Below are 57,671 nucleotides of genomic sequence, written 5' to 3' on the forward strand. Positions count from 1 at the left end.
AAGTGGTGGGCGCGGCAGGAGTCGAACCTGCGACCGCCTGGTTCGTAGCCAGGTACTCTATCCAGCTGAGCTACGCGCCCACGATATGAAAACTTATTTATCCAGCCTTAACATAAGCTGCTCTTTATTTTAACAATCCTACCAATAAAGGAAAGAGTATTAGAATCTTTGCATAAAAAAACCTAGCAGAAGCTAGGTTTTCATATCTACCTAAGTAGAAAAGTGGTGGGCGCGGCAGGAGTCGAACCTGCGACCGCCTGGTTCGTAGCCAGGTACTCTATCCAGCTGAGCTACGCGCCCACGTTATGAAATTTATTTATCCAGCCTTAACATAAGCTGCCTTCATTATTTTAGCACTTGAAGAAAGTGGTGGGCGCGGCAGGAGTCGAACCTGCGACCGCCTGGTTCGTAGCCAGGTACTCTATCCAGCTGAGCTACGCGCCCTCATGAACTATTTTTTATATCTTAGTCTAAAGATAGCGAACTTGCGTTCTACACAACCATTATTCTTCATAAGAAGGAAATGGCGGAGAGCGAGAGATTCGAACTCTCGAACGGATTTAAAGCCGTTACTCCCTTAGCAGGGGAGCGCCTTCGGCCACTCGGCCAGCTCTCCATTTTCTTTTACTTCTTTATTATTGAGTACTAATGTGCATTAAAATACACATTAGATAAGAACCCTCTATCCGGCTACAAACCAGATACTCCCTTATCAGGTGAGCGTCTTAGGCCAATTGGCCACCTCTCCAATGGGTGCGAATAATAAGGGATTCTAAAAATAAGTCAAACATTTTTTAGTATTAATTTAGTATTAATCGCTGTTTGCTGACAATTCCGTCAAATATGTTATTTATTAATCATTTTCTATTCGAAAGGCATAAAAAAACACCGCCTTAGCGGTGTTTTTTAACTGTTATATAAGCTTTTATATAGAGGATAATTGTCCAAATGAGCTAATAATCTTCAGAATCTAAAGCTATTTATTAGACTTTGTTGCCTGAAACTTCAGTATCACCTTTTTCGGCTTGAATACGCATGTAAATTTCTTCACGATGTACTGAGATTTCTTTTGGCGCATTAACACCTATTCTTACCTGATTTCCCTTAACGCCTAAAACAGTTACGGTGACTTCATCACCGATCATTAATGTTTCACCTACGCGTCGTGTTAATATAAGCATATTTTCTTCCTTATCCTTTAAAGTGTGATCACTAAATAAATATATATAAGCTAGTAATATATTAGAATTAGTTACTTTTTAATCCATTCACTATAACTAATAGTCAATTTTCTATAAAAAGTCATTATTCACTAAAACATCATATCCGATGATTGTTTCAGCGAAGCTTCGATAATAACCAACAAACTGTGTTATTGGTATATCAATAGTTCATATATTAGCAATATTTCTACATCCTTGAATAGTTTTATAGGCTAAATTAACCACCAATCCGGCGATAATTTGTAATGTTTTAGCCATTTTATGTAAACCGGAACAAACTTATTACATTTCATTTATTAGTTAACAGTTTAGTAACATAAAACCAAAACAAAAAAGGAAGCGATTGCTTCCTTTTTATATCCTTGAAATCAATAATGTAGGTGCTATTGCCTACTTGTCATTTCAATTATGATAATTTTTCCGTTAACCATGCTGAAACACTTTCAAGTGCTGAGCTGATGTTTTCAGGTTGACTACCACCCGCTTGTGCCATATCAGGGCGTCCACCGCCTTTACCACCCACTTGCTGTGCGACCATATTAACTAGCTCACCAGCTTTAACACGGCCAACTAAGTCTTTGGTTACGCCAGCGATCAAGCCCACTTTCGGGCCATTAGCCGTTGCTAGCATGATAATGCCTGATTGCATTTTATTTTTAAGTTCATCAACCATGCCACGAAGTGCTTTGCTCTCCACACCACCTAGATCAGCAATTAAAACTTTAACGCCATTAATGTCTATAGCGTCATTAATTAAATCAGAGCCAGCTTGTGCAGCTAATTCCTGTTTAAGTTGCCCGATTTCCTTTTCAAGCTGCTTAGAGCGACTAACTAGCAGCTCGACTTTGTTACCAACATTAGCCACATCACTCTTAACCAGCGCGGCAATATTCGTTAAAGAAGCGCTCTGCTGATTAATATAATCAAGTGCACCTGTAGCGGTAACCGCTTCAATACGGCGAACACCTGCAGCGATGCCTGATTCAGAAACAATTTTTAATAAACCAATATCACCGGTTCTATTTACATGGACACCACCACAAAGCTCTATTGAGAAATCACCTAGGGTAACAACACGTACTTCATCATCATATTTTTCACCAAAGAGGGCCATAGCACCTTTTTCTTTAGCTTCTTCTATGTACATAGACTCAGTTTTCTTTGCGTGGTTACGACGAATTTCATCATTAACCATTTGCTCAACCGCATGTAACTCTTGTGCGGTAACGCCTTCAAAATGAGAGAAATCAAAACGTAATTTATCACTATCACATAATGAGCCTTTCTGAGTAACATGTTCACCCAATACTTTGCGTAATGCTGCATGTAATAAATGTGTTGCGGTATGGTTTTTAACGATAGCAGCTCTGCGCTCAACGTTGATTTCAGCTTTTACCCTACGGTTTAAGCCAATATCTGTCCGTGCCGTGCCTCTATGGGCAAAAGCATTACCTAATTTAATCGTATCTGTTACTTCAAACACATCACCGTCTAGGTGTAATAAACCACTATCACCTGCTTGCCCACCTGATTCAGCATAAAACGGCGTATGATCTAAAATAACAATGCCCTGCTCACCAGCATTTAATTGCTGAATCGGCTCTTGATCTTGGCTATTAAATAACTCAACCACAGTCGCTGAATATGAGTCATTGTCGTAGCCTTTAAATGCTGTTTTGTGATCAGATTTAAGCTGTTGATTATAATCTGTACCAAAGTTACTCGCTTTTTGTGCGCGTTCACGTTGCTGTTTCATTGCGGCAGTAAAGCCGTTTTGATCAATTTTCAACTGACGTTCACGAGCAATATCAGCGGTTAAATCAGCTGGAAAACCATAAGTATCATATAACTTAAAGACGTCATCACCCTTGATGGTATCGCCAGATAAATTGGCTAACATATCTTCAAGAAGAATCATGCCGCGATCTAACGTACGACCAAATTGCTCTTCTTCTATACGTAATAGTTTTTCAATAATAGCTTGTTGCTGAACTAACTCAGGGTAGGCTTCACCCATTTGTCCAATTAACGAGGCAACAAGTTTATGGAAGAAATGTCCATCAGCTTCTAATTTATGACCATGACGGATAGCACGGCGAATAATACGACGTAATACATAACCACGACCTTCATTTGATGGCACAACACCATCAATAATCAAGAAGCTACATGAACGGATGTGATCGCTAATAACGCGTAAAGATTTATGTTCAAGATCACTACAATCAAGTAATTGTGCTGTATCTTTAATTAGCGCTTGAAAAATATCGATTTCATAGTTGCTATGCACATTTTGCATAATGGCAGAAATACGCTCTAAGCCCATTCCTGTATCGATTGATGGGTTAGGCAATGGCTCCATAGTCCCGTCATTTTGACGGTTATATTGCATAAATACTATGTTCCATATTTCAATAAAACGATCACCATCTTCATCTGGCGAACCTGGAGGGCCACCAAATATATCAGCTCCGTGATCATAAAATATTTCAGAACAAGGCCCACAAGGACCGGTATCGCCCATTGACCAGAAGTTATCCGATTCATATTTCTTATCCACTGATTTATCACCAATGCGGATTATTTTGTCTGCAGGTACACCAATTACATCTTTCCAATAAGCAAAGGCTTCTTCATCAGACTCATATACAGTAACAAGTAACTTTTCTTTTGGTAGCCCTAAGACACCCGTTAAAAACTCCCAAGCATAACCGATAGCCTCTTCTTTGAAGTAATCACCAAAACTGAAATTGCCTAGCATTTCGAAAAATGTATGATGACGTGCGGTATAACCAACATTTTCTAAATCGTTATGCTTACCACCGGCTCGCACACAACGTTGGGCCGAAGTTGCTCGGGTATAACTACGCTTTTCAGCACCTAAAAATACATCTTTAAATGGCACCATGCCCGCATTGGTAAACAATAAGGTGGCATCATTACCCGGTACTAATGAACTACTTTTAACTATTTGATGTTGTTTGGTGGCATAGAAATCTAAAAATGCCTGGCGGACTTCGGCGGTGCTTTTAATCATGGGATACTCAACAAATCGATTTAGGTCTATTTAAATTCTGGGTGTATACCCAAGCTACTTGAAGCTGCGTGTTTCAGGACACTTGAGCAGTTCATGTAGTTTGTGTATCTATTAACTTTGGCTCAAATTACATGCTGTAATATAATCTAATACTGCAAAAATTTCATTACTGGAATAACCGCGGTATTGTAAAAACGAATTTTTTTGGCTTGTTCTTGTTGCTCAACTATTTTATAAAGATGACTAGTAAAACTTTCATCAACAGAACAGCTATTGCCAAATACGCTTATTATACGCAAGCTGTGCTTGAAGATACCAATCAATTTCACAACTTTCACCCAATTCTTGGATAATTGTTGCGCTGACAGCTTTTCGTGCAAGTTCTATGGCAGGATAAAACTGACCATAGCCAGGTTTCGACTGCTGCTGACAACGGTTAGTCACAGAGCACGAGGCAATTAAATAGGTTTTGAGCGGAGTATCGATGTCAGGAGACAAAGGTATTTTATTCTGAAGTTGTCTAATTTTCAGTGAGCAATATTAAAGGGATAGCTGTAACTGATGACTTTCGCTAGGTGCATCAGCAAAACCAAGCGTCAAACCAACAAGGCGTACTCCCCGTTTATTCGCTCTTCCATAGGCTTTTGACAATAAGCTACTAAAAAGAATTTCCTGACAGTCATTGCTCTGGGTCTCAACAGTTGTCTGATTAAAATCAGCAAACTTTAACTTCACGCCTTGCCTAATAATTTCTCTATTACTGTGGGGTGCGAGTCGCTGTTGTAGTTTTTGGAATAAGGAGTCTATTACCCGCTGACACTCCTCTTGCGTTGATAGGTCTTTCATTAAGGTCGTTTCAATAGCGAGTGACTTTCGTTGCCGACTAACCTCTAGCGCTCGATTATCGACACCGTGAGACTTTAAGTACAAACTATTAGCAAATTTTCCGACGATATTTTGTAGGGTGCGAATATCACTTTGACGTATATCTGCACAGGTTGCATAACCATGCCTATTGAGTTTTTCAAAGGTTTTAGGACCAATACCAGGGATTTTCTTTAGTGAAAGTTGCTCGACAAAATTAGCCACTTTATCAGGCGTTATAACGCATTGGCCATTCGGCTTGTTTTCATCACTGGCAATTTTAGCGAGAAACTTATTCGGAGCAATACCTGCTGATGCCGTCAAGTTCAACTCGTTATAGATATCGGCTCTGATCTTTTCAGCAATCAGGGTGGCACTGCCCTGACACATAGTTGCATCAGTGACATCAAGAAAAGCCTCATCAAGGGATAACGGTTCGATAAGGTCGGTATAGCGAGAAAAAATTTCTCTGATATGTTTTGAAGTTTCTTTATATACATCCATTCGGCCATGGACGATTTTAAGGTTTGGGCAAAGCTGTTTAGCTTTAATAGCCGGCATGGCAGAACGAACACCAAATTGACGGGCTTGATAATTACACGTACTCAAGACACTGCGCGGACCATCACCACCAACCGCTAATGGCACATTTTGGTATTCTGGAAAGTCCCGCATCTCTACGGCTGCATAGAAACAATCCATATCCACATGAATTATTTTTCGCTGATTACCCATAATTACTCACCACTAACTTACTGTACATAAAAACAGTATACTATTTTTATGTCGCTTAGCAAGTGAGTTAATTGTTTAGTTTTTGGTTTTTGGTTTTTATTTTGGGGTGACTAAGTTGAAGCCCGCGCTATTTCAGCTCCGGCGAACCTAAGGCGGGTGCTAAGACATCAAACAAGGCATCAATATGATCATCACGATCATTTAATGCGGCAATATAATGGTACTGCTCTCCGCCCGCGTCCATGAATACTGCGCGGTTTTCATGTTCTAACTCTTCAAGCGTTTCCAAACAGTCACTACTAAACGCTGGGCTTAGAATGGCAATATGTTTATCGCCTTTTTCTGGCAGACTAGCTAAGATTTCATCCGTATAAGGTTGTAACCATTGCGCTTTACCAAAACGAGATTGGAAAGTGGTGATCATGTCAGCTTCTTGAAAGCTAATATCTGAATTGAAATCTGAGGCTAACAGGCGTTGTTTTAAAAGACTGGTAGTTTGTAGACAAAAATCATAATAAGGATCGCCCCACTGTCGAAACAATTCAGGCATGCCATGAAAAGACAATACCAGTTTATCTGGCTTACCGTGTACTTTTACATGTTCGATAATGGTGTTGGCCAATGCCTTTATATACAGTGAATTATGGTGGTAGCTATTCAAAAAATAAATGGATGGCACATATCGCCATTGCTGAAGTTCTCGACTTAAGGCATCAAAAGTCGAACCTGTTGTTGGCCCTGCGTACTGAGGGTACAAAGGTAATACCACAATTTTATCAACGCCTTGTTGCTGAAATTTTTGCAATACACTGGCGATAGAAGGTTTGCCATAACGCATAGCGTAATCAACAATTACTTGATCACCGTATTGTGATTTGATTTTTGTTGCTAATTTATCTTTTTGTGCCGCTGTAATGGTAAGTAATGGTGCACCATTTTCTTGCCATATACTTCGATATAACTTGGCTGATTTCGCCGGTCTTATCCGTAAAATAATCCCATGTAAAATCAGCAGCCAAATTAAACGTGGAATTTCGACCACCCGTCTATCCGATAAAAACTCACGCAAATAACGACGTAAAGCACTAGGAGTAGGCTCATCAGGAGAGCCTAAATTAGTAAGCAGTACCGCCGTTGTTGAACTGTATTCATCGGCAGTACTGCTGTCGCTATTTTTTTGTGCACTAAAGCGAGATTTCATTTGGCCTTTTCTTCTTATTATTAAACTTTTTAGCTATTCACTTAACAGAGTGCTTTTACTCAACCAAGCTATTAACAACCAACTCAAGTACTTCAGTACGACTGACATCAACAGCAAGTGCTTCCGCTTTATAGTCTCCTGATTTAATACCCACGCCACCTTGCATTGAAACAATGGCGTAAACATTCACTTTATCAACGCTACCTAGGGTATGTTCACTGCTCATCGCTTGACTATTATTTAACACTATAATGGTTGGTAAATCACTGGCCTTCATTTTAACTGCGGCTAATGGCATCCGCTGGCCATTAGTCGGTATGGCATATATAAACACTACGCGATCTTCACCTTGTGCTAATTGCTTGGCAATATCGTCAGACAGACTAACACTCACTTTCAATTGTGGCCCAGCAATCTCTTTAGCATTATTCGCAGGATTAGCGGTTGAATTACTTACGGCGTTACCTGTTGAAATACCTGTTGGCTTACCTAGTCGGTTATTAGCTTCAGCTACTGCCTCTTCAAGGGCTTTAATATTAACGCCTTCATTTTTGGCATCAATCACACGTTGCCAATAAGAAATAGCTTGTTGGTAATTTTCATCAAGAAAGTTATGCATACCTAATAAGATATTGGTTGATGGATCGTTCACATCAAGCGCTAAGGCTTTATCAATATATTCTTGTACTTGGCCGCTGATTTGTTGCTCATTTTGGTAGTATAACGCTTGTGCAATAGCACCAAATAAATCAGCATGTTCGCCTTCAATACTAATAACCTGAGTGAATGCAGCAACCGCTTTATCAAAACCGCCAAGTGCAACATAACTTTGTCCTAAGTTATACCAAGCTTCGCTATCTTCAGGGTTTGCATCAATATGTTGTTGCAACTTTTCAATATGAGCGAGTGCTTGCTTTTCTCGTTGTTGTAGCATTTTATCTGCTGACATCGCCTGTTGTTGACCATGTCCTGTGGGTAACTCAGTGATGAGTTTATAACTACCCTGTTTGTTATAGAGCGCCACAGAAAAAATGATAATAAAAACACTTAAGCCTAGCGGCCAGAAAGGAGAATAGGCTTTACCCTTGTATACTGCCGTTTTATCAGCTGTTGCTGTACTTTCAATATCCTGCAATAAGGTATTATCAAGTTCCGCGAGTAAGTATTGATAGTTCTCTTCATCCATCCTATTTTCACGATAATCTTTTTCAATCTCTTGTTTGTGTTCATGGTACAAGCGAACATTGGTTTCATCACGCAAGTGACCATTAACACTGACTTTGTGTGTTTTCTGCTTAAAGAAAGGTCGCCATGTCATTAATAATAATAAAATTAAAAATATAAGGCCGATTACTAAAATTTCCATAATGTTATCTACTACTTCTTTTAAGGTGTCGAGTTGCTATTTATCATTTAAAAAATTATTAAGTTTATCTTGTTGTTCTTTAGATAAAACCAAGTCTTTTTGAGCGACTGGCTTTCTACGCACAATGACAATAACAACAATAAAACCTAACAAAATGAGTACTGCCGGACCAAACCATAATACGTAGGTCAACGATGACACTCTTGGTCGATATAAAACAAACTCGCCATAACGATCTACCATAAAGTTAACAATTTCAATATCAGCTTTACCTTGTTGCAACAGCTCATAGAGCTCTTTGCGTAAATCGGCAGCGATAGGTGAATTTGAATCCGCTAAATTTTGATTTTGACACTTAGGACAGCGCAACTCTTTAGTTAATGCTTGAAAGCGAATTTTAGTCACTTCATCTTGAAACTCATAAGTATCTACCGGACTTGCTTTTACTGCATTGATGCTAAAAGCTAAAGTAACGATGAATATAAATAGACTCAATAAACGCATGTTATTTACCCTGCTTCTTTTCTTCAATTAACTGAGCAATTAAAGGCTCAAATTCACGTCGCCATACTTTGGTATCGATAGCGCCAGCAAATCGTTTACGAATAATGCCGTGATGATCAATAACAAAGGTTTCCGGCGCACCGTAAACCCCTAAATCTAAACCTAAAGTACCTTCTTCATCAAAAATAGAAAATACGTAAGGATCTTTATAATTTTTAAGCCACTGCTGCGCTGCAGGCCGATCATCTTTGTAATTCAAGCCATAAAGCTTAACCTTAGGATCTTTAGCTATATCAACTAAATAAGGGTGCTCATACTTACAAGTAGGACACCATGTCGCCCAGACATTAACTAAGACAATATCACCCTTTAGATCTGCTTGAGTGACTACTTGCCCGTTATCCTTTAGCGTTTGCAGTGAGTATGCGGGCATCATCTTACCCACTAATGCTGATGGCATAGCTTGTGGGTTAAGTGATAAACCACGATATAACACCACACCTAAAGCAATGACTAACAGTAGAGGTAAAAAACGGATTAATTTACCCATGGTTATGCCTCCGAAACTTTTGCTGCATTAGGTGCAGAATCAGCCCCAGTATTAGTAAGAGCATCCGCCACCACAGCTGATTTAACCACAACTGCTTTTTTACGGCGATAGCGTTTATCAACTATTGAAAGAATGCCACCAAAGCCCATGAAAATTGCGCCTAACCAAACCCAACGAACAAATGGCTTATAGTGTACTCGAATTGCCCAAGCACCACCGGGTAATGGATCCCCTAGTGCAACATAAACATCACGGAACAACCCGGCATCAATACCGGCTTCTGTCATGCCCATCGTTTGTACACGGTATACGCGTCGCTCAGGTTTGAGTAAAGTAACAAATTCACTTTCGTTTTCGCCAGTCACTTTATAGATATTGATTTGTCCTTGCTCGGCACTATAGTTTGGCCCTTCGACATGTTCAATGCCTTTGAACTCAATTTCATAACCTGAAACAGTGACTCTTTCGTTTAGCGACATTTTTACATTGGTTTCACTTTCATACATGGAAACAAGCGTGACGCCAACAATAGTGATGGCAATACCTGCGTGAGCAGTTGCCATACCTAAATGACTAGTGGTTAATTTACCGGCTAATTGATATTGGTTTTTAACTTCTTTAACAACGACTAAGAAAACCCAAGTCGCTAAAGTTATCCCCATGGCAACCAAGGCATTGAATTCACCGCCGTAAACTACTGGGAACATTAAACCAAAGGCAATACTAAATACTGAGGGTTTTAACAGTTGCCTGCGTAACTCACCTTTTTTGGCTTTTTTCCAACGAATTAAAGGACCAACGCCCATGAAGATAAAGAGAATACTCATTATCGGGATAAAAACGGCATTAAAATAAGGAGGACCGACCGAGATTTTTCCATAACCTAAGGCATCAACCAATAATGGATACAGGGTACCAAGAAGTACCGTGACCGTAGCAATAACCAAAATCACATTACACAGTAGGAGCGCTGTTTCGCGGGAATAAAAGGCAAAACGAGAAAAGCTCGCCACCTTATTTGCTCGAAAGGCATACAAGGTTAACGATCCGCCCATTGCGATAGCCAACAGCACTAAAATAAAGATACCCCGTCCAGGGTCGGCAGCAAAAGAGTGCACAGAAGTAATCACCCCTGAGCGCACTAAGAATGTGCCTAATAAACTTAAACCAAAAGCAAATATTGCCAGTAAAATAGTCCAGTTTTTAAAGGTGCCACGTTTTTCTGTTACCGCTAAAGAGTGGATCAGTGCCGTGCCAACAAGCCAAGGCATAAAGGATGCATTTTCAACCGGATCCCAGAACCACCAGCCACCCCAGCCAAGTTCATAGTATGCCCACCAGCTACCAAGTGCGATACCTACTGTTAAGAACACCCAAGCACCAACCGTCCAAGGACGAGACCAACGTGCCCAAGCTGCATCCATCTTGCCAGCCATTAACGCAGCAACGGCGAAAGCAAAGGCCACGGCAAAACCAACGTAGCCAAAATATAATAATGGTGGATGGATAATTAAACCAACATCTTGTAATAACGGGTTTAAATCTCGACCTTCCATGGGCACATTTGGCCATAAACGTTCAAATGGATTAGACGTTAATAAGGTAAAAGCGATAAACCCTATGGCAATCATGCCCATAACGGCTAAAACACGAGAAATAAATTCTTCTTCAATACCCTTTGAGAACCGTGCAACCGCAGCAGTCCATGCAGTCAAGGAGAACACCCACAATAATAAGGAGCCTTCATGACCACCCCACACGGCGCTTATTTTAAAATAATAAGGTAAATGGGTATTTGAATGACTAGCAATATACTTAATAGAGAAATCATCGATGACAAAACTGTAAGCGAGAATAACAAGACTAATACCGGTAAAGAAAAACATCCCGTAAGTAAGCGGTTTAGCATAGGCCATCAGCTTTTTCAAAGAGCTCTGCTGTGCGCTATGAACGCCTATTAACGGGATCACGCTTAAGCAAATAGAAAATGCTAAAGCAATAATAAGGGCTAAGTGGCCAAGCTCTGGAATAAGCTCTGGCATTCTGGTTGCTACCAGGTCAGGTATCATCGGTTTCTCCGCTCTACTTCAAAAAACAATTAACCTACTTTTGTCGATTAACAAATTAGGCTAAAAATTATCGCGTCATACTAACATTTTATCGGTCAAAATATTAATGTAAATTAGGTCACCAAGTTGTTTCATAATGTTACAACTTTTAAGGCGATGCTAATCTCGGCTATGGTATTATATCAGCCAAAGTGATTATACCCATGATACCTCAAAATACGTATTTCAGGATATCTGAGCGATTCATGTTCAAGGCGCCTCTTTGTATTAAGGGTTGTTCCCTTAAAAAGAGAGGCAACGATGAACATGGTTTGCTCAGATATCCCCACAGGGCTGGTTTAGAAACGCTTTATGCTACGTTATTGATTTCGACAATAGAATAACTATTCTCTTAAATCAATACCTTACCTAAAGGCGTTTCTAATTCCAGCTGAATCCTGCATTTTGAAGTAACATGCGTATATACTATCCATATCAAGAATTACTCGACCAACATACGCTAGAATTCACTCTGCTAGCTTAATGCGATAAACTTCTACTAAATATTGATAAATAATAAGTGAACACATTGCCAACACTAACTTCAACATCTTTGCTCAGTGCGGTAAATTTAACCTGCATCCGAGAAGAGCGCTTATTATTCGACGAATTATCCATTGACATTCATGCCGGGGACATTGTGCAAGTTGAAGGGCCTAATGGCTCAGGAAAAACTAGCTTATTGCGTATTTTATCTGGCTTGTCTCAACCTTATGATGGTCAAGTTCAATATAAGGGGCAAGCTATACACCGCTGCAGAGAAGATTTTCATGAAAATTTATTATACTTCGGCCACTTAGCCGGAGTAAAAGGCGAACTGACCGCAGAAGAAAACCTTGATTTTAATTTAGCATTACATGGTAACAACAGCCAAGATAGCTTAGTTTACTTAGCTAAAGTAAACCTTTCAGGCTTTGAAGACAGTTTGGCGTCACATTTAAGTGCCGGTCAGCATAGACGTATTGCCTTAGCGCGCTTATATCAAAGTAACGCACCTATTTGGATTTTAGATGAGCCTTTTACCGCCATTGACAAACAAGGTGTCGCTAGCTTGGAAAAATTGTTCGCTTTGCATGCACAGCGAGGCGGGTGTGTTATTTTAACCACCCACCAAGATTTAATAACTATTAAGGCCAAGCAAATCAAAAAAATCACCTTAGATTACAGCTTTGATAGTGCTTAATATGTATTTCGCTGAGAGAGTTGAAATAGTTTAGAGAAAGTAACCTAATGACCTTAAAAGCCCAGTCAGCCCAAGAGACTGAAGAAGTAGCCGCAATGAACGATAGTAATAAGCTTGTACATTCAAAGTTAGACAATTCAACGTTAGAGAATTCGGCCTTAGACACTTATTCCCTAGAAAGTAAGACACAGCCAACACTGCAACTTTCTTATCGTCATGCCTTTATGTTGGTATTAAAGCGCGATCTGCTCATTGCCATGCGCCATAAAGATGACATCATTAATCCGCTATTATTTTTTGTCATCGTCATCACCCTTTTCCCTTTAGGCATAGGACCAGAAGCGCAAACATTAAGCCGTATTGCACCTGGAATTATTTGGGTAGCCGCTTTATTAGCGACGCTATTATCGTTAGACCGCCTATTTAAATCCGATCATCTCGATGGCTCCCTTGAACAAATGCTGTTGAGTCCTCACCCAATATTTTTATTAGTATTGGCTAAAATATTTGCACATTGGTTAATAACGGGCTTGCCACTTATTTTGATAGCACCACTGTTAGCGGTATTGCTTCATCTCGATGAAAACAGTTACACCGCGTTAATATTGACGCTGTTATTAGGTACGCCAGTACTTAGCTTACTTGGTGCGGTTGGCGTAGCACTCACTGTTGGTATCAAAAAAGGTGGTGTATTACTGAGCTTGTTAGTACTACCACTATATATTCCAGTCTTAATTTTTGCCACCAGCGCGATAGACACTGCCGCTCTTGGCTTACCTTACAGCGGCCAACTTGCTATAATCGCCGCCTTATTCTTTGGATCTTTAACGCTCGCCCCCTTTGCAGTTGGTGCGGCCCTAAAAGTGAGTACCAATTAACATGATAGGCGGCACGTGGAAATGGTAACGCTCAATATAGACACAATAAACACGAAAGAGCACTGTTACTTTGCCATGAAAAACAACACAGTAATCCTGCCTTATTAACCGACAAAAAATAGTGAGAATAAATTAATGTGGAAATGGTTACACCCGTACGCAAACCCTGAGGTTGCTTATCACTTCACCAATAAAGTATTACCTTGGTTAAGCGCTCTGGCAGCAATATTTTTAAGTATTGGCCTAGTTTGGGCCTTAGTATTTGCTCCGGCTGATTATCAGCAAGGGCATAGCTTTCGTATATTCTATGTGCATGTGCCTGCCGCCTCTTTATCCATGGGAATTTATTTTGCCATGGCTATCGCCGCCTTTAGTAGTTTAGTTTGGCAATTAAAACTTGCTGATGCCTCAGCTGCCGCAATGGCTCCCGTTGGCGCGGCGTTTACAGCTATCGCATTAATTACCGGTGCGGCTTGGGGTAAACCTATGTGGGGCACATGGTGGATTTGGGATGCACGTTTAACCTCAGAGCTGATTTTGTTATTTTTGTATTTAGGGGTCATTGCCTTACACAATGCTTTTGAAGACAAAAATTTAGCGGGTAAAGCTGCCGGCATATTAACCTTAGTTGGTGTTGTTAATATTCCAATTATTAAATACTCGGTTGATTGGTGGAATACCCTTCATCAGGGCTCTACGGTTAGTAAATTGGGTAAGCCATCTATGTCTCTTGATATGTTGTGGCCATTTATCTTTTCTTTTATCGGCTTTTCATTATTAGTTGGCGTCATTATTTGCCTTCGTTTTCGTAATGAAATTTTAGCGCGCAATAGCATTCGTCCTTGGGTGCGCAACTTAGTACAAGAACATACAACTAAATAAGAATGGCAACGTAGTAGGAGAGCACTCAATGCAATTTAATAGTTTTAGCGATTTTATCGATATGGGCGGTTATGGCTTTTATGTCTGGCTATCTTTTGGTGCCACCGCTGTAATACTGACCCTTTTATTGATCAGCTCTAAGGCCGGTCATCAACAAATCATTAACCAAATAGCTAAGCGCAAACAGCGTGAAGACAAGCTTAGACAAGCGCGAGCATTACGTAAGCAACAGAATGAACAACAAAGCGATCAACAAAATAAAGCATTAAATGAGGTTACTGAATAATGAATCCACGCCGTAAAAAACGTCTCGCCGTTGTTGCCTCTGTACTGATTGGCATCGGGGCAGTCGCCGGACTTGTGTTATATGCCTTAAGTCAAAATATTGATTTATTTTTCACTCCATCAGAGATCACCCAAGGTAAAAAAGAGACCGGCTTAAAGCCAAGTATCGGCCAACGTATCCGTATTGGTGGTTTAGTGGTTCCTGGATCAGTAAGCCGTGATCCTGATAGCCTAAAGGTTTCCTTTAAGCTTAGTGATATGACCATGCCTATTGTATTCAAAGACAGCGACATTATGATTACGGTATATTATGACGGAATTTTGCCTGACTTATTCCGTGAAGGACAGGGTATCGTTGCGAACGGTAGACTGGCAGAACATGCACCGACAGGTTTAAGCATTGAAGCCAGTGAAGTATTGGCTAAACATGATGAGAATTATATGCCAGCTGAGTTAGCTGAAGCTGCAGGTAAAAAACATGAAAAAACCACTTACAGTGATAAGCAATTAGAAAGTAAAAAATCTACTGGTTATTAATTAATAAATTGGACACAAAAAAGGTGACATTAAGTCACCTTTTTTTATTTGTCTTTGGGCGGTTTTAGCGACTTAGTCATAAACTTGTTAGGCTATGTCCAGCACTCATCAACGAGTTTATCACCCACGGTATTAATAAAATTAATTTCGCCTTCACACAGTGCAACGATAGTTTTTCCACGTTTAAAATCTTGTGGAATAATCATATCGCCATAGGCATTTAGTTTAAATGTCTGCGTTTTTGTGTACATGGCTATGTCATTATCGCAACAGTAAATAACAGTCACCTTCCTTGCCGTTTCACTCATATTTAAATCCTTTTAAAGTTCATTACTGCTCTCTGCTTAAACTGACGCTTAGCTTTATTTCTAATAAAACGTAAAGTGGTCAGCGCTTAAGCAGTGCGCCTATAATATTATGCTTGGACATGTCGGTCAACAGCGAAAACAAGCAGACAGCCATGTTTTAAACATTAATAATTCATATCATAGCTCGTTCTTTTATATCAACTAAAGCAATGAATATTAGGCATAAAAAAACCTCAAGTCATCCTAGTTAAAACAGGACTTCATTGAGGCTTCTATTGTCTGTGTTTAAAATGCCATGTGATTACATTACATAATACTATGAGTAAACTATTTCCAAGTCTTCATCTTACAGCCTTTGACCGCGTAGAATAAAATGAATAAGTAACAAGGCAACATCACAATGTAACCACTTTGAAGGTCAACCGCTTGTCCGCTGTTACCACTGGTTATACTCCAAAATAATGGACCAAAAGCGCCGCCTGAAATACCCATCACTAATAGTGCCGAGCCAACACTGGTTAATTTACCCATGCCTGAGAGTGCTAGTGGGAAAATTGCCGGCCAAACAATTGCATTAGCAAGGCCTAAGAAAGCGATTAAAATTAAAGTGTCTGGTAACTGTGCGCCGCCTAAAATAAACGATAACGAGTCAGCAATTGCAAAAGAGTTGTTATCACCAAAGAGAATAGCAAAACTTAAAATCAAACCTAAAACCGCTGATACCATTAATGCTTTTTGTTGTGAAATGAAACGTGGGATAAGGGCAATACCAAGGATATAACCAATTACCATACAACCCATGGTATATGAAGTCATCACACTATAGTTTTCAACACCAAGGGCTAGCGCAAACGCGCCAATAGTATCGCCAGCAATAACTTCTACCGCGACATACAAAAACAGTGCTACTACACCCAAGGCTAAGTTAGGGTGAGATAGTGCTTCTTTTAATTGACCTTTATGTGAGTCTGCACCTTCCTCTTCTTCGCTAGCGAGCTCAGGTAAAGGTGATTTTTTAACAGCAAAACCTAAAATACCCATAAACAACGCCATACCAAGGTAAGGTAAAATTAATTTATCAGACATGGCATCAATTTGCGTTTGACTTAACTCTGTACCAACCGTATCGCTAAAGCCACTGAGAATTAATGCGGTGAAAACGATTGGCGCAACCACGCCTGCACCTTTATTCAAGATACCCATCACTGAAATACGTGCTGCAGCAGACTCTTCTGGCCCGATACGTACCACATAAGGGTTAACTGCAGTTTGCAATAATGTTTGACCTGCCCCCATCACTAACTGAGCAAATAAGAATAATGCGAATATTTGTGTTTTAGCTGCAGGAATAAAAAGTAGACCGGCTAGCATCATTGTTGCCATACCCAAAGCCATGCCGTTTTTATAGCCTACTTTACGGATAATAGCGGCTGAAGGTAAGGCCGTGAAGGTTACGGCAATATAAAACGAGAATAAAATGAGCGAGGCCTGAAAGGGGGTTAATTGCAATATTTGCTGCAAGTAAGGCATTAATGAGCCATTTAACCAGGTCGCAAAACCTAGAATAAAAAATAGTCCGGCGACAATGATCATCGGCACCGCATTACTCTGTTTTTTCTCTTGTTTTTCTTGCGTGAGTGACATTTCCATAATTTCCTCGTTAACTTGCGTTATTGTTATAATTATTGCGTAAATTGAATAGGTAACTAAATTAGGTATTAAATCTTTAACCCTGAAATCCAAGTCTCTTTAACTGATAAATCATCATTTAGCACCACCATATCGGCTTGCATCCCTGGCTTTAATTCACCACGAATAACGGCTTGGTTTTGATATAAGTATTGTGCCGGATATAAACTCGCCATGCGCACGGCTTCCCCTAGCTCAATACCTAAATTTTTATGAGTATTCCTCACCGCGCTAGCCATATCTAGCGAAGAGCCGGCTAACTCGCCTGTAGTTGAAGTCAGCTTGCCATTATTAACATAAACAGTGCGATCGTATAAAGCGAACTCGGTTTGTGTGGTGCCAACTGGCGGCATGGCATCGGTGACTAAGAATATTTTGCCTTGTGGTTTAGCTTGTATCGCTAATTTACAACTGGCGTAATCAACATGGAAACCATCGACAATTAAACCACAGCTAGTGTTGTTATTTAATAGCGCCGCACCAACAACCCCCGGTTCACGCCCTTGCAGTGGCGACATCGCATTAAATAGATGGGTAAAACCACTAGCACCAGCATCGATAGCTTGTTGAGCGGTTTGATAATCTGCATTGGTGTGCCCTAGACAAACTTTAATACCCAAATTAACCAGTCGCTTGATATCTTCAGCACTGACAGTCTCGGGCGCTAGTGTAACAATGACTTGCCCAATATCTTGACGTGAAAGTACTTGCCACTCAACCGCTGAAATAGGACGGATATAATCAGCACAATGTGTGCCTTTTTTCTCAACAGATAAATGCGGACCTTCAAAATGAATACCGATAATGCCTGGGACTGCCTCATCAATGGCTTGGGCAATAGCATCTGCCGCTTGCTGCATCACTTCAACAGTATCAGTGATAAGCGTTGGCATCATGGCGGTAGTGCCAAATTTAGCATGAGTAGACATAATGATTTTCAGGTTCTCAACCGAAGGTGAGTCATTAAATAATACCCCACCGCCGCCATTCACTTGCAAGTCTATATAACCAGGAACCACTAATCCTTTTGCCACCACATCAAATTTACTGGTATCTTGGTCAATAGCAGTGATGGTACCGTCCACAATCGTCAACACCTGCTCACCGAGAAAAGCTTGTCCGTCAAAAAATCTTGGTGCATAAAAGCGCATTTGTGTCATGAATTGTCCTAGATTATCAAGTTCAATGGGATAAATTTATTATATCGCCATTATGCTGGTTTCTGTACAGACTCTTTGGCTTTTTGCTGCCTAGCGAAAAGCACAGCACCCACTTCAGGCGAATATAAAGGCTCAGTAAGATTCGTTTTAATATCATTAGCTAACCAAGACTTTAATCTCGGCGTTAAGCCGCCGAGCATAGATATACGTGGTGGTTTTTTTGCAGCTAAAGTGCGGCCAATACTATTGATATATTCCGCGCCTTCAGCAACTATTGCTAAAGCAACTTTATCACCTACCTCGGCAGCATCGAAGACTAAATTGGCTTGCTGGGCATAGAAGGTGGCTTTTTGACTGGCGACGGCTTCGACTAAATCAGTATCGTCTTTACAATTTAATTTTTTCAGCAGCACATCGGTCATCAAGCTTGGTTCGACTACGCCATCAAAGGATAATAGCACCTGCTTGACACCTTGCAGACCAAACCAAGCACCACTGCCTTTATCACCATGTGGAAAACCATGGGCACCGACAATAGTGTGCTCTTCGTTAACACAAACAAAACCACATGACCCCGTACCACTGATAATAACAGCGCCGTCGCCACCATTATGGGCACCTAAACAAGCAATTAATAAATCAGTAGCCAAATGCATGGTTTTAAAAGGGTGCGACCAAGCGTTCATTTGCTCAAACAATACCGGTAAATTAACACCCGCCAAGCCAACGCCAGCGATTAATTCGTTCAGTTCGATATGGGCTAAACCTGCATCGGTTAACGCTAATTTAGCCGACTCGGTAATAGAGTTGGTCGCTTGTTCAAAGCCGTGTAATGGGTTACCGGGACCTGAAATGCCTGTACCAAGTATTTCATTATCTTTGTTCATAATAATGGCTTTACATTTACTGCCACCACCATCAATACCTAAAAATAACTCATTGTTTTTATCACTACTTGTCAGCATACCGATCCTATGTGAACTGTTCATATAATAATTTTCGATTTTTCATCTTAGCCACAAATGACAGCGTTGTCATTTGTTTTTTGAGATAAAAATACATATCTTGAAATATGTGTGACTAACTGTAACCTAACTAACTGATATTATGTAATAAACATCAGTTAGTTTATTTTAGCCTTATTAATTTACTTTGGTAATTCGACTGGCTCGTAAGCCCTTTGTACTACGACTTCTGACTTTCACTTTGCCAGACACAGTAACGGGCTGTTGGTAGGTTAGCCACTCGCCCTCGTTGACTTGATATTCAATCGTTAAACCTGGGAAGGCGATATTGGCATGTAATTTACCGGCTTTAACAACAGCACCAACGGTAGGTAAGCGATAAGCGATATCGCCTAGTTCAAGTTTAGTAAATTCTTTTTGTCCTAAGGTATTGGCAAATAAAGACCACTGTTTATCACGCTTAGCCTGCATTTTCTTGGTGAAGGTATTACTTTTCTGAGAGTACTTTACGCCTTGGTAGTTATAAGGAACAGCCCAATCAGCATGATGCCAAGCACGTTCAGCCAACGCTAATAGACGAGGGAAAATTTTATGTTCAACCATATCGTCATTGCGAACATTTTCACTCCACAATTGACCTTGAATGCCTAAGAATCTCCGTCCTTTGGCTAAAGGCGTCTTAGTATCATCGGCAACATAACTATTATCTTGTGTGTCTAGCCAAAACTCAGCGTGAACAGGTAAGTTATCGGGCATAAACTGGAACACTTTTTCAGTGTTAATATGACGTGATGCCCAGTAATAACCATGCTCTTTCGGGTCAGCTTCGTGTGGAAAATCAAAATATAAAACATCTGGGCTAGAGATAACGATTTGCCAATTACGGTTTGCTAACTGATGCACTTTATCGTGACCGCCCCAAAAGAGTGTATCCCACGCATTAGCTTGTACAATAGCGGGCATTTTATCGACGCTAGTATGCTCTAGACCATCACTCCAACCTGCTGTTTCGATATCTAATTTAGATAATATTCCAGCAACACGTTCAATAAAGTAAGCACCAAGTTCACTCATTTGCGTAATGCCTTGGTCATTATTAGCAATAAAATCTATACACGCGGGTGAATCTAACCAAGCACCTGCGGTTTCATCAGCGCCAATATGATAACGGGTAAGTGGTTGTCCGGCACTTTCATGAATCTTCTTAACTTGAGTCATCACTTCAACGATGAAATCATAAGATGAGTCTAAACAAGCGTTAATGGTGTTATCGCCATAGAACTGTACTGATGAATACTGCGTTTTATCGTCAAAGTCTTCCAGTAAAAACTGTTTGGCTTTGTCTTCATTTTCTAAAGCATGATATTTTTTATAACGGGCCGTCATCGCTTTTATCGATGAGCGTGAATGACCTGGCATATCGAGTGACGGTATCACCTGAATATGACGAGCACTTGCTGCTTTTAAAATTTCTTGATAATCAGCAACGCTGTAATAGCCATTTACTGGTGAGTTTTCATCAACACCAGCGCCGAGTTGTGGCATTAAACACTTTTGCTCACTGACATCGAAACAACGCTTCGCGCCAACTTCGGTCAGTTCAGGTAAGCTGGGGATTTCTAAGCGCCAGCCTTCATCATCACCTAAATGTAAATGTAATTTATTAAGTTTATAAGCGGCCATTTGATCAAGTAATGATAAAATAAAGACTTTAGAATGAAAGTTACGGGCAACGTCAACTAGCATGCCACGAAAAGCATAATGTGGTTCATCATCAATGCTTAACACTGGTAAACGTGACTCACCGACAGTGATTAAGCTAGCTAAGGATTGCAAACCATTAAAGACGCCATTGCCATCAACACCGACAATATTAATGGCTTTCTCAGTGACGGTAAGTTTATAACTCCCAATAACTTTATTATCGTTGCTAGCAATACTGAGGCGCAGCGGTAAACCACTGACATTTGTCTTCACACCCAAAGTAGCTAAACGCGTCAGCGCTGCATCAACATCGCCGTGTTTGACATTACCTAAAGAGACAGAGAAACCTTGACTGATATCGACAAAGCTCTTATTAGGGTCAATGTTGACCGATTTAGGCGTGGGCACGATTGCTTGTACTACCGCCATTTTATCTTCAACTAGCACTGAGTTACGCTGATAGAGCATTTCACTACTTAACCATTGGGTTTTATCATCGACAGTACGCTTAAACTGTTTGATTGGATCAGTAAACTCGGCGACAAAAGGTAATAACTCTAAACCGGTATCTTTATCAATAATCGGTTTAGTGCTCTCGATGACACGTGCATTCAAACCTGGGCTACTAACAATGTAGTTTGGCATCGGGTCTGACTCAGCCAGTGACCAAAACATCGCGCGGAACAATAGCGTTTTTTGCTCTCCGGCACTAAAACCTGAAAAGTTATCTTGTAAACTTATCTGATGTAAATCACCGTTTAAATGTTTTACGCTAAAGTCATCACTTTCAAAAGATTGAATTGGCGCAATTTGACTGAAATGAATAGTCCAATCTTTGGCTGCTATCGCTTGCTTGGCGGTAAAGGTTAATTCCACTTCAAAACAAGCGCCATCAGCAATTTTACTGTCACATTTATCTGTTGGTATATTCGTTACCACACGATAGTTAACATCTAACTGCTGAGCAATTTTATCGATATCATTTTGGGTGACAGAGTAAATTGCCTGTAGGTTAATTCTTTCCCCGGTATCAACTGCCGGTTTTGGCGCTTTGTCACAACCAAGTAAAGATAAGCTAGCGATAATAGTTAGCGCTAACATTTTTTTATTCATCTTGTTAATGTGCATTTAAAAGGACCCTTTTAAGCTTTAAATGATAAAACTGCGTTGCTTTAGATATTAAGATTGGCTTCACTATCCTTAATTTTGACAGCGCTGTCAAAATTAAATACATAATCGTACTTTCTTATTACAATAAAATACAAGTTTACCGATGCCCTTTATAAATAGATGGTCTCATGCAGCCAACTCGCGAAGACAATTATCAATAGCTATGCTTAGGCTAGCTAAGAAAAATGTTGTTCTTAGCTAAGAGTAGCGAGCCTTGCCTTTTTATTTTCTCCATTTACATCTATAAGCCATCGCTATTACTTACCTTTGACAGCGCTGTCAAAGGTAAGTATATTAATTTAAAGTAGCGGTGATAAATTGTGAACAGCTGACTGCATAATATAACGAAATAACTTACATTAAGCCTAAAGATGAAAGATTTAAAATTAAACCCTGAATTAACAATAAAAGAAGTGGCCATTCCTCACACCAATTTGAAAGTTTATATTATTGATAATTTTCTTTTGAGTGCTCAGAGTTCGGTGAACTTTGCCAAAAACATAGCTTATTTTAATCCCATGCATGCCGATAACTCCTATTACCCGGGAGTGCGTGACAACATGCCAGAGCCTTATATAAGATTACTGCAAACATTCTTTCAAAACGAAATCATGCCTAAGTTAGCTGGCCAGCAAAACAATACCATCAAGGTTCATAAAAGCTTGATGTCTTTAGTCACTTGCCCGCCTTCACAATTACTTACTGAGCAAAAAATGCCTCATGTAGATAGTTGTAAAAATAATGAGTACGCTTTTATTCATTATCTTTCAGGTGCTGAGCTTGGCGGCACTAGCATTTATCGTTACCTGCCAAAAGATATCATTCAATTGCATGAGTCTGACGAAGTGATCCTTGATGAGATGCTCAGCGCTGTCAGGGCAGAAAAAAGTGAACATAGCGGTTACATTACTCAATCAACGAGTCTTTTTGAGCAGGTATTAAGCATTGATGCAAAATTCAATCGCCTAGTCATCTACCAGGGTAACTTGTTACATGGCGCCAATTTAGTGTCTAAAGCAAGTTATAGCGGTGACCTAGAAAATGGCCGTTTATCTATCACTTCATTTGCCAGTTTATTAACCCATGGATGAGCACCTAACAAAGCATAAATGACCAATATTCAACATTAACAACCTTTAAATAATAACTATAATACTGACCCGGAGTCTTCATTACATGCCAAATATTATCCCTTTAAATCACCAGCTGCATGCGGCATTAAAAATTCAAGACAATAGAGATTTTACTCGCTTTAAAGATCAACACCTCATCCCTGTTGTTGTGCAGGACTTTATTCCATTGGCTGCAGAGTTCCCCATTGCTTTTGTTAAAAATACTGAAACGGGGCAATTTACTGCCGTGGCTATGATGGGACTTAAGCCCGGTATAAACTTGTATTGCCAAACAGCAAACTGGCCTGCTGAAGTGATCCCTAGCAGCTTCTTTAATTACCCATTCTCTCTGGTCAAACAAAGTGAAGATGATGATAACTGCTTTGTCTGTATCGATACTGATAGCTCTATGATTAATAAAGATTCGGGACAAACCTTATTCGATGATAAGGGTGAACAAACAGATTACCTTAAAGCAAGAACGGAGCACTTACTTGATGTAGCAGCAAGACATGAGCAAACCAGTGATATCATGCAATATTTTGCTAATAAAAAGTTATTAACATTGAAGTCACTTAATATTAATTTGGCTGGTGATGAGAAATTAGCCCTTAGCGGACTTTATGTAATTGATGAGAAGAAGCTAGAAACATTACCAGATGATGAGTTTAATGAATTACGCAGCAAAGGTTTATTACCAATCATCTATGCTCACTTGTCCTCTATGCACCAAATAGCAAGACTTGCTAAGCTACAAATTAACTTTAGCAAAAGCTCAGTAGAAGCTTAAACTGATACATGGCTGTATAGCATAAAACCTAACTATACAGCCCCACCTGTTAGAGTGCCTGTAAACCAAATTTGTTAATTTTCTCTAGTAATGCCCTATGTTCAGGTAAGTTGTTCATTAAGCTAGCGGTGATATCTTTCAGCGCGGCAATGCGCGCTTTCGAATCACTTAGCTCACCACTAGTCAATTTCGTTTTATATTTCATGCCATATAAGACAAATAGAAAGTTCTCCAAATAAAACACTTCAAATTGACTAAAAAAATCATCACTGATCGGCGTGAAGTTCTCCCACAAAGCTAATTTATCCTTTAGCTCTGTGGACATGGTGCTAGGATCTCTATTTTCACGCCAAAAAGATGAGTCATCTCGGTCTGATAAACAGTAATGCAACTTGATAAAATCAACAACTCTTGCCCAAGCATGACCCATGGCATGATTAAAGCGCTTCTCAAGTACCAAGAGCTCTTCTTTCTCACTAGGGAAGCGTTGCGCAAGAAAGTTGGCAGCAAAATCTGTTAGCAAGATAGAGGTAGCTTCTAATGGCTCTAAAAAACCTTGAGCTAACCCCAAGGCGACACAGTTTTTGTGCCAAAACTTTTCACGATAACCTATTTTCATCGGCAGTTTTTTGTAAACCAACTCAGGGTTATGTCCGCCTAAGTAATAATCTAGCTTAACTTGTGCTTCTTCATCACTCATATGATTACTTGAGTAGACAAAACCAACACCGCGTCTATTGGGTAAGGCTATGTCCCAAATCCAGCCTGCTTGGTGTGCCGTAGCGATAGTGTACGGCGGTATATCTGAGTCTTTATCGGTTGGCACCTGCACCACAAGAGCGGTGTTAACTAACAACTGATCTGAAACATCAATAAAAGGCACTTTCATCGCCTTAGAGATAAGTAAGGATTCAAAGCCTGAGCAGTCAATATAAAAGTCAAAAGCTAAATCACCATCATTCTTAGTGGTTAATGAAGCTATAGAGCCGTCATCACTAAGGTTTACATCACTAACATGCGTTAATAGGTGTGTAACACCAAATTTAGTTTGCGCATTATCGGCCAGTAGCTTGGCAAACTTCGCAGCATTTAAGTGATATGCATAAGCAAGATCCCCTTGATATTCAGGGCTAGTTATTTGCTTTGGCGCTCTACCCTCTTCGCACACTTTAAATTGAGCTGATATTTGCTCAGCAAAAGCTTTGCCATTATTTTCAGTTAACCAATGTGCTGTTAAATTTTCACTATCATCGCGGTTAGGTACATCAAATAAGTGATGAAAAAAATTGTCTTTACCATGTTTATCTTTATCTAACCAATTAACAAATTTAATCGACTGTTTAAAAGTGACATCACACTGGCGAATAAAGTCTGTTTCACTAATACCAAAGCTTGCTAAGGTTTTTTTTATATCAGGAACTGTACCTTCGCCAACACCTATAGGGGCAATGTCAGGTGACTCAATTAAGGTAATAGCTATATCAGATCTTTTATAAAGCGCTTTACCAAGGTGATTTGCTGCTAACCAGCCAGCCGTGCCACCACCTACAATTGCAATTTTCTTGATAGTCATAAAACCTCAATAATATTTTATTTAAAAATAATATAACCTCAACTCTGGATAATGAATGTTAATTTTTATAAGTACTTATTTATTATCAACCACATAGCATAAACACCTATGTTATAAGTTTATTTATTCGTCTCAATATTGATAGTTTTGGTGATAACAAGGCGGTATTACGTAGCCAATAACTGGTTATTGGTAGGAATACCAACGCTGATATCGCCTAAAATAGCTTTTTGAGTAACTTTGCTTATCCAGAGTTGAGGTTAATATAAATTATGAATTAGCTATAGTACGTAAAAAGCCCAGCAAATGCTGGGCTTTATTAATAAAACATCAGTGTAATTATGTTCTAGAAACGAACAGAAACACCAACTTTATACGTTGCTTCACCTTCGAAGCTCCATGATGGGAAACCAAGCTCTAAATCGGCAGAAGGAGCAGAACCAGAAGCATAAGCACCTGTTTGCAAGCTATCTTCTTCTAAGATATTTGCCGCTTCAAAAGTAACATTTAAATAGTCAGTTGCAGCCCAAGATGCGCTGAAGTCTAATGTACCGAAAGCTTCGTGAGTACGGTTTAAGTACCAGTTTGGAGCTTCACGCATAATGTACTCTGAACGCCAGTTATAAGCTAGACGAGCTGAGAAGTCATCATTTTCATAGAAACCAACAGTGTTAACTGTATGTTCTGATGAATCAGAGAAAACATTCTGAAGGTCAGGGTAGTTTTCACCCGGAGATTCAGCATCAGCATAAGTGTAGTTTACGCTGTAACCAAAACCATTATCAAAAGCATCTTGAACTTGGAATTCGATACCTTGGATAGAACCACCACCCACGTTAGTAGATTGGCCTACATCCCAACAATCCGGTTGTGCAGGTCCACATGGGCTCATGGTAGAATCAGTTACGTAAAGAGGAATATCGATGCCAATTTGTTTTTTAGTTTCTGTACGTGCAGAGACGAATGAACTTACATCTTTCATAAAGTAACCAACACTCATCATACCGTCGTCGCTAAAGTACCATTCAACACCAATATCAGCTTGGAAAGCTTTAAATGGTTCAAGTGCTACATTACCCGTAGTTGCTACCTGTACGCCAGGTAGATTCGAGTCAAGGTTAGCTAAAGAAGTCGCAGAAAACATATCCGCGTAGTTAGGACGAGAGATAACTTGTGATGCTGAAGTACGTAAAATAACATCATCAGCTAAATCCATTACTACGTTTAAGCTAGGTAAAAGTTCTTCGTAACTTGCCGTATCAGTAGAAAGTGTAGTGCCGTAATTTCCTTCAGCATCTAATGCATAGTAATCAGATGATGCATGAGTAGATACATAACGTAGACCAATGTTACCTCGAATACCATCAGTGCTAAAATCACCCATTACATATAATGCAATGTTTTCTTCTTCTACTGTACCGTAACCTGGTGCATTAGAAACATAATGGTCAGTTGCAGCTGCAGAATCAGCAAGAATTAACGAGCCATTTCCTTGAGGAATAGTAAAACCAGCTCCTGAAGAAATTGTATTAGGGAAGTATTCACTTGCAGGTCTAAAGGTACTTGCATGATCATAATCATCAGCTAGTACACCGTTAAAGTCTTCTTTTTTAACTGAGTGATCAGCGTAACGGAAACCGGTTCTAATGTTATCAATAACGCCAAGTTCAACTGGAATTGAAAAATCTAAGTTTAAGTAAGTTTCTTCATCTGAGTTAGGACCTTTGCCCATTGCCCAAGTTTGAATACCAATATTTTGTGGTAAAATACTTGAATCAAAGCTTTTGTTTGCGATGTTAAATTTAGCTTGATCACCAGTCATATCCCAGTCACCAATAAGGTCACTGAAGTTATTAGTGTATTCACCAACAAGAGCAGTTCTTGAACCACCGTCTGACTTAGTATTACCTACACGACCAGAGAAAGTGAATGCATCGGCCTCATAAGTCCAATCGAAATCAATCGTGTTAGAATCCATTGAAGATTCACGAGCCCAAGTTTGGAAGTATGCCGCACCAAATTCAGGAAAACCTGCAGCATAGCTAACACCTGGAACCGTTGCATTTCTGCGAATACAGTTACCATTTTCTGGGTTAGTTTCTACACACGAATCATCACCTGGGAACATAATAATTTGACTGTTAGCATTGTTTGCGCTTAAGTCTAACGACATTATACTCAAACCCAATTCTAATGAATCCGTTGGACGGTATTGTAAAGCAACGTTTAAAGCTGTACGTTCACGTTCCTGTTGGAATGTAGTTGGCGCCATACCGCCACTCCAGTTACGTGAAGTCTCAACACCATTACGTTGGTAATCAGTTGCAGAGTAAGCACCTGCAACTAAGATACCAAAAGTTTCATCATCATTTTTCCAGCTGTATAAACCTGAAAGTTCAGGGCTTATTTCTTCATTAACTGAACCATACTGACCTTTTACACTAGCAAAAACAGTGTTTGCTTCAAGATCAAATGGTTTGCGAGTTTTAACTATTACCGTACCACCGATACCACCTTCAACTAAGTTAGCTTGTGAAGATTTATAAACTTCTAAACCACCAACCATTTCAGATGGCAACATTGCGTAGTTAAAGCTACGGTCTACCGGTTGTTGGTCAAACCAACCAGTAGAAGCTACTGAATGACCATTTAATAAAGTACGTGTTAATTGTGCAGATGCACCACGAATAGAAACTTGCTGGCCTTGGCCGAATTGACGAGAAACAGTTACACCTGGAATACGTGCTAATGATTCACCAACATCACCATCTGGGAACTTGCCTACATCTTCCGATGTAACTACATCGACAACGGCGTCAGAAAATCGTTTACCGTTAATAGATGCTTTTAATGAACCACGAATACCAGTTACTTGAATAACTTCTACATCATCTTTTTTTACTGCAGCTTCTTCGGCTGACATAGCTTGTGTTGATACACCCGCTAGAATCATAGCAATCGAACTTGCTAACACGCCTTTTTTAAATGTTTTAGTTGACATCGACTTTCCCTTACCACGTTTTGTTTTTAGAATGTTTTTATTTTTTTTGCTTAGAATAATTTTTTTTGGTTTTACGACAGCGCTGTCAATATTTAATGACAACGCTGTCATAAGACGTAAGAAACCATACCGTTTATTTTTACGTTTGACCAGAATAAATTAACAAAAAACACCAAAACGATTACATTTAATCACAAAGCTATTGAATTACAAGGGTATTTTATATGTTATTTTTTATATAAAAATGGGTATTTATATAATTATTTATCTATTTCTGTATAAATAAAATACGTATGCGCAGTAACTTTGGTTTTTTATTCACATATAACGAATAAAAAAACACTATTAAGAAGATGGGTGATTAATTGATTATTTTGGTTATTTATTTGATCTACGGAGAAAAAAAAGCTAATACCTATTGAGATAGATATTAGCTTTGTTAAAGCAGTCAATATAGCTAACTAGCTGCTTTCTATAAGTACAGGGTGAAGTAAGTTTACCTAACCGTACTATTTTTTTGCGGCTTGATAAAACTTTAGTAAACTTGCTGTTGAGCAATCATGATTATCCGCGATGTTATCCGTCTCTAGTTCAGTCTGAATTTCTGCCGCTAAACCTTTACCTAGCTCCACACCCCACTGATCAAAAGAACATATCTGTAAGATAATGCCCTGCACAAATATCTTATGTTCATAAGCGGCAATCAAACCACCTAATGTCTTAGGGTCAATACGCTTTAATAAGATGGTATTGGTCGGTCTATTACCTTTATGGACTTTATGCGGGGCAACTTTATCAATGTAATCTTGTGTACGGCCTTTGGCTTTTAAATCAGCACGGACTTGCTCTTCATTAACACCTGTCATTAACGCTTGTGTTTGTGCAAAGAAGTTTGCCATTAGCGTTTCATGATGGCCTTTTACCGGCGTAACACTGGCAACTGAACCAATAAAATCAGCTGGCACGACATTATTACTTTGATGCAGGTATTGATAAAAAGCATGCTGACCATTAATACCTAGCTCGCCCCATATAGAAGGTACTGTCGGGTAATCAACTTCAATGCCATCCCAAGTTACCGATTTACCATTACTTTCCATTTCTGCTTGTTGTAAATAAGCGGTAAGCATATGCAAAGTTTGATCATAAGGTAAAATAGCTTGTGATTGAGAGCCAAGGAAAGTGGTATTCCAAACACTGATCAATGCTAAAATTGCAGGGAAGTTATCTTTTAATGGCGCATTACAGAAATGCTGATCCATATCATTCGCGCCGCTTAATAACTCTTTGAACTTGTCAAAACCCAAATCAAGCGCAATCGCTAAACCAATTGCTGACCATAAAGAAAAACGACCACCAACCCAATCCCACATATCAAAGATATTTTCTTCTTTAATACCAAAAGCCATAGCATTGTCTTTATTAGCGGTTACCGCGACAAAATGTTTGCCGATAGAATTTTCATCAAAAGATGAACTTGTTAACCATTGCATCGCCGTTTTAGCGTTGGTAATAGTTTCTGTGGTAGTAAAAGTTTTACTGGAAACGATAAACAGTACTTTTTCAGCGTTTAACGGTCGTAATACCTCAACAATTTGCGCACCATCAACATTAGACACGTAATGTACATTCACGCTGCCATCACTGTAATGCTTTAAGGCTTCGGTGACCATTTGAGGGCCAAGATTAGAGCCACCAACGCCAATATTAACAATATCGGTAATGCGCTTTCCTGAATAACCTAACCATTTACCTTCGCGTACTTTCTTAACAAAAACTTCCATTTCGCCTAATTGCTTTTGTACATGCTCAGTAACGTTTTCTCCATCAATAATCAGCGGTTCATCACTTTGGCGACGTAAGGCCGTATGTAATACCGCGCGATCTTCAGTTTTATTTATTTTTTCACCAGCAAACATCTTAGCGCGCCAGTCACATACTTTTGTCTCTTCAGCCAAATCGAGCAATGCTTCAATGGTTTCATCGTCGATTAAGTTCTTAGAATAATCTAATAACATATTGGGTAATTCAATAGAAAACTTGTTGAAACGGTCATTATCCTGAGCAAACAAGGTGTTCATGTGCTGAGATTTTTTATCTTGGGCAAGTTGCTGTAGCTTTTTCCAGCTAGCTAATGTTTGACGAGAAGACATTCTAATTCCTATAGTTTATGAGACACGATTACCGACACTACATCCTAGTGAACCTGAGTATAAGCTCCATTTAACCGTTATGTCATGTTAAATATCCATGGTACCCTATAAAAAAATGACAGCGCTGTCAATTGATCATGTCTGGGTCAATACGTAAAAGCAGGTAGATAACTACGGATTGGCTATGTAATAATAACAAAATGACAGGTAATGCCAGTCGTTAATAATAATAATAACAGGGTTACAGCTGATGAAATCAACAATAAATGACGTAGCAAAAAAAGCCGGTGTATCAATAAAAACGGTATCACGAGTCATTAATAATGAGGCGTCTGTTCGCCAGTTAACTCGAGAGAAAGTACAACTGGCTGTAGAGCAACTGAACTACCAACCTAACTTGTCTGCCCGTAATTTAGCCGGTGCCAAGTCCTACTCCCTTGCTTATATTTACGATAATCCCAATGCGTATTATATTATTGACATGCAAGAAGGAATTTTGTCTGCTTGTAAGAAGCAAGGCTTTGAGTTACTTATCCATCCTTGTAATGCAAGTAATAAAGATGTTACTACCGAGGTGGTTAACATGGTTAAGCAGGCGCGTATTGCCGGTTTAATTTTGACTCCACCTTTATCTGAAATGCCTGAGTTTGTAAAATCACTGGTAGATCTTGATGTTAAGGTGGTTCGTATTATGTCTGGCGATGTCGCCCCTGATGATCTCAGCCCTTGTGTAATGGTCAATGATAGAGATGCCGCGCAAACCATTACTCAACACCTTATCGACTTGGGCCATACCAACATCGCTTTTATTGCTGGTGATGCAGAACATATGTCGACGATAGAACGTTATAAAGGTTATAGAAGAGCACTAAAAGCCAGTGACATAGATTTTAACAAAGACCTTGTCATTGAGGGTGAGTATTCATTTGATTCTGGCGTCAGTGGTGCAAAAAAATTGATGGCTGAGCAAAGTAAAACCATCCGACCTACCGCTATATTTTCTTGTAATGATGAAATAGCTGCCGGAGCGTTATTTTCCGCCCGATTAATGAATATATCAGTCCCTGAGCAATTATCGATTGTCGGTTTTGAAAACAGTCCATTTTCACGTCAAACTTGGCCTAAGCTTACCACGGCAGATCAGCCAAACAGTCAAATTGCAGAAGACGCTGCCAACTTACTTATCAGCCAACTGCGCAAGCAAAACAAACCACTAATGATTAGTAAATATGTGCCAAAGCTTATTGTCAGAGATTCAACGGCGCAGTGCTTAAGTTAATACGGGCTGATGCGGTGGATGAGAAGTACTAAACTTTACACTAACTATAAAGAAGATTTTTGACTGGTACTATTGAGAGTTTTCTGGGGATTAACCCAAGCCTTATTTAAGCTTGAAAGATTCATTTATCTTTTTCATTTTTTTGCTGTAGTTTAAATGTGCTTTCCTTGCTGCAAAAATAAAAACACTAACTACAACACTAATTGAGAGGATCAAAATAGTAGGTTCTTGCAGTAGTGTGCTACTCATCCATTCCATGGTTTACTTTCCTTAGTATCTAAATTCCTTGAAGTTTACGGCGACTTCTCATAGCCTTCAACTAAATGCATTCGATTTACTGTAGCACAAGACTAATAAAAGTGAACAATAAGATAATTTGTACAAATATCCAAGGGCTACTACTTAATAAATTAGGTTTAGTTAAGAAGTCCTAAACCGGCCTTTTTCTTTAATAACTAACTACCTATTTAAGCGACTTTTCCTGACTATGCTGCACTGCTATTTCTCAAGGTTATTCCTCGAAGTAAGTACCCCAACCATCATAATCAACACCACATTTATTAGCCAACTCAAACATAACCTGAGTTTCTTTTTTGATTAATGCCACATCTAACATCTGCTCTGTGACTATATCAAAAGCGAAAACTTTATCACCATTTTCCAATTCTGCTTCTTCTGGATCTTCAATCTCTAAACCAAGCTTAAAAGCCGCGATTGCTGCTTTTTCCAATAAATCAAAATCGCTACTAGCAAAGTGGTGCTCGATGGTGTGATAAACCTCATCATTAGTACCATCTTCAAGCAGTTCACCAACTAACATTTCAGTATGGCTAAACCAGTGTTGTAACTCTTCATTAATCATTATATTACCTATTTATATTCCTAGTTAAATACCGAGTAAAATTCCCTGTAACCACAGCGTTATTTATTATGGTAAGCCGCCGCTTCAATTGATAATTGCTCAATTTTATTAGACATTAATTTATGGACTTCATTTACTGTTGAGCGCAGGTTTTCTCGTTTTGCATCATTAAGGTCAATAGGGTCAAGAAATTCAATAATAATTTTACCATTGTCCCATCGGTTTAACTGAATAGTGCCGTGCTGGTTACTCGTACAAACAGGAACAACAGGCACTCCTGCTTGTATGGCAGTACGAAAAGCGCCCGTTTTTAACGGCAATAAACCCCGACCTCGGCTACGTGTTCCCTCAGGAAACATCCAGATAGAAATCTTATCACGTTTTATTTTATCTGCGGTTAATTGAATAGTACCCATTGCTTTATTACTATTTTGACGATCAATGAGGATATTACCGGTTAGCCAGTACATTTGTCCGAAAATGGGGATCCACTTCAAGCTTTTTTTACCAACACTGACCGTGCCAGGCAATACAGCATTAGCAACGGTAAAAAGATCATAGCTGTTTTGATGATTTGACAACCAAACCACAGGACCGATATTTTTAACAGACTCAGGAATTCTTACTTCTATTTCGACACCCAATAATTTAGGGATTTTCCCTAAAAATCTGGCCGTATGGTAAACGTTATCACGATGAAAAGGACGCAATAAACAATAGAAAATAGAAATAGTACAAATGATGACTAGCGCCAAAGTCATTAAAAAAACGCGTAATACAGCTAACAAAGAAAGCTCCCACATTGGTAGCTAAAAGAAGATTACTGGCGAGTATACAGAAAAACCAAATAATAGGGTAAAGCTATTATTTATTTTGTTTAGAAAGGTGTCATTGATGTCAGAAAAAACGGTTAAAGCCGTGTTTGTTATACTTTACACCGCTTTAATCGAATTTTCTTGTTCGACCAGTTAACCGGTTAGATTATTTAACATGTAACCTTGACCCCAAACCGTTTCAATTTGGTTTTTCTTCATACCTGCTAGCGTCAATTTCTCGCGTAATTGCGACATTCTGACATCAAGGGTGCGCTCTACACCGTTGTAAACACGTTTTAGCAAAGTGCTATAAAGATGGTCACGAGATAAAATCTTACCTTGATGTTCGAGTAAAGATTTCAATAAGTTGAACTCGAAGGTTGTTAGCTTAACAACCGCACCGTTGATAAAACACTTTTGTGATTTAGGCTGTAAACAGACATCTCCTAACGTTAAGCTTGCTAGTTCAACCTGCTTCACTTTATTACTCTGACGGTGAAATAAAGCTTCAATACGCATCATTAAAATTCGACTATTCATTGGTTTAAGCAAATAATCATCCGCGCCTAAGGTAAAAGCATCAACATGTTCTTGCTCACTATTCTTACTCGATACGATAAAGAGAAAACCATCAAATAATGCGCGTAAATCACGAATAGTTAACAATTGTTCACTATCAGCCAACCCGATGTCAAAAATGATCATATGGGGTCTATTTTCAACCAAATAGCTTCTTAATTCTTGGCTTAGCGTCTCACTAGTGCGAATTTTTGTAGTTTGATAACTAGCGTGATTATCATCCATTAAGAATACTTTACTTAAGTAACTATCATTTTCAATCAGTAATAATTTTTTCTGTGATTGAATATTCTGATTTATTTCAAGTGGTTGTGTATTTTTAACAAGTTCTATACTTGACGGCATAACAGACTCCTATATGAAACGACTTTGATTAATAAGTAAATTATAAAATCAAAAACGATTAAAGACTGTAATAGGTCGTAACAGGAGTGTAACAACTTGCACTCATGTTATTAAAGCGTTAAACGCCGCGGTTGGTAAAGTATAAAAAATTATGGGGGATGATGCTCAATTGAACATGTTGCTTTAATGAAAGTGCTATATCGCTGTATAAGCTTAACTTACTAAATGCTAATGACTGGTCAGTTGAAGGGCTATCAATGTTACTTAGTGAGTAATGATAGCCTTGCTCTGTAACACTGATATAGTCAACTTGTGCATTGGGTTTGGTATTGGTATTGGTATTGGTATCGCTATTTTCATCGACTAGCGTGTTAAGTATTAATTGTGAAGGTTTCACCAATAAATGTACTTTACTGAACTGTGTACCGTGCTCAGCTGATATATCCAGATTCCCTAACAGACTTTGCGCGCCATTTTCATCAACGTTACAAGGTAACCAGCTGCCCAGTTGCAGAAAGTCAGCGACTTGATAGCTATTAGGCGCTTGGCAAATAATACTCGGCGTATCAAACTGTAATAGTTTACCTTGCGCCATTACCGCCATTTTATCCGCGAAAGTAAATACTTCATCTTTGTTATGAGTGACAAAGATGGCGGTCATATCAAACTGCTTTAAAAGCTGCCTTATTTCTACCATCAATTCATTTCTAAGACGCGCATCAATATTTGAAAAAGGCTCATCAAGCAGTAATAATTTTGGTTTTGGCGCTAACGCCCTCGCTATTGCTACCCGCTGCTGTTGGCCACCAGAGAGTTGATGAATATAACTATTTTGATAGTCGTTGAGCTTTAAGATGGTCAGCAAGCTATCAATTTGTTGTTGTTGCTCTGTTTGAGTGAGCTGAGCGATACCAAAAGCAATATTCTCTTTAACCGTCAAATGCGGAAAGAGTGCGTAATCTTGAAAAATCATACCGACCTGACGATTTTCTGCCGGTACGTAGTGCTGCTTGTCACTCAGCACTTTACCATCAATGACTATTTGCCCTGTACTTGGCTTACTAAAACCTGCAATAGCATTCAACAAGGTTGTTTTACCGCAACCACTGGCGCCAACGAGTCCTAATATATCACCAGCATTGAGCGTTAAATCCAACGAAGATAAAACCTCTTTATCTTGTAATTTAACAGAGAGTTGCTGGATAGATAATAACGCGGTCATACTTCTTCCTTGCTCTTATTCAGTAGCACTATAGGTAACAAGCCAAATAAGACGATCAGGATTGCCCCTAATGCGCCTTGCTCGAGCATTTCATCAGAAATAAGCTGATAAATTTGGCTACTCAAGGTTTCAAAATTAAAGGGTCGTAATAATAATACTGCCGGCAATTCTTTCATTGCTTCAACAAACACTAACAACCACGCCACCACTATGGTGGGAGTTAAAATAGGTAAGTGTACCTTAGTCAAACTACCCGTTAAATTAACGCCTAATGATGCCGGCGCATAATCTAAGGATTGTGGAATTTGCTTTATACCACTAATGATAGTGCCGTTCGCGATAGCAGAAAAGCGCACTACCAATGCAAAGATAATAGCAAACAATGAACCCGATAAGATTAACCCTGGCGCGGCGAAGCCTAAAAACTCAGCAACACCATTCAGCCAATGATCAATAGGGCCTAACGTTGATAACATTGCCATTGCTAGGACAGTGCCCGGTATCGCATAACCAAAACCAGAAATCTGCTGTGGCAGCTGACGATATTTATCGCTGTGTAAGCGCTGATATAAGCCTAAGGATAAAGCGATAAGCACCGCAACGGTCGCAGCAATCACTGATATCTTTAAAGAGTTTATACCCGTAGAGATTAACACTGATAATTGTGCAACATTACTGTATTCAACTGCCATCACAATTAGCAGAGCTAATGGGAGTAAAAAACCAAAAATGACCAATGCCCAACAAAAAAAACTGGCCATAACTTGCTGGCTTGAAGACAGCTTAATTAGCTCACGTTGTAAATTAGGCCGAGCACTTTGATGGCGCAATCCGGCCCTACTTCGCTGTTCAGCTAGCACGACAAATAAGACCAGTAACATTAAAACACTCGCTAAAGCATTTGCCGCGCCCAAATCACCATAACCAAGCCAAGTATCATATATCGCGGTTGTTAACGTGTGCACTGAGAAATATTGCACGGTCGCAAAATCGGCTAAGGTCTCCATTAACACTAAGCTTGCCGCAACGGCAATTGCCGGCCTTGCCAACGGCAGTGCCACTTTAAAAAAACTCTGTTTTGCGGTTAAGCCCAGTAATCGACTGGCTCGAATTAGGTTTTGATCTTGTTGTTCAAAAGCGCCACGGGTGAGCATATAAATATAAGGAAATAACACTAACGCCAACATTAATGCTGCGCCAGGCAGTGTACGAATATCAAAAAACCAGTAGTCGTTTGGTGATTGCCAACCAAACCATGTACGAAGGCTACGTTGTACTGGGCCAGCATAGTCAAATAAATCGGTGTAAAGGTAAGCCACTAGATAGGCAGGCATTGCTAAAGGTAACAGTAGTAGCCAACGTAATTGCTTCTTAAAAACAATATCTGTTTGGGTGATAATTGCAGCGCTCAACACGCCAAAAATTAAAGAGAGTAGCACCACTAAAAAGGCGAGTATTACGGTATTTTCTAGGTACGTTGGTAGTACTGTTTGCCATAAATGAGCAAACAGTTGCGTTGATGCGCTAATACCACCGACTAGCATAACGAGCACTGGTACCATTAGTACCAGTGCAATTAAATAGCTAGAGTACGTCCATGTTTTACTGTTATGCAGTGCTATCACAAATCAAACTGTGCTTGATCTAATAGTTTTAATGCCAGTTTACGGTTCTTAGCAATATCTTCTAATGGTAACGTATCGGCTTTATAACTGCCCCATGAAGCAACAAGTTTAGATACTTCAACCCCTGCTCGAACTGGGTATTCCATATTCGTTTCTGCGTATAACTGCTGTGCAGGTTTTGAGACTAAAAACTCCATTAACGCTTGGGCATTTTCTTGGTTAGGTGCATATTTAGCCATAGCGACACCTGAAATATTAATATGGGCGCCACGATTACTTTGGTTAGGGAAATTAATATACACTTCCTCTGCCCACACTTTTTGCTTGTCATCTTTGAGCATTTTGCCAAAGTAGTAACTATTACCTAAAGAGATATCGCATAAGTTTTGATGAATGGCTTGTACTTGACCACGATCACTACCCTGTGGCTTACGGGCTAAGTTATTCTTAAATTTCTTCAGCCAATCTAAGGTATAAGCTTCGCCATGTTCACTTATCATTGAGGCAACTAAAGCCACTGTATATGGATGTTTACCACTGCGCGTACACACACGGCCTTTATACTTTTCATCGGCTAAGTCTTCATAATTAAGGTCTAACTTACCTAAACGTTTGGCCGAATAAATATTACGCACCCGAGTCGTTAACGCGAACCAAGTATGATCTTGTGCTTGGTATTGCTTAGGGATAGCGTTAGTTAAAATAGTAGAGTTTACCGCTTGCACTAAATCTTTGTCGCGTAGTTCAACCAAACGACTAATATCTGTGGTGAGCAATATATCGGCCGGACTATATTTTCCTTCTCGCGCTAAACGTTCTGCCATGCCATTCTTAGCAAAGACCACATTCACTTTAATACCGGTTTGCTCGGTAAACATATCGAACAATGGCTTGACCAGAAAAGGTTGTCGGTATGAATAAACATTAACTTCTTCGCTAGCATTGGCGTTGAAGCTTGTCATAAAACTCGTGGTGAAAAGTATTGCAACAAACGAGGTGATAAGCGAGGTAGTAAAGAATTTCTTCAACATAAACAGTGTCTCGACAAAATAGTGTGGGCGAATTGTACAAGGACAGCTATAGCTGTCAAGGTTTTTGAGAATAATTCTCATTAAGACATGTAACAGATCATTACTTGCTAGGCTAAACCAACCGCACCACTGAGCAATAACCAACCAGCAAAAAACAATTTAAGCTTAACTGCCGATAAGTGCGTGACTACTGTTTTGGCAAATAAACCTCCTAAGACAGCACCTGGGCCGGCAAATAAAACCACTTGCCAGTACACTTCTTGATTAACGTGTAACAGGGCTGCCCAAACACTAATAGCAGAGACAATAACCGCTGCAGCAACTGCCATACTCATATCAAAGTGTCGTAATAGTAGATAAATAACCAGTAATTCACCGACCCCAACACTTAACCAGCCGGTAATAGCACCGCCGAATAAGCCAATCAGCACCATGGCAATATAGTCGACAAAATATAACTGACTACGTTCACGTTGCCCTTGCAGTAAATAAATCGTCAATATAATGCAAAAACCTAGCAGCAGTGAAAAATAACTGAAACTAATATGCAACGCGGCCGGCGAGTTAACTTGGTAAAAAAAGACTAGATTAAGGGCAATGACGGCAGAGATTGTGGTTACGCAGATGATGCGCTTAAAGCCTTGCCATAAACGTAAATCGGTTTTTTCGGTTTGATAATGATGCCACCAAGTAACGCCGCCTGCGCTCATGCCAAAACATTGAATGGCAAAACTAGTGGCCACAGATTGTTGCTCGGTAAAACCTAGTTGGGTAAACATTGGAATAAAAACCACACCGCCGCCAGCGCCTGTTGAATTAGCGAAAATGGCGCCTAAAGTCCCCAACAATGTAAATACACTATAATTAAGGAGTTCATCAAGAGTATGGTTAGCGCTTAACAATAAACTTAGCCAAGCCAGTAAAAAAAGCACCACAAATTTAGGGTTAGATAACCGCATAAATGCTTGTTTATTCATAAAGTTCTTACTGCTCATTGATTTACTTAGTTAAAACTGACTCTGTTAAGACTTACCTTGCTACTACTTAGCTAACTACTTTTTTTGAGCCGATGCAGGACTTTTCTCTGCAATAAAAGCACAAGCGTCATTGGCTAAGCAACTCTTCGAAATATAACTCTTACTGGCGATATCCTTACCCATAACCGTTTTACCTAGGCTAAAGTAAATAACAAAACCCAGCTCTGTTTCAGTTACCGCGGTAACATCTGTCCATAAAATACGATTATTTATATGGAATGACTCTGTCAGGATACCTTGCTCATCAATGGTAAGTTTAACTTCACTTCTTGAAGCCTTACTTAGCATCTGTCTCATTACCCACCAAGGTTTATGATAATAAACACTAATGGATTCAAGAATACCGCAAGCGATAACAAACCAAGCAGCATAGGGATTAACAGGCGTGGCAAATAGAATAATCAAACCAAAAACAGTTAATATATTTGCTTTAAAGTAGGTTTTTTTATCATGTGTCAAGGTACTAGACTGCGTATAACATTCAGTGTAGTGAGCTTTATCTAAAGTAAATTTGGCAGAAAAGGAGCTTGCTTGCGTGGTTAAAGATTGAGTCATTGAGTTACAGACACTTATAAGTGACTTAGTAAAGAAAGTTAGCGCTAGTTTATCAGAAGAGATGTGTAAACGAGTAATTAATTGTTGCTCTATTTACCGGGGTAATAGCCGCGAATTTCTTCTGCAAAGCGGTAGAGCGTGAGATTATTTATACTTTATCATCGTCAGGCACATATTCAGATGTTCAATAAAACTGCAAACTTGCATAAAGTCTTCTTTAGGTATTTCTGCTTGTGATTTGGCTAGCTGTATGCAAATCAAACCAATCGCTTTGCCTGCTATTTTCACTGGAATAAAAGCGACTGAGCAATCGGTAATTAGGTCATCAATTTCTTGGGTTATTAAACTTCGCCAACGCCCTGCTTGCTGATGATTAATCAATACCGGTGTATCTTCCTTAAATACCCTAGCAATAACATTGTCATTTTTTGTTATATCAATATTGATTTTTTCTGCATTGTTTTGGCCACTTTTATTTACCACTAAACGAGACTTAACTCTCGCCCTATCATCAACGAGCATTAAAAATGAACTTCGATCAAAAGCAAAGATATTAGTCATAGATTTTAATGCTAACAGTAAATATTCATTAAAATCTTTACTGTGCTGCATCAACTTAGTGAGCTCGATAAAGCCATCCAGTAAAGCTTTATCGCGACTTTTAGGCTTGGTAAAATTTTCAGCTTGTTCATTAAAGTCTTTAGCTGTCGGTAACGCTTTTATACGATCCGTTAATATTTCTGCACCAAAGGTGGATAATAAGGTCCCGACTTTCTCGCGAGTGTGTTCAATCCTGACCTTTACTTGCCTGACTGAAATATTCATGATCTTGGCAATATCGGCAAGTAAACCTTGATACGCTTCGATACTGCCTTCTGGCTTGCCGATAACAGCACTGAGTTTATCGGCAAAGTAGATGACTCTCATTTCATCTGTTCGTGTTTCTGGCTGATCTAATGCCTTGATTAACAGATCACTTAAATTCCAGGCACTGGCTAGACCTTTACTCAAGTCATTAAAGCGGATACCCAAAGTTTCCTGGCAATAGCGATGAAAATCTTCAGTTGATTTAGCATCATAATTAGCTGTTTTTTTTGCGCTATCGCCGCCGGCGCTCCAAAAAGCACTTTCACCAATACGATAAAGCATAGCGGCAAGGTAAACTTCTTCTTGGACTTCTTCACTGTAATTAGGCACCATCATTCTAGCTAACATACCTGCATAAAAGGAATTAGCCATTAGCTGAGTTAGCCGGTCATAGACATTAATATCAAGATTTTTTGTTGCCAGTAAACTTGAGACAAGCTTAACGGTTAAACAGATGTTCTTTACCGTTTGTATGCCAAGTACCACAGTAGCACGTGAGACAGTTGTGACCTTATTGACACCAATATATTGAATATTATTAGCAACCTTAAGCAAGCATGAAGATAAGCCTTGATCATGTAATATCGCCTGACTTAACTTAGGTAAAGATGATTTATCATCGTTTGAAAATTTATCCAACATTTGAGCAGTAGAAGTAATAGCGGGTAGCTCATTATTGGCGATTAATTCAATCCATTGCTCAGTTGTGCGTAAACCTTTATTGCTCATGACAATTTCTCGATATATACATGTTTCAAAAGCATGAATCTAACTATGCACACTATAAGGGGGTATGTCTAATACCATTCCGCATAAAGAAGTGACTACTTAGAATGTTTGAGTTCAAATGGTCAGTGCAACACACTCTATTCTTAGTGAAAAAGAAAAGGAGTGTTAAAATGGTTCATCGTTCACGAATTAAATATACAACAGAGAAAATGACCTTAATATGGAATTGCTGGAAAGATGGGCAATCTTTAAGAGGGATAGGTATTCTCTTTAGCAAAAGAAAATAACATCAACAAACTGCACTAACAATTGACAGCGCTGTCATTTTTTAATAATGTGACATAATATTTACAATGCTTAAAGATTTATCGATTACACTCTAAGAAGCGTACCGTGCTCTTTTAATTTAATTTTCCTAAGGAAAAAACATGCAAGTTATTATTTTTGATAATGCACAACAAGTTGCCGTAAGTGCTGCAGAATGGGTTGCTGAGCTGATTAACATAAAAACAAACCCGGTGATAGGTTTGGCAACAGGCAGTACACCTATTAGCCTTTATCAAGAATTAGTCAATAAACATAAAGCTGGTGTGCTTAGTTTTAGCAATACCACAAGTTTCAATTTAGATGAATACTTAGGTATTGATGAGACAAATGAACAAAGCTACCGCCACTTCATGAATGCAAACTTGTTCAACCATGTTGATATTGATAAATCTAAAACTTTTTTACCTACCTGTAATCAAGGTCAAAATCCAAGAGATCAAGGTTTAGCTTACGAAGATAAAATTGCTCAAGCTGGTGGTATCGACTTACAAATATTAGGTATTGGCGCTAATGGTCACATTGGTTTTAATGAGCCAACCTCAAGCTTAGCTTCGCGTACTCGTATTAAAACACTTACCCAACAAACGCTTGATGATAACAGTCGTTTATTTTCTGCTGATGAATTTCAACCAACATTAGCCATGACCATGGGCATTGCTACTATTTTAGATGCTAGATACGTACTATTAATGGCAACAGGTAAAAGCAAAGCGAAAGCAGTAAAAGACATGGTAACCGGTGCATTATCAGCCGTCTGCCCTGCGTCTTCTCTACAACTCCATGAAAATGCAATTGTCTTACTTGATAAAGAAGCAGCAAGCGAGTTAGAAGATCAAGAATACTACCTATGGGCTGACAAGCAGAATTGCAAAATCAACCAAGAGTTTGGCTTGTATCATAATTACTAAAAGCATAATTACTAAGAGCATAACTACAGCAATTGATATATCGCTGTAGTTATCAATGAAAAAAAGGCGCAAGTTGATCCGTTGATTAACTTGCGCCTTTTTAAATTTAATTATGGCTTATTTAGCTAGCTTTATTGATTACCAATAAACAGCTTTACTCTGCCATTTTCAGCAGCTCAGGTAAGAAATTCTCACTTTCCTGTGCTAGCAGACATTGCTGTTCTAAGATATCTTGTAAAATTTCTTTCGTGGTTAATGGGTTGGCTAACACAACTCTAAAGACAATCACTTTTTCACCGCCATAGCGACTCACTTCAATACGCGTACGAGAGACAAAAGAGCGGCCGTCTTCACGTTGACGCTTTTGAATAAACTTGGTTAATTTACCTAGCAACAAGTTCAGTGACTTATTCGCTTCATCATCATTGCGAGCTAACAAAGCCTGTACCGACTTAGGGGCATAACGATAGGTTAGCAAACAAAGCTCTGGCCGAGTAATTAACTCAAAATCATCATGCTGATTAATAAGCTCAGCAAAATATTCGGCTTTTTCAATGGCCTGATTAATCAACATTTCATAACCTGGTCGGCTAATAATATGCAAGCTGGCATACACTAACATCGCCATGCCTGGGCGAGATCCTTCTAGGGTATGGCTGCCTAAATCTTTTGAGCCTTTACGTAATATATATTCCGCGTGATGTTCAATGGCACTCACAGAAGCAGGGTCTTTAAAAATAACGATACCTGCGCCCATGGGTACATACATCTGTTTATGGGCGTCAATGGTTACTGAGTCAGCTTGTTCGATGCCTTTGAGCAATGGACGGTACTTATTCGATAACAATGTTGCTCCACCCCAAGCAGCATCAACATGAAAATGACACTGGGTTTGCTGAGCAATTGCAGCCATTTTATCGAGGGGGTCAACGTTACCGGTTTCGGTGGTACCGGCAACACCAACAATAGCGAGTACTTTAATATTTTTCGTGCTAAGTTGCTGACACTTTTCCGCCAGCTTTTGGCAATCTATCTTATTATTTTCATCCGTTGGTATAGCGATAACATTCTCTTGGCCTATACCGAGAATATCTGCGGATTTTTTCAGTGAGTAATGTCCTCGTTCCGACACTAAAATGGCTAAATCTTGATAACCATAGTGCCTCATAGCACGGTGTAAACCTTCTCGAGCTACGCCCCTAAAGTCACCATCGGCTTGTAGGAGTTTATTACGTGCTACCCATAACGCGGTAATATTGGCGACAGTGCCGCCAGAGCAAAAAGCGCCCAATGAATGCTGGGCGCTATGCATCCAATTTTTATAAAAATCATCATCCTGCTGATAGACCAAATTATGCATCATACCGATTACTTGACGTTCAAGCGGGGTAAAAGCTTTTGATGTTTCGACTTTAACTAGGTTCTGATTTAAACCCACCATCAGTTTAGATAGCGGTAAAATAAATGCAGGTAGCGCCGAGGTCATATGACCAATAAAGCTAGGACTAGAGGTATGTACTGATTGCGCGACTAATTTATCGAGCAAATGATGCATATGATCAGAGACAAATTCAGGCTGTTCCGGAATGTGAGCATTAACAAAGTCTTGCTCAATGTCCGATAAAGCATTTTTACTGGCCACAATATGGTTGTTTAAAAAACCAACCAAATTTTGTGACATCTCTTGCTCAAGGCGCCCTAAAGTAGAATCAGGCGCTTCCGCGATAGTAAAAATCCGATGTAATGACTCTTGCGTTGCCTCGGCAATGCGCTTAGTTGCTCTCATAGTTATTCACTTTACTTTCACTATATTTACTTGCTTGGCCAAATCAGATTGAGTGCATAGGCAAGTTTTATAATTAATGGCTATTTATATCGAACACGAAAAACGCACTTTAATAAAAAACACCGCAAAAGTCCCGTAATTTCGTCAACATTACTCACTATATTCATTATCGTTCGAGGGCGCGTTAAGCTTTCATGGTTGCATATTGTTCGAATTAAATGATTTTTTAATCGCGACGCAAGGCATGTAGCATAGTACTTCTATGTAAATTCCTTGCAACAAAGAGTAAGAATCATTTAAACGAACCCAAAGGGCAGTTTTTATTAGCCCCTTTTACTGCGTTATCGCCTATTTTAGTAACGCTACACGGATGTAGCTTACTAGACAATGCTGGAGCATATTGTCCTGAATAACTACACAGCATAAGCTCTGCCTTGTATAAAAAGCTAATAAATACCTGCAATAACAATCATCAAAGTTCAACACGCCCTAATATTAATTGCCAACATATCTGGCCACTAGCTTGGTATTTCGCTTCAAAAGGTGTCAATGCAGACGATGCTTCGACTACCGCTAAGGATGAAATTTCACCCTGTAAATTAACTTGCTTAGCCGCTTGCTGAAATTCGGCCAAATAGATCCGCCAATTACTGCGTAAAATTAGCTGCTGACCAATACTGGCCATTTGTGGAAAAACCGCACTGCCATGCCAACGACGCTGTAAGTGCTTAGACTTAGGCCAAGGATTAGGATATAAAATGTAGTGCTTTGATACGGGCCAACTTGCCGCTTTCACCAAACGATAAAAATCATTTAAATCCGCACGTACTAAGTGATAATTATGAGCACTAAAACCATCATTGGCAGAAAAACCTTCAACATTACGATTGATTCGATTATCGGATTTATCCACGCCAATCACTAAGGCTTGCGGATTCTGTTGCGCTAAAATACGGGTACTTTGCCCTACCCCGCAGCAAGCATCCAAAATAATTTCGCCCTCTGGCTTAGCCGTCAGAAAAGCTTGCACCAACAAATCCATTGCTGCAAAGGCTTGCTCTGTGTGCTTTTGGTAAGGCTTTTGAAAAGCATGAGTAAGGTGTTTTTTTACCACCTCATCAAGCTTCTCATGAATACCTTCTTGGTTACTAATAATCGCTTTAGAGTCACCCAATGAAGTTTGCATATCTGGGGTCTTCATATTTCCCGTCATATTAGCTGTCTTGTTGTCAGTCATCTTAGCTTCTTAGTCCTATACCTTTAGAGATAAGTGTCATGGCGATGGTAAATAAAGTAACAATAAAGAAAATGATTACCGCAAAAGCGGTTACTAAACTAACATCTGATATACCTAAAAAACCATACCTGAAGGCGTTAACCATATAAACTATTGGGTTTGCTTGCGAAACACCCTGCCAAAAATCAGGCAATAAACTAATCGAATAAAACACACCGCCAAGGTAAGTTAATGGCGTTAAAATAAAAGTCGGTATAATTGAAATATCATCAAAACTACCGGCAAAGATAGCGTTAATTAAACCACCTAAAGCAAACGTTGCCGAAGTAAGTACTACCGTAGCGATAATCACCCAAATATTGTGCAGTTGGATATCAACAAATAATAAAGAAACCAACGTAACGATCAAGCCAACTAAAATACCACGACACATACCGCCGCCAACATAGCCTGCCACTATCACCCAGTTAGGCACTGGCGCTACTAACATTTCTTCAACATTGCGCTGCCACTTAGCACTAAAAAATGACGAGGCGACGTTAGAGTATGAGTTAGTAATAACACTCATCATGATCAGACCAGGTACAATAAACGACATATAATCAAAGCCGCCCATTTCACCAATGCGCGAACCAATTAACGAGCCAAAAATAACAAAATACAAGCTAATGGTAATGGCTGGTGGTACTAAGGTTTGTACCCAAATACGCATGAAACGCTGTATTTCTTTGGTGAGAATACTTTTTAAGGCGATAGAGTTATTCATTTAATTTGCTCCAACATCAGCGTTTTGCTGCTTCTTTTTCCTGCTATCCGACTTTTTATTGATCAAACTAACAAACAAGGCTTCTAAGCGGTTACTTTTATTTCGCATACTCTGCACTTCAATATTGGCTGCGTTTAATTGTGAAAATACTTGGTTAAGGTTTTGCGACTTATTTAAGTCAATTTCCAAAGTGTGATCATCAATAACTCGATAAGTAATGTCTGTTGATTGCTCAGCAAACTGCTTAAGCTCAGTTATTGGGGTACCCTCTTTGATATCGAAGACAAAGGTTTCAACATCTAATTGCGCCAGTAGCTTTTTCATACTGGTATCTTCAACAATTTCACCGCCATCGATAATGGCAATATTACGACAAAGCATTTCCGCTTCTTCTAAATAGTGAGTGGTGAGGATAATAGTAATGCCTTGCTGGTTTAACTCACGTAAAAAATCCCACATAGAGCGACGTAGTTCAATGTCTACCCCCGCAGTTGGCTCATCTAATATCAGCATTTTTGGTTCATGCATTAAAGCACGGGCAATCATCAACCGGCGTTTCATACCACCAGAGAGTGTCCGCGCGGCATCATCACGTTTATCCCATAACTCGAGTTGCTTTAAGTACTTTTCTGCCCGTTCTATAGCCAGAGGCTTAGGAACACCGTAATAGCCGGCTTGATTTACTAAAATATTCATCAAGGGCTCAAACTGGCTAAAATTAAATTCTTGAGGCACTAAGCCAATAAAACTTTTAGCTTTTTCTAAATCGGTATCAATGTCATACCCAAATACTTTTACTTGGCCAGCCGTTTTATTCACTAATGACGTTATCACACCAATAGTAGTAGACTTACCGGCACCATTAGGGCCAAGCAAGGCAAAAAAATCGCCTTTTGATACGGTTAAATCAATACCTTTTAAAGCTTGAAAACCGCCTTTATAGGTTTTTGCTAATGCGCTAATTTCTAGTGCGTAGGTCATGCTCGCTGCCAGTAAAAATATGGATGGATTATAAATATGGAGCTTAACAATTCAAATTCAATAGCGCGAATATTATATTTATCCGTTAAACCTTTTTTTCGCTAGCGACATCATTGCCACTAAAACGGTAAAGTCAGCACTTTCATCGTCTTTCACTTGTACGGATATTGTATACAATTTATAGTGTCGGCTTGTTTTACTTTCTACCTTAGAAGAATACATTAACTCTGTGGATTTACTTTGTGCTCTTACTTTATGAAAAATACGCTTAAGGAACATTATGCGACAAAAACACTTAACCTTTTCACTCGTGAAGCTTTCAGCCAAGTTACTGCTTACTACCGCTATTGCCTTATCACTTTCAGCTTGTCAAAGCACCGGTAGCGACGATGATATACCGACGGTCAAACAAACAGACTCTAAACTTACCCTTAAAGCCATTTATCAAGATAAAGCCTTTAAATCTGAAAAAATTGGTCAAATACGCTGGCTTAAAGACGGTAGTGGTTACCTTGCTTTAGAAACATCAACAGATGAACATAGCAAAAAAGATAAGGCCAACAACAACGAAATTAGTGACAGTAAAGCAGAGGATACAAGTAAGGAAATAGTGCAATACGACTCTAAAACATTAACTGGCACCGTCTTAGTTAGCACAAAGCAGTTAACACCCGCAGGTGCTAAAAAAGCGCTTGAAATTGATAACTACATCTTTTCAGACGATCGCAGTAAATTATTAATTTATACCAATAGCCAAAAAGTATGGCGTTCAAAAAGCCGTGGCGATTATTGGTTATTTGATTTCAGTACTAACAAACTCAGCCAATTAGGTGGTAAAGGCGTTGCCGATAGCCAACTCATGTTTGCTAAGTTCTCTCCTGATGCCAAACAAGTCGCTTATGTGCTCAACAATAACATTTATGTCCAAAGCATCAACGACATGAGCATCACCCAACTGACCAATAGTGCTGGCAATGGCATTATCAATGGTTTATTCGATTGGGTTTATGAAGAAGAATTTATGATTCGTGATGGCTTTCGCTGGAGTCCTAACGGTAAAAAAATCGCTTACTGGCAACTGGATACCCGTGGTAGTAAAGATTTCATCATGATCAATAATACTGATGAGTTATACCCTACCCTAACTAAATTCCCTTATCCTAAAGTTGGCGAAGACAATGCCCTAGCTAAAGTAGGTATCGTTGATTTAACCAGCAAAAAAACCACCTGGACAAAACTGCCTAATAATTCTCGTGATATGTACATTCCCCGGATGAATTGGTCGGGTAACAGCGAAGAAATACTGGTACAACATCTTAATCGTAAACAGGATACTAACCACTTATACCTAGCCAATGCTAATAGCGGTAAAGTGACCTTAGTGATGACAGAAAAGGAAGAAAGCTTTATCGACTTTGTTGATGATGCCCGATGGTTAGACAACGGAAATAGCTTTATTTGGACCAGTGAACGCAGTGGTTGGCGTCACCTTTACCGTATTTCTCGCGACGGAAAAAACGTAAAGAACTTAACTGATGGTGACTTTGATATCACTGAAATTAAAGCCGTTGATGAAAAATATGGTTGGTTATACTTCATGGCCTCACCAACAAATGTTACCCAGCGCTATTTATATCGCAGTAAGTTAGACGGCAGTTTATCTAACCAACGTGTTACGCCTGATGAGTATGTTGGTTTTAACCAATATCAAATGGCAGAAAATGGTAGCTGGGCAATTCACAGCTATTCAAGTTTCGCCAAACCAACCAGTAAATACTTAATAAATATTCCGCTAACACCGGGCAGCGTTCATAAGAAAAAGCACACTTTAATGCGCAATGAAAAGTTAAAGAATAAGTTGGCTTCACTTGAACTTGCTCAAACAGAGTTTTTCCAAGTAGAAGCACAAGATGGCCTAATACTTGATGGTTACATCACCCGCCCAGCAAACTTTGATGCTAGCAAAAAATACCCAATCATCTTTTATGTTTACGGTGAAGCATGGGGACAAACAGTACAAGACAAATGGCGCGGTAATGCCTTTATCTGGGATCAATTGTTAGCGCAGCAAGGATATATTATTGCCTCGGTAGATAACCGTGGCACACGTGCACCTAGAGGGAAAGCATGGCGTAAGTCGATTTATGGCGGTGTTGGTATTTTATCTTCTCGTGATCAAAGTGATGCACTAAAAGCAATGATTGACCGTTGGTCATACATCGACAGCAATCGCGTTGGTATTTGGGGACACTCTGGTGGCGGCTCTATGACCTTAAATATGTTATTTAGATACCCTGAGCAATACAATGTTGGCATTTCTTCCGCGCCAGTAACTGACCAACGCCTTTACGATACTATCTACCAAGAACGTTATTCGGGCCTGTTAGAAGATCACGCTGAGGGATATAAACAAGGCTCACCGATCACTCATGCAGCAAACTTACAAGGTAAGTTATTACTCATACATGGCACAGGTGATGACAACGTGCATTACCAAGGCAGTGAACGCCTGATCAATAAGTTAGTTGAATACAACAAGCAGTTTGAGTTTATGTCTTACCCTAACCGTAGCCATAGTTTACGAGAAGGCAAAGGTACCACACTGCATTATAAAACCATGAAGACAGAGTTCTTTAACAAGCATTTGTTACCTCAGTAACTTCACTAGCAAAGAGCCAGCGAAGCATAGCTAAAGAAGAAAGGGCAACGAGTTTGAAGCTAGTTGCCCTTTTTTGTAGTTCATCTGTTTAAGGGGTGACTAAAGGGTTCGTTGACGAATAAGAATGGTATTCTTACCTATTTGTCACCGAGCCCAGTTATTTATTAAGGACTAATAAATAATTACTAACTTCATTGCATAGTTCATCATAGCCACAATAAATTCCGTACTATTCAACTACTTATGACTCACTGATGATAAACCTATGGCGACTGTCTTAACATTGTTTCTTCCAGCATCTTTGGCGTTATATAAAGCTTTATCCGTTAATTCTATTAAGTGTTTTGCTAAAGTACCTTTTTTTGGAAAAATAGTGCAACAGCCTATACTTACTGAAACATAATCATATATATCTGATCCTTCATGTGGAATTTTCAAACTGCATATCTCAGTACGTATATGCTGAGCAAGGCTTTCAGTCTCTGTCGTTTCAGGCAAGATCACCGCAAATTCTTCACCTCCATATCGGGCAATTAAATCACTAGGCCTATGCACTAAACGCTGAGCAGTACTTGTGATCAGCTTTAAACATTCATCACCTTTCACATGGCCGTATATATCGTTATATTGCTTGAAATAATCAATATCAATTATCAATAATGATATTGGACTATGGTTTCTAATTGCTCTAGCCCATTCATTTTCTAAAAAGTAATCAAAATGTCTTCTATTGGCTATTCCTGTCAGGCCATCAGTTCGAGACATATTAGTTAACTTCTTGTTAGCCTGATTAAGTTTGAAGGTTCTCTTTTTTACTTTTTCTTCCAATTTTGCATGAGCACTCTTTAATTCATACCGTTTAGTAGCAATGACATAGACAGAAAGCCCTAAACTAAAAACAAAAATTAAAAGTGATACAAAAGAATGCCAGTTAGTATCTAAATTAAAAGGACCCACTCTTTGTGCGGTAGCGAATGTAAAACAAAGTGAAGTGGCAAGGACAAAAGCAGTCGCGATTCGCATATTTAAATACAATGCAATTAAAACGCCTAATACCAACAGTAAATATATCGTTGAAGTAACATAGTAGACAGCTGAAACCATCAAAACAATAAAGCTGAATAAAGATAAATAGAGCCATTTTTTTCTATTGATAAAAAGAGCCCCTTTCTTTGAACTCCAGCTTAATAAAAAAGGAACAATAACAAAGTAGCCATGAAAGTCAGCGAGTGCGCCAGATAACCAAATCGAAAGTACATTGACAACTGTGCTATTGGTTGAAAGGGTGGTATATCCACCTATTGAATAAAGAGTAATTAATAGCGCCATATTTAGAGCACTAGGCAAGAGAGTAACTTTTAAAACAAAATCGATGATAAGTCGACTGCTTTCTAGGTTTGCTTTACCTAGATACTTTTTGTAAAGGTAATAAGCGAAGTAGGCTTGAATAAATGTATTTATCGTTGCCGCTAGTGCGCCAAAAAAACATGCATACAGTATTGGGGAATCGTTTAAAGGTGAAATCAAATAAGGAGTGTTGGCAATAAAAGAACCTAGCCAAATAGCTGGCAATATAGATTTTCCATAAATAATACAAGCAGCAAGCCCAATACCTGAAGGTAACCATATTAATGTGATTGAGCCTTCGCCAATACCGGCAAACTCAATACCTACCCAACCGCTAAATGCATATAAAACAAGTACTAGTAGCGATTGACGAACCTTTAACATAAAGAACAGTCCTTGGCCGTTGAGAGACAGTCATATCAGTATAGCAGGAGTTGAATGGTCACCTTTCTCAGTGTGGTTTTTTATCTTTTATGATTTAATCAACTAGCTACCTTCAGTGTTTTCGTAAAAATTTATTTATTAATAAACAAACGACAGTTTAAAATTGAAAATTAATGCTCAAGCTAACTTCATTTTGTAGCCAAAGAGAATCATCGCTACCACAGGCTAGTTGCTGGCATAAAGTAGTATTTTCTCCCGCTAAAAAAATTGAATAAACTCTCGACTCTAATCGAACATTAACATCATTATTCACTGCAAAGTCTTTGTGTACACCAAAACTCATTGAAAGCTTTATATCATCATTAAAGGATCGATTGGGCGCTGAAAAATAAGTGATGCCAAGACCAGTGCTAATCCAGATATTTTGCTGCTGTGATAAAGGGTAGTTACTGCCAAAATGCAAATAATGAAGTTGGATATCATCTTCTGGAGTAGCGTTTAATTGTGACGTTAACAGTGCTGAAGTGAATACTTGTTGATAGTGATTAAAAATAAGGTTGCCATATTGGGGAGGATTTACCTTAGAGGTATTGACCTTAGGTGATAAATCAAAAGAGAGTATGTCGTTATCCTTATCCTCACCGCTAAGGTTAAGATTAAGGTTCAGGTTAAATTTAATTTCTTGTTGCTGTACTGATAGGTCATTATCTTGAGATAACATGTAACCAGAAGACAGTGAAAACTCTAACGAAAAGTCGTCATTGGCCCCGGCAAATAGCGGAAATAGTAAAAATATACAGACAACAAGTTTAGACATAAAACTCTGTACACAGATCAAAAAACGAACAGGTAGTATTACCTATCATGAGCAAAAACACCAGTAATTCGTTTGTTTTTTGTACAGATGCAGCAAGTGTATTCTTTGTCCTTGATAACGCTCATTTTATTAGAATAAGGTATTAAAGTAAGTAATACATAAGTTGCAAAGTCAGTAACATGAGCAAAAGAGGAAGTGACATTTAAGCATTATATGTGCTTATGTGACACCGACCGTTTTATCCTGATCATATTGTCGGTGTGCCGACTACACGCAAGGGGAATATAGACACAGATCTCCTCCTTGCATCCCCCGCGCTGCCCTGCTCAGCAAAACATTCAATCAACAACTAGCGTAAACCTCGATTCCTGCCAATTTATCATCCATGAACAACACCATCCCTCGACGTCAGGACAATAAGATCCTCCATTGTCCTGATGATGAACAAAGCGCTGTTACGTCGAAATACACTTTTTATCATTGAAGAATACGTTTGTTAGCAGCTCCGAGGGATTCCAAAGGGAGAAGAAAGAATGGAGGCTGTCACACTCGTCCTTCTGGGTGTCATCGCCACCGCGACAATATAACTTGAGTGAGTAAAAAAGAGTGAAGTATTTAATTAAAAATGAGAATAGCTATTAAGTGTCACTGACCCCTTTTGTCTTCACAGGCAGCTTCACCTGCCATCATTTGGTAATGGGCGCCATGCTCAGATGCATCAAATCCTTTTAATTTTCCTTAGCTTAAGCAACTATGTTGAAATAATAACGTTAACTGCTAATAAATGAATTAACGCCATCGCTATAGCCTAAAGCAAAAGCTTGATGGATACTTTTATGATTGCCATCAGGGCCGGTGTGTGTGTCACCTAAACTATCAATATCTAAACTAATGAAGCGCTGTAAAAGAGAGCCTTGTTGGTAGCCAGAGTTATAGGCACATTGGCAACACTTATAGCTGCCTTTAGTAGATATTTGATACTCCGCTAAGTTGGTCAGTGAGCTTTCATCTAATCGCCTTTCGTGAACTTGGTTACAGGACATGGTATCTTTCCTATTTATTACCTTTAATGTATGCATCCTAGCAATAGTATTTGACTTAATAGTAGCCTCTGGTCCTTGGTTTACCTCAAGATTTAAGTCTGAGCCTACTGATCGCATTGCTTGCATGATTACTGTCGTCCTCGCCCTTAAAAGTATGAATTGTTCAAGAAAATTAATAACTCTTCTATAAGTTAACTATTCCACAATCAAAAGCAAAAGAACATTACACGACCTTACAACCCCAATGACATTATTGAGAAAATAGTTAAATTGATAAATTTTCATGCTAAATATTGTGCAAAAAATGACAGGCTATTACGAAGATTGATTTATTGGCATTTTCTTATAGGAATTTTTAAAAGACATAAACCGAACAAATAAGCAATGGTTAAACAATAACTTATCGGAAATAAAAACATTGAAAAGTGTGAAAAATAGCGGTATTTAGTAGGCTGTAATTAGCTGACATTGTTTAAGGCACTACTAGCCTGTAAATTTGTACTCAGTTTCCAAGGGTACTAACCCCAAGTATACTACCCACGTATTACGTACCATATAATCTACGTAGCATTTAATCTAAGTTAAGCAGGAATCGTCATGATCAAATATATTAAAGCTTTATCACTCGTATTAGTTTTAGCAGGCAGTGTTTATTTACCAAGCGCTTACGCTGGCAAGACAAACGACATGTTAATCACCATTGCAGAGACTGACCCTGTACTTGTTGACCGATTAAATGACATTGCCTTAAATGATGCCCTGCTACTTAAGAAAATATTACAAATGGCAGATGCAAAAGTTGAACAGTTAGAAAGATTACTTGATTTAGCAGAATATGATCCTGAGACTTTGGATAAGTTGATCACTATTTACAATGCTAAAACGGCGCCAGAGCAGGAACTACAACAACCCCAAATGAGTACGTTTGGAACTATAAATGACGGTGGTGGAATTATCCGAAATTAATTTATGTCTTATTTTACTTCATAAAGTTATAAGTTAATTGGAGCAACGTTCAACATTGGCATTTTTCTCCATTAATTGTTGAAACTCATTTTCTGCACATAATGAATTAAACCAAGGAAGGTTAAACCAAACTATGCCAACATTATTTTTTAATGCTTTTTTAGCATAAAATATAGCTGAAGCCTCTTCTTTCAATAAACTGTAAACGATAGCTGAAGCATAAGATACCTCGCCATTTTCTGGAGCTAAAGCTAAAGCCTTGTTTATGGCGTCAATAGCCAAGTTTGCTTGATTTAGTTGACTATATGCTTGCGCTAAGTTGATTAAATGCTTGACTTCACTTTTGCCTATTAAAATATCAACCACTTGTTGATAGCGAGACATTGCTGAATTTTTATCACCTAATATTATTTCTATATCAGCTAAGTTTAATAAATTAAATGGATTCCTGGGATCTTTATTGAATGACTTCAGGGCAAACTCGAGCGATTTCTGATATTGTTTATTAAGCGTATAAGCTAAACTTAAATTAGTTAAATCCCTGCTACTATTAGTCCTAATGACTATTTTTTCATAGGCACTAATTGCTAAATCAAGCTTACCTTGTAGTAACCAAACATGCGCCTGTAGCTGTCGAGCATTATAGTTATTTGAAACAATGGCTAGTATTGCATTTAAAGTCTTTTCAGCTTTCACCAGGTCTCCCATGCGCCAATAACTAAAGGCAATATTGTTTAAAAGAGTGGTACTAGGTCGAAGTTTAAAAGCATCTGCATATGACTCTGCCGCCTCTTTATAATGTCCTGAGCTAAAATACATAAAAGCTTCAAGCGCTAAAATAGTTAAATCATCTGCGCCTCTTTTTTTCGCTTCTGTAACTTGAAGTTCCGCTGCTTGCTTATCCCCCATATCTGAAGCTAGCCAAAATCGATCTATCGCTTCAAAAGCACTGTAACGATACTCTGGAGGTGAATTTCGTAATAAAACATCTAATTTTTGAAAGTATGTCTTATTTTTTGAATCCGAATATAAATCTAAAGCTGTATCTCGATATAAAGCATAAGCAGCATATAAATAAGGAGAACGAGTTAGCAGAGTTTCAAGTTTAATCAAGCTATCAAGATTATAGTTTCCTTGACCTTTAATTTCGCTATAAAGCGCTATGTAAGCACGATAGTCAGCTTCATCAATCGGCCTTTGTACTAAGTCCGATTGGTTAACCTTTGTATTCTCGGGAAAAAGAGAAGCAAACTGGGTTTGACTAGTGCTAAAAATGACATTAAATTTATCGATGGGTGCTAACCAGTTTTTCTCTGATTTCACCTTCAACATATCACTGTTATTTGGATTAGCAACCAAGCGGGAAAAGCTGACTTTACAGCGGTTATTATCACATTCTAGCTCGGTTGAAATAATATCTGAAGCACCCGTTGCTTGTTTGAGTTTTCTCAAGTCATCAGGATACTCTTTGGTAATCGCATTCACTTCTCGTTGCGAGATTAAATACATGCTTTTAGTATTTATTACCGCTTGTCGTAAAGCATCTTCTACCGCTGAAGTAACTAAGTTTTGCTGCATTGGCGCCATTAATGAGCTGTCTGACAAGGTTGGTTTTAAAATAACAACCTGTTTTGTTTCCACTGCTTGAGACTTATTAAACCAATAAAGAGCAATCGCCGCCAAACACAATAGTGTCATGCTAGTGATGACTATATTGTTCTGTCTAAACCAGGGTGTTGGCAGGTTTTCAGTTGGCTGAATAGCTTGAGTAAAGTCACTGACTGCTGGGCCGACTGATAGCGGCAACTCCCCTAACGGCATTGTTGCTTGCTCGCTTATCTCTGCTTGCATCAGTGCGGTTCTAATGTGCTTTAATCGATGTTCAATAGCACTAGCCGTTAATGTTCGCTGCTCAAGTGGTTGAATTAACATTTCCATAAGCAAATCAGTTAACGCGCTTGGCGCATTTAACATTAAATTTTTGGCATGCTCTGGTGAGTTTTGACAAATTCTAGTGGCAACATCGGTAGCTGAGCCTCGGCCAAAGGGGTGGCTACCCACCATTAATTGGTAAGCAACAATACCGAATGAAAAAATATCACTGCGATAGTCTAAACTGTTTTTTTGTATTTGCTCAGGCGACATATAAAGCAAACTACCGTATTGCACACCTTCAGAGCTATCAGCAAGTTCGTCATCACCCTTTTCTGCCTGGTCATTGTTAATTTCATTGTGTGCGATCAAAGCGATGCCAAAGTCCGTTATTTTTAACAGCCCTTGGTCATTGACTAATATATTGCTCGGTTTTAAATCACAATGAATAACACCGTTTTTATGCGCTGCATCGAGTCCTGCAGAAAATTGCTGCAATAAGTCTAGCTTCTGTATTAGCGTACAGTAGGTTTCCTGCTGAAATTGTGTCAGGGTTTTACTTTTAAAGTACTCCATGACCAAAGAGATATGGTCACCTTCATCATGGACATTATAAATTTGGATGATATTAGCGTGATTCACACGCGCTAATAA

46 protein-coding genes and 4 tRNA genes (1 of these 50 cut by a window edge) are annotated in these 57,671 nt (G+C 39.1%); 11 read left to right on the top strand and 39 right to left on the bottom strand.

Going from position 1 to position 57,671, the window contains the following annotated elements; genetic code table 11:
- Nucleotides 1–3: 3 nt before the first annotated feature.
- The 13 genes from F580_RS0103620 to F580_RS23910 form a co-directional block, all read right to left on the bottom strand.
- Nucleotides 4–80: transfer RNA gene (locus F580_RS0103620), tRNA-Arg, on the bottom strand.
- Nucleotides 81–223: 143 nt separating this feature from the next.
- Nucleotides 224–300 (bottom strand) — tRNA-Arg (locus tag F580_RS0103625).
- A 67-nt stretch (nucleotides 301–367) separates the two neighbouring features.
- Nucleotides 368–444, bottom strand: a tRNA-Arg gene (locus F580_RS0103630).
- A gap of 80 nt (nucleotides 445–524) precedes the next feature.
- Nucleotides 525–616, bottom strand: a tRNA-Ser gene (locus F580_RS0103635).
- A 367-nt stretch (nucleotides 617–983) separates the two neighbouring features.
- Complete coding sequence (gene csrA, locus F580_RS0103640) at nucleotides 984–1,181, bottom strand: carbon storage regulator CsrA (protein WP_019026328.1); 198 nt, start codon at nucleotides 1,179–1,181, stop codon at nucleotides 984–986.
- Between the two features lie 448 nt (nucleotides 1,182–1,629).
- A complete protein-coding gene (gene alaS, locus F580_RS0103645) occupies nucleotides 1,630–4,260 on the bottom strand; it encodes an alanine--tRNA ligase (protein WP_019026329.1) in 2,631 nt (876 codons plus the stop codon).
- Nucleotides 4,261–4,530: 270 nt separating this feature from the next.
- Nucleotides 4,531–4,758, bottom strand: a complete 228-nt coding sequence (locus tag F580_RS26270) for a regulatory protein RecX (RefSeq protein WP_157442990.1) — start codon at nucleotides 4,756–4,758, stop codon at nucleotides 4,531–4,533.
- 42 nt (nucleotides 4,759–4,800) lie between these two features.
- Nucleotides 4,801–5,859: a DNA polymerase IV gene (dinB, locus tag F580_RS0103655; protein WP_019026331.1), complete on the bottom strand. Its 1,059-nt coding sequence runs from the start codon at nucleotides 5,857–5,859 to the stop codon at nucleotides 4,801–4,803.
- Nucleotides 5,860–5,986: 127 nt separating this feature from the next.
- On the bottom strand, nucleotides 5,987–7,060 hold the full coding sequence (hemH, locus tag F580_RS0103660; protein ID WP_019026332.1) for a ferrochelatase: 1,074 nt from the start codon (nucleotides 7,058–7,060) through the stop codon (nucleotides 5,987–5,989).
- A 55-nt stretch (nucleotides 7,061–7,115) separates the two neighbouring features.
- Complete coding sequence (gene ccmI / locus F580_RS0103665) at nucleotides 7,116–8,426, bottom strand: c-type cytochrome biogenesis protein CcmI (RefSeq protein WP_019026333.1); 1,311 nt, start codon at nucleotides 8,424–8,426, stop codon at nucleotides 7,116–7,118.
- A 36-nt stretch (nucleotides 8,427–8,462) separates the two neighbouring features.
- On the bottom strand, nucleotides 8,463–8,930 hold the full coding sequence (locus F580_RS0103670; RefSeq protein WP_019026334.1) for a cytochrome c-type biogenesis protein: 468 nt from the start codon (nucleotides 8,928–8,930) through the stop codon (nucleotides 8,463–8,465).
- 1 nt (nucleotide 8,931) lies between these two features.
- Nucleotides 8,932–9,480: a DsbE family thiol:disulfide interchange protein gene (locus F580_RS0103675; protein WP_019026335.1), complete on the bottom strand. Its 549-nt coding sequence runs from the start codon at nucleotides 9,478–9,480 to the stop codon at nucleotides 8,932–8,934.
- Between the two features lie 2 nt (nucleotides 9,481–9,482).
- Nucleotides 9,483–11,522 (bottom strand): heme lyase CcmF/NrfE family subunit, encoded by a 2,040-nt coding sequence (locus tag F580_RS23910; protein WP_040356885.1) that lies wholly within the window; start codon nucleotides 11,520–11,522, stop codon nucleotides 9,483–9,485.
- A 595-nt stretch (nucleotides 11,523–12,117) separates the two neighbouring features.
- Here F580_RS23910 and ccmA point away from each other — a divergent pair.
- From ccmA to ccmE, 5 genes are all read left to right on the top strand, one after another.
- The gene (gene ccmA / locus F580_RS0103685) at nucleotides 12,118–12,771 is read left to right on the top strand and encodes a cytochrome c biogenesis heme-transporting ATPase CcmA (RefSeq protein ID WP_019026337.1); all 654 of its coding nucleotides are present in this window, start codon (nucleotides 12,118–12,120) and stop codon (nucleotides 12,769–12,771) included.
- 224 nt (nucleotides 12,772–12,995) lie between these two features.
- Nucleotides 12,996–13,649 carry a heme exporter protein CcmB gene (gene ccmB, locus F580_RS0103690; protein WP_026301227.1) on the top strand — a complete coding sequence of 218 codons (654 nt, stop codon included), beginning with the start codon at nucleotides 12,996–12,998 and terminating at the stop codon, nucleotides 13,647–13,649.
- 135 nt (nucleotides 13,650–13,784) lie between these two features.
- Complete coding sequence (locus tag F580_RS0103695) at nucleotides 13,785–14,531, top strand: heme ABC transporter permease (protein ID WP_019026339.1); 747 nt, start codon at nucleotides 13,785–13,787, stop codon at nucleotides 14,529–14,531.
- Between the two features lie 28 nt (nucleotides 14,532–14,559).
- The gene (gene ccmD / locus F580_RS0103700) at nucleotides 14,560–14,817 is read left to right on the top strand and encodes a heme exporter protein CcmD (RefSeq protein ID WP_019026340.1); all 258 of its coding nucleotides are present in this window, start codon (nucleotides 14,560–14,562) and stop codon (nucleotides 14,815–14,817) included.
- Nucleotides 14,817–15,353: a cytochrome c maturation protein CcmE gene (gene ccmE, locus F580_RS0103705; RefSeq protein WP_019026341.1), complete on the top strand. Its 537-nt coding sequence runs from the start codon at nucleotides 14,817–14,819 to the stop codon at nucleotides 15,351–15,353. Before ccmD ends, ccmE begins: the two co-directional genes overlap by 1 nt.
- 92 nt (nucleotides 15,354–15,445) lie before the next feature.
- Here ccmE and F580_RS0103710 read toward each other — a convergent pair whose 3' ends face one another.
- From F580_RS0103710 to F580_RS0103730, 5 genes are all read right to left on the bottom strand, one after another.
- Nucleotides 15,446–15,661 (bottom strand): TIGR02922 family protein, encoded by a 216-nt coding sequence (locus F580_RS0103710; RefSeq protein WP_019026342.1) that lies wholly within the window; start codon nucleotides 15,659–15,661, stop codon nucleotides 15,446–15,448.
- 327 nt (nucleotides 15,662–15,988) lie between these two features.
- Complete coding sequence (gene nagP / locus F580_RS0103715; protein ID WP_019026343.1) at nucleotides 15,989–17,311, bottom strand: N-acetylglucosamine MFS transporter NagP; 1,323 nt, start codon at nucleotides 17,309–17,311, stop codon at nucleotides 15,989–15,991.
- Nucleotides 17,312–17,379: 68 nt separating this feature from the next.
- Entirely contained in the window at nucleotides 17,380–18,510 is a 1,131-nt protein-coding gene (gene nagA / locus F580_RS0103720; protein WP_019026344.1) for an N-acetylglucosamine-6-phosphate deacetylase, read from the bottom strand.
- 50 nt (nucleotides 18,511–18,560) lie between these two features.
- Nucleotides 18,561–19,475, bottom strand: coding sequence for an N-acetylglucosamine kinase (gene nagK / locus F580_RS0103725; protein ID WP_019026345.1), 915 nt, complete (start codon nucleotides 19,473–19,475; stop codon nucleotides 18,561–18,563).
- Nucleotides 19,476–19,652: 177 nt separating this feature from the next.
- A complete protein-coding gene (locus F580_RS0103730; RefSeq protein WP_026301228.1) occupies nucleotides 19,653–22,292 on the bottom strand; it encodes a family 20 glycosylhydrolase in 2,640 nt (879 codons plus the stop codon).
- A 428-nt stretch (nucleotides 22,293–22,720) separates the two neighbouring features.
- Here F580_RS0103730 and F580_RS0103735 point away from each other — a divergent pair, with 428 nt between their 5' ends.
- On the top strand, nucleotides 22,721–23,440 hold the full coding sequence (locus tag F580_RS0103735) for a DUF6445 family protein (RefSeq protein WP_019026347.1): 720 nt from the start codon (nucleotides 22,721–22,723) through the stop codon (nucleotides 23,438–23,440).
- Nucleotides 23,441–23,525: 85 nt separating this feature from the next.
- Nucleotides 23,526–24,251 (top strand): SapC family protein, encoded by a 726-nt coding sequence (locus tag F580_RS0103740; RefSeq protein ID WP_019026348.1) that lies wholly within the window; start codon nucleotides 23,526–23,528, stop codon nucleotides 24,249–24,251.
- Between the two features lie 49 nt (nucleotides 24,252–24,300).
- On the opposite strand, the gene F580_RS0103745 is transcribed toward F580_RS0103740, so the two are convergent.
- The 3 genes from F580_RS0103745 to pgi form a co-directional block, all read right to left on the bottom strand.
- Nucleotides 24,301–25,824, bottom strand: a complete 1,524-nt coding sequence (locus F580_RS0103745) for a tryptophan halogenase family protein (protein ID WP_019026349.1) — start codon at nucleotides 25,822–25,824, stop codon at nucleotides 24,301–24,303.
- Between the two features lie 346 nt (nucleotides 25,825–26,170).
- Complete coding sequence (locus F580_RS0103750) at nucleotides 26,171–28,825, bottom strand: TonB-dependent receptor (RefSeq protein WP_026301229.1); 2,655 nt, start codon at nucleotides 28,823–28,825, stop codon at nucleotides 26,171–26,173.
- A gap of 509 nt (nucleotides 28,826–29,334) precedes the next feature.
- Nucleotides 29,335–30,978 carry a glucose-6-phosphate isomerase gene (pgi, locus tag F580_RS0103755; RefSeq protein WP_019026351.1) on the bottom strand — a complete coding sequence of 548 codons (1,644 nt, stop codon included), beginning with the start codon at nucleotides 30,976–30,978 and terminating at the stop codon, nucleotides 29,335–29,337.
- A gap of 250 nt (nucleotides 30,979–31,228) precedes the next feature.
- Here pgi and F580_RS0103760 point away from each other — a divergent pair, with 250 nt between their 5' ends.
- On the top strand, nucleotides 31,229–32,257 hold the full coding sequence (locus F580_RS0103760; RefSeq protein ID WP_019026352.1) for a LacI family DNA-binding transcriptional regulator: 1,029 nt from the start codon (nucleotides 31,229–31,231) through the stop codon (nucleotides 32,255–32,257).
- Between the two features lie 511 nt (nucleotides 32,258–32,768).
- Here F580_RS0103760 and rraB read toward each other — a convergent pair.
- The 9 genes from rraB to F580_RS0103810 form a co-directional block, all read right to left on the bottom strand.
- A complete protein-coding gene (rraB, locus tag F580_RS0103770; protein WP_019026354.1) occupies nucleotides 32,769–33,119 on the bottom strand; it encodes a ribonuclease E inhibitor RraB in 351 nt (116 codons plus the stop codon).
- A 59-nt stretch (nucleotides 33,120–33,178) separates the two neighbouring features.
- Entirely contained in the window at nucleotides 33,179–33,907 is a 729-nt protein-coding gene (locus tag F580_RS0103775) for a 1-acylglycerol-3-phosphate O-acyltransferase (protein WP_026301230.1), read from the bottom strand.
- A gap of 180 nt (nucleotides 33,908–34,087) precedes the next feature.
- Nucleotides 34,088–34,858 (bottom strand): response regulator transcription factor, encoded by a 771-nt coding sequence (locus tag F580_RS0103780; protein WP_019026356.1) that lies wholly within the window; start codon nucleotides 34,856–34,858, stop codon nucleotides 34,088–34,090.
- A 118-nt stretch (nucleotides 34,859–34,976) separates the two neighbouring features.
- Nucleotides 34,977–36,080 carry an ABC transporter ATP-binding protein gene (locus F580_RS0103785; RefSeq protein WP_019026357.1) on the bottom strand — a complete coding sequence of 368 codons (1,104 nt, stop codon included), beginning with the start codon at nucleotides 36,078–36,080 and terminating at the stop codon, nucleotides 34,977–34,979.
- On the bottom strand, nucleotides 36,077–37,705 hold the full coding sequence (locus tag F580_RS0103790; protein ID WP_019026358.1) for an ABC transporter permease: 1,629 nt from the start codon (nucleotides 37,703–37,705) through the stop codon (nucleotides 36,077–36,079). The genes F580_RS0103785 and F580_RS0103790 overlap by 4 nt, the downstream gene beginning before the upstream one ends.
- Entirely contained in the window at nucleotides 37,702–38,667 is a 966-nt protein-coding gene (locus F580_RS0103795; RefSeq protein ID WP_019026359.1) for an extracellular solute-binding protein, read from the bottom strand. The genes F580_RS0103790 and F580_RS0103795 overlap by 4 nt, the downstream gene beginning before the upstream one ends.
- A 176-nt stretch (nucleotides 38,668–38,843) precedes the next feature.
- Entirely contained in the window at nucleotides 38,844–39,713 is an 870-nt protein-coding gene (locus F580_RS0103800; RefSeq protein WP_157442991.1) for a sulfite exporter TauE/SafE family protein, read from the bottom strand.
- 75 nt (nucleotides 39,714–39,788) lie between these two features.
- Nucleotides 39,789–40,328, bottom strand: coding sequence for a YcxB family protein (locus F580_RS0103805; RefSeq protein ID WP_019026361.1), 540 nt, complete (start codon nucleotides 40,326–40,328; stop codon nucleotides 39,789–39,791).
- A 144-nt stretch (nucleotides 40,329–40,472) separates the two neighbouring features.
- Nucleotides 40,473–41,924 carry an HDOD domain-containing protein gene (locus F580_RS0103810; RefSeq protein WP_019026362.1) on the bottom strand — a complete coding sequence of 484 codons (1,452 nt, stop codon included), beginning with the start codon at nucleotides 41,922–41,924 and terminating at the stop codon, nucleotides 40,473–40,475.
- A 428-nt stretch (nucleotides 41,925–42,352) separates the two neighbouring features.
- Here F580_RS0103810 and nagB point away from each other — a divergent pair, with 428 nt between their 5' ends.
- Complete coding sequence (gene nagB, locus F580_RS0103820; protein ID WP_019026364.1) at nucleotides 42,353–43,159, top strand: glucosamine-6-phosphate deaminase; 807 nt, start codon at nucleotides 42,353–42,355, stop codon at nucleotides 43,157–43,159.
- A gap of 154 nt (nucleotides 43,160–43,313) precedes the next feature.
- Here the strand turns inward: nagB and panP are convergent, their stop codons facing one another.
- The 5 genes from panP to F580_RS26680 form a co-directional block, all read right to left on the bottom strand.
- The gene (gene panP, locus F580_RS0103825; protein ID WP_019026365.1) at nucleotides 43,314–44,945 is read right to left on the bottom strand and encodes a pyridoxal-dependent aspartate 1-decarboxylase PanP; all 1,632 of its coding nucleotides are present in this window, start codon (nucleotides 44,943–44,945) and stop codon (nucleotides 43,314–43,316) included.
- A gap of 472 nt (nucleotides 44,946–45,417) precedes the next feature.
- The gene (gene trmB / locus F580_RS0103830) at nucleotides 45,418–46,182 is read right to left on the bottom strand and encodes a tRNA (guanine(46)-N(7))-methyltransferase TrmB (RefSeq protein WP_019026366.1); all 765 of its coding nucleotides are present in this window, start codon (nucleotides 46,180–46,182) and stop codon (nucleotides 45,418–45,420) included.
- Between the two features lies 1 nt (nucleotide 46,183).
- Nucleotides 46,184–46,948: an ABC transporter permease gene (locus F580_RS0103835; RefSeq protein ID WP_019026367.1), complete on the bottom strand. Its 765-nt coding sequence runs from the start codon at nucleotides 46,946–46,948 to the stop codon at nucleotides 46,184–46,186.
- On the bottom strand, nucleotides 46,949–47,929 hold the full coding sequence (locus F580_RS0103840) for an ABC transporter ATP-binding protein (RefSeq protein WP_019026368.1): 981 nt from the start codon (nucleotides 47,927–47,929) through the stop codon (nucleotides 46,949–46,951).
- A 78-nt stretch (nucleotides 47,930–48,007) separates the two neighbouring features.
- Nucleotides 48,008–48,208, bottom strand: coding sequence for a hypothetical protein (locus tag F580_RS26680; protein ID WP_019026369.1), 201 nt, complete (start codon nucleotides 48,206–48,208; stop codon nucleotides 48,008–48,010).
- A 1-nt stretch (nucleotide 48,209) separates the two neighbouring features.
- Here F580_RS26680 and F580_RS0103850 point away from each other — a divergent pair, with 1 nt between their 5' ends.
- Nucleotides 48,210–50,588 (top strand): S9 family peptidase, encoded by a 2,379-nt coding sequence (locus F580_RS0103850; RefSeq protein ID WP_019026370.1) that lies wholly within the window; start codon nucleotides 48,210–48,212, stop codon nucleotides 50,586–50,588.
- 237 nt (nucleotides 50,589–50,825) lie between these two features.
- Here the strand turns inward: F580_RS0103850 and F580_RS25365 are convergent, their stop codons facing one another.
- The 3 genes from F580_RS25365 to F580_RS0103865 form a co-directional block, all read right to left on the bottom strand.
- Complete coding sequence (locus F580_RS25365; protein ID WP_019026371.1) at nucleotides 50,826–52,319, bottom strand: sensor domain-containing diguanylate cyclase; 1,494 nt, start codon at nucleotides 52,317–52,319, stop codon at nucleotides 50,826–50,828.
- A 157-nt stretch (nucleotides 52,320–52,476) separates the two neighbouring features.
- Nucleotides 52,477–53,136 carry a hypothetical protein gene (locus tag F580_RS0103860; protein WP_019026372.1) on the bottom strand — a complete coding sequence of 220 codons (660 nt, stop codon included), beginning with the start codon at nucleotides 53,134–53,136 and terminating at the stop codon, nucleotides 52,477–52,479.
- A gap of 770 nt (nucleotides 53,137–53,906) precedes the next feature.
- Complete coding sequence (locus F580_RS0103865; protein WP_157442992.1) at nucleotides 53,907–54,179, bottom strand: hypothetical protein; 273 nt, start codon at nucleotides 54,177–54,179, stop codon at nucleotides 53,907–53,909.
- A 597-nt stretch (nucleotides 54,180–54,776) separates the two neighbouring features.
- Here F580_RS0103865 and F580_RS0103870 point away from each other — a divergent pair.
- Nucleotides 54,777–55,145: a hypothetical protein gene (locus F580_RS0103870; RefSeq protein WP_019026374.1), complete on the top strand. Its 369-nt coding sequence runs from the start codon at nucleotides 54,777–54,779 to the stop codon at nucleotides 55,143–55,145.
- A 33-nt stretch (nucleotides 55,146–55,178) separates the two neighbouring features.
- Here the strand turns inward: F580_RS0103870 and F580_RS0103875 are convergent, their stop codons facing one another.
- Nucleotides 55,179–57,671, bottom strand: the 3' portion of a protein-coding gene (locus F580_RS0103875) for a serine/threonine-protein kinase (protein ID WP_019026375.1). 168 nt of this gene lie beyond the right edge of the window; only the last 2,493 of its 2,661 coding nucleotides appear in the window; its start codon lies beyond the right edge, outside the window — the gene reads right to left on this strand; the stop codon is at nucleotides 55,179–55,181.

The sequence above is a fragment of the Colwellia piezophila ATCC BAA-637 genome (assembly GCF_000378625.1).
GTDB lineage: Bacteria > Pseudomonadota > Gammaproteobacteria > Enterobacterales > Alteromonadaceae > Colwellia > Colwellia piezophila.

What these genes read in the sequence shown, in the direction of transcription:
- F580_RS0103730 (WP_026301228.1), bottom strand. Translation starts at nt 22,292, where the DNA reads ATGAATAAAAAAATGTTAGCGCTAACTATTATCGCTAGCTTATCTTTA.
- nagA (WP_019026344.1), bottom strand. Translation starts at nt 18,510, where the DNA reads ATGACACAAATGCGCTTTTATGCACCAAGATTTTTTGACGGACAAGCT.
- F580_RS0103800 (WP_157442991.1), bottom strand. Translation starts at nt 39,713, where the DNA reads ATGAATAAACAAGCATTTATGCGGTTATCTAACCCTAAATTTGTGGTG.
- F580_RS0103795 (WP_019026359.1), bottom strand. Translation starts at nt 38,667, where the DNA reads ATGACAAGCTTCAACGCCAATGCTAGCGAAGAAGTTAATGTTTATTCA.
- F580_RS0103840 (WP_019026368.1), bottom strand. Translation starts at nt 47,929, where the DNA reads ATGACCTACGCACTAGAAATTAGCGCATTAGCAAAAACCTATAAAGGC.
- panP (WP_019026365.1), bottom strand. Translation starts at nt 44,945, where the DNA reads ATGAGAGCAACTAAGCGCATTGCCGAGGCAACGCAAGAGTCATTACAT.
- F580_RS0103865 (WP_157442992.1), bottom strand. Translation starts at nt 54,179, where the DNA reads ATGTCCTGTAACCAAGTTCACGAAAGGCGATTAGATGAAAGCTCACTG.
- F580_RS0103740 (WP_019026348.1), top strand. Translation starts at nt 23,526, where the DNA reads ATGCCAAATATTATCCCTTTAAATCACCAGCTGCATGCGGCATTAAAA.
- F580_RS0103750 (WP_026301229.1), bottom strand. Translation starts at nt 28,825, where the DNA reads ATGTCAACTAAAACATTTAAAAAAGGCGTGTTAGCAAGTTCGATTGCT.
- F580_RS0103850 (WP_019026370.1), top strand. Translation starts at nt 48,210, where the DNA reads ATGCGACAAAAACACTTAACCTTTTCACTCGTGAAGCTTTCAGCCAAG.
- ccmE (WP_019026341.1), top strand. Translation starts at nt 14,817, where the DNA reads ATGAATCCACGCCGTAAAAAACGTCTCGCCGTTGTTGCCTCTGTACTG.
- F580_RS0103675 (WP_019026335.1), bottom strand. Translation starts at nt 9,480, where the DNA reads ATGGGTAAATTAATCCGTTTTTTACCTCTACTGTTAGTCATTGCTTTA.
- F580_RS0103785 (WP_019026357.1), bottom strand. Translation starts at nt 36,080, where the DNA reads ATGACCGCGTTATTATCTATCCAGCAACTCTCTGTTAAATTACAAGAT.
- F580_RS0103780 (WP_019026356.1), bottom strand. Translation starts at nt 34,858, where the DNA reads ATGCCGTCAAGTATAGAACTTGTTAAAAATACACAACCACTTGAAATA.
- nagK (WP_019026345.1), bottom strand. Translation starts at nt 19,475, where the DNA reads ATGCTGACAAGTAGTGATAAAAACAATGAGTTATTTTTAGGTATTGAT.
- F580_RS23910 (WP_040356885.1), bottom strand. Translation starts at nt 11,522, where the DNA reads ATGCCAGAGCTTATTCCAGAGCTTGGCCACTTAGCCCTTATTATTGCT.
- csrA (WP_019026328.1), bottom strand. Translation starts at nt 1,181, where the DNA reads ATGCTTATATTAACACGACGCGTAGGTGAAACATTAATGATCGGTGAT.
- F580_RS0103735 (WP_019026347.1), top strand. Translation starts at nt 22,721, where the DNA reads ATGAAAGATTTAAAATTAAACCCTGAATTAACAATAAAAGAAGTGGCC.
- ccmD (WP_019026340.1), top strand. Translation starts at nt 14,560, where the DNA reads ATGCAATTTAATAGTTTTAGCGATTTTATCGATATGGGCGGTTATGGC.
- alaS (WP_019026329.1), bottom strand. Translation starts at nt 4,260, where the DNA reads ATGATTAAAAGCACCGCCGAAGTCCGCCAGGCATTTTTAGATTTCTAT.
- F580_RS0103870 (WP_019026374.1), top strand. Translation starts at nt 54,777, where the DNA reads ATGATCAAATATATTAAAGCTTTATCACTCGTATTAGTTTTAGCAGGC.
- F580_RS0103810 (WP_019026362.1), bottom strand. Translation starts at nt 41,924, where the DNA reads ATGAGCAATAAAGGTTTACGCACAACTGAGCAATGGATTGAATTAATC.
- rraB (WP_019026354.1), bottom strand. Translation starts at nt 33,119, where the DNA reads ATGATTAATGAAGAGTTACAACACTGGTTTAGCCATACTGAAATGTTA.
- F580_RS26680 (WP_019026369.1), bottom strand. Translation starts at nt 48,208, where the DNA reads ATGTTCCTTAAGCGTATTTTTCATAAAGTAAGAGCACAAAGTAAATCC.
- F580_RS0103760 (WP_019026352.1), top strand. Translation starts at nt 31,229, where the DNA reads ATGAAATCAACAATAAATGACGTAGCAAAAAAAGCCGGTGTATCAATA.
- ccmI (WP_019026333.1), bottom strand. Translation starts at nt 8,426, where the DNA reads ATGGAAATTTTAGTAATCGGCCTTATATTTTTAATTTTATTATTATTA.
- F580_RS0103710 (WP_019026342.1), bottom strand. Translation starts at nt 15,661, where the DNA reads ATGAGTGAAACGGCAAGGAAGGTGACTGTTATTTACTGTTGCGATAAT.
- F580_RS0103695 (WP_019026339.1), top strand. Translation starts at nt 13,785, where the DNA reads ATGTGGAAATGGTTACACCCGTACGCAAACCCTGAGGTTGCTTATCAC.
- F580_RS0103805 (WP_019026361.1), bottom strand. Translation starts at nt 40,328, where the DNA reads ATGACTCAATCTTTAACCACGCAAGCAAGCTCCTTTTCTGCCAAATTT.
- F580_RS25365 (WP_019026371.1), bottom strand. Translation starts at nt 52,319, where the DNA reads ATGTTAAAGGTTCGTCAATCGCTACTAGTACTTGTTTTATATGCATTT.
- trmB (WP_019026366.1), bottom strand. Translation starts at nt 46,182, where the DNA reads ATGACTGACAACAAGACAGCTAATATGACGGGAAATATGAAGACCCCA.
- F580_RS0103860 (WP_019026372.1), bottom strand. Translation starts at nt 53,136, where the DNA reads ATGTCTAAACTTGTTGTCTGTATATTTTTACTATTTCCGCTATTTGCC.
- F580_RS0103745 (WP_019026349.1), bottom strand. Translation starts at nt 25,824, where the DNA reads ATGACTATCAAGAAAATTGCAATTGTAGGTGGTGGCACGGCTGGCTGG.
- F580_RS0103835 (WP_019026367.1), bottom strand. Translation starts at nt 46,948, where the DNA reads ATGAATAACTCTATCGCCTTAAAAAGTATTCTCACCAAAGAAATACAG.
- pgi (WP_019026351.1), bottom strand. Translation starts at nt 30,978, where the DNA reads ATGTCTTCTCGTCAAACATTAGCTAGCTGGAAAAAGCTACAGCAACTT.
- ccmB (WP_026301227.1), top strand. Translation starts at nt 12,996, where the DNA reads ATGTTGGTATTAAAGCGCGATCTGCTCATTGCCATGCGCCATAAAGAT.
- F580_RS0103670 (WP_019026334.1), bottom strand. Translation starts at nt 8,930, where the DNA reads ATGCGTTTATTGAGTCTATTTATATTCATCGTTACTTTAGCTTTTAGC.
- nagB (WP_019026364.1), top strand. Translation starts at nt 42,353, where the DNA reads ATGCAAGTTATTATTTTTGATAATGCACAACAAGTTGCCGTAAGTGCT.
- dinB (WP_019026331.1), bottom strand. Translation starts at nt 5,859, where the DNA reads ATGGGTAATCAGCGAAAAATAATTCATGTGGATATGGATTGTTTCTAT.
- hemH (WP_019026332.1), bottom strand. Translation starts at nt 7,060, where the DNA reads ATGAAATCTCGCTTTAGTGCACAAAAAAATAGCGACAGCAGTACTGCC.
- nagP (WP_019026343.1), bottom strand. Translation starts at nt 17,311, where the DNA reads ATGGAAATGTCACTCACGCAAGAAAAACAAGAGAAAAAACAGAGTAAT.